Origin of the sequence: Streptomyces sp. A1277, from assembly GCF_004795015.1 — a bacterium.
Lineage (GTDB): Bacteria > Actinomycetota > Actinomycetes > Streptomycetales > Streptomycetaceae > Streptomyces.
Genome location: NZ_SSBI01000057.1, coordinates 1 through 53,781, shown reverse-complemented (window position 1 = coordinate 53,781; position 53,781 = coordinate 1). Strand labels below are relative to the sequence as shown.

The window sequence follows — 53,781 nt, the reverse complement described above, 5'->3', positions numbered from 1 at the left end:
CCCGTCACGATGCCGCCGGCATCGCGATCGGGAGACGTGCCCTCGGACACCCGATCCGGCGTCGGACGACACCGCCCTCACACGACCGGAGTGATCGTGTGAGGCATCGGACCGTCCAGGCCGCACCAGGTGCCCCAGGGCGTGAGGGACCCCGCCCCCGCATCCCCGGACCACGGACACGATCCGTGCCGCCGGACGCGGAGAGAACGCGGGCAACCAGGACACCCAAAACCGTTCGGGATGTCCGCAGTGCCAAGGTGTGGGTCCAAGACTCACTCCTGCTCACTGAATAGGAACGGTGGAGGTATGAGCGCCGGACGCGGTCCTCAGCGCCAGGGGACCTCGGTGGAGGCGAAGTAGCTCAGGTCGCGGTCGCTCCACAGGCGGCCGTGGTGGGCCAGGCGCTCGCGGTACTCCGTCCACTCGGGGGCCCGCCCGCACCAGGCGGCCTCCGCCACCGAGGCCAGCCGGGGGAGCAGGAGCACGGAGACGTCCGCGAAGCCCGCGAACCGCTCGGCGAAGACCGTGGCCTCCACGCCCGCGACGCACGCGTCCGGGATCGCGTAAGCGCCCGGGTCCCACGCCGCCGTGTGGCGAACGCCCAGCGGGCGGTATCCGTCGAAGCCGAGGCGGGCCGCCTCGCCGGACTGCCCGGGCGGCGCGAACTCCGCCGCGTACGGCCGGTCCAGGTACAGGTGGGACTGGGGCGACAGCAGGACGCGCCCGCCGCCTTCGACGGTCCGGCCGAGGTCGTCGTCGGTGGGCGCGAAGAACCTCTTGAGCGCCCCGATGATCTCCAGGGTGCGGCCGGCGGCGACGAGTTCGGGGCGGGCCGCCAGCTCCTCGGCCGTGTCGGGCAGGTCCATCATCGCCACGTCCACCCAGTACTGGGCGATGTCCTGCGGCCCGATGCCGGCGCGTGAGGACTCCTGCCAGGCGACCGGGCGCTTGCCCAGGGCGCGGACGATCGCGCGCAGTTCGCGTACGGAGGCGTCGAAGCTCTCCGGGGTCGCGCCGAACGCCTCGTCGGCGCCGATGTGGACGTGGGGGCCGGCCGTCAGTGCGCAGACGTCGGTGAGTATCCGGGTGACGGCTGTGCGGGTCGCCTCGTCGCTCAGGTCCAGCGGGGGTACGAAGGGGAAGCGGTCGGCGAGGCCGGGCGGGGCGGGGGCCGGGGGGAGTCCGGGCACGGCCTCCCGGAGCGTGGCGCAGTGGCCGGGCAGGTCGATCTCGGGGACCACGGTGACGAACCGCCGGGCCGCGTAGTCCTGGAGCGCGCGGAACTCGGCCGCGGTGTAGAAGTCCCGCGCCGCGCCGTCCGGGCCGGGCGCCGTCAGCCGGGGCGTGCCGGGCAGTTCGATGCGCCAGCCCTCGTTGTCGGTGAGGTGCAGGTGCAGCACGTTCAGCTTGTAGAGCGCGGCGAGGTCGATGATCCGGCGCAGTTCGTCCGGGGTGAGGAAGGTGCGGGCCGGGTCGACCATGAGGCCGCGCCAGGCGTAGCGCGGGGCGTCCGCCAGCTCCTGGAAGGGCAGTTCGCCGGGCGCGCGGCTGGTGGCGATGAGCTGAACGGCTGTGGTGGCGCCCCGGAACGCGCCTTCCGGGGTGCGGGCGAGGCAGCTGATGCCGGCGGCGTCCACGCGCAGCCGGTAGCCCTCGTCCACGGGGTGGGCGCCGCCGCCGGGGGCTGCGCCGAGGGGCGGCGCGCAAGCCTCGCCGTCCAGGCCGAGGACGAGTTCCAGGGGCGCCAGGTCCGCGCTGCCGGACAGGTGCGGGGCGAGCAGGGCCCGTACGGTCCCGGCGACCTGCTCCAGCGCGGGGTCGGCCGCCCGTACCCGCCAGGGGCCGGTCGTGCGCAGGGCGCCGGAGGGGGAGGCGGGCCGGGGGTCGGCGTGCGGAATGACGGCGTTCACGAGGCTTCTCCCTGTGCGCGATCGGGGCCGGGATGCCAGGGGGCCGGAGCGGCGATGTCAGGTTCGGGCGGCCCGGCCCCCTGGGCGTTCGGCGCGGGCTCCGGGGCGAGTTCGGACCGACCGCCTCTTCTCCCGTACCGCTGCCACCTGTACGCTAACACGAAAACCGATCAATGAACGCTTTTTGCGGAGTGGGCGCGGCCCGCCTCCGGGCGAGAGGAGAACCCGATGGTGCACGAGGCCGGACCCGGTTCCGCGCTGCCGGAAGGCTTCCTGATGGGAGCTTCGACTTCGGCCCACCAGATCGAGGGCAACAACGTCTCCAGCGACTGGTGGACCCTGGAGAACCACCCCCGCAGCTTCATCGAGGAACCCAGCGGCGACGCGGCCGACAGCTTCCACCGGTGGCCCGAGGACATGGACCTGCTGCGCGAACTCGGCTTCGACGCCTACCGGTTCAGCGTCGAGTGGGCCCGGATCGAACCGCAGCGCGGCCGTATCTCGCGGGCGGCCGTCGCGCACTACCGGGCCATGGTGCGCGGGGCGCTGGAGCGCGGGCTGACCCCGGTGGTGACCCTCCACCACTTCACCTCACCGCAGTGGTTCAGCGACCTCGGCGGCTGGACGGCCCCCGAGGCCGCCGAGCTGTTCGCGGCCTACGCGCGCACCTGCGCCGAGATCCTGCGCGAGGGCGTCCGCTATGCCGCCACCATCAACGAACCGAACATCATGGCCCTGATGTACGCCCTGCGGAGCCATGCGGCCGAGCACGGCTGGGAGAGCGTCGCCCAGGGCACGCACGCCGCACGCGAGGCGGGGGCGGCCGCCGTCGACCCGGCCTCGTTCGAACCGGACCCCGAGGTGATCCGGGCCCTGATCCGCGCCCACCGGGCCGCGTCCGCCGCACTGAAGGAGACCGTCCCCGGCCTCCAGGTCGGCTGGACCGTCGCCAACCAGGTCTACCAGCCCGAACCGGGCGCCGAGGCCGTAGCGACCGCCTACGCGTGGCCGCGCGAGGACGTGTTCCTGGAGGCGGCCCGCGAGGACGACTGGGTCGGCGTGCAGGCGTACACCCGCCACCGCATCGGCCCGGACGGCACGCTGCCCCCGCCGCCGGGATCCGAACTGACCCTCACCGGCTGGGAGTTCTATCCCGAGGCGCTCGGGGAGGCGGTACGGCACACGGCGGAGGTGGTCGGCCGGGACGTGCCCGTCCTGGTCACCGAGAACGGCATCGCCACCGCCGACGACGACCGCCGCGTCGCCTACACCGCCCGCGCCCTCGCGAGCCTCGCCGAGGCCATGGACGAGGGCATCGACGTACGCGGCTACCTGCACTGGAGCGCCCTGGACAACTACGAGTGGGGCAGCTACCGGCCGACGTTCGGGCTCATCGCCGTCGACCGGCACACCTTCGCCCGCACGCCGAAGGAGTCGGCGCGCTGGCTGGGCGGCCTCGCCCGGGACCGCCGGCTGCCGGCCGCCGCGCCGCTCGGCTCGGTACCCGCCCCGTCCGCGCGTTAGGGTGACCGGCATGGCGAAACGGGGCCCGTACGAGAAGGGCGAGGCCAAGCGCAGCGAGATCCTGCACGCGGCACTGGAGATCTTTGCCGCCGAGGGGTACCGGGGTACCTCGCTGCGGAAGGTGGCGGCCAAGTGCAGTCTGAGCCTGCCCGGCCTGATGCACTACTTCGACTCCAAGGAGGACCTGCTCACCCAGGTCCTGCGCATGCGTGACGAGACCGCGCGGGTCCGGCAGGCGGAGCGCGCCGACCCGCAGGGCTACCTCGAGATCATCCGGGAGGGCGCCAAGACACCCGGCCTGGTCGAGTTGTTCGTCTCCATGGCCGCCGCGGCCAGCGACCCGGCCCACCCGGCCCACGCGCACTTCGCCGAGCGCTACCCCGTGCTGCGGGAACGCGTGGCGGACTTCGTCCGGGACGGGGTGGCGCAGGGGCGGATCAGCTCCGCCGTCCCGCCGGAGCGGCTGGCCGTACTGCTCATCGCCGTGGCCGACGGCATCCAGCTGCAATGGCTGATCGACCGCTCGACGGACATGGAACAGCCCATCGAGGACCTGCTCTCCGTCCTCGATCCGCGTACGGCGTCCGACGGGGCCTGAACACCGAAGGGGAGGGGCGGCGCCACCGCGCCGCCCCTCCCCTTGTCTTCGTCACGGTCACTGCCGGCCGAGCGCCGCCGCCGTCCCGGTCACGGCCTTCGTCCAGTCCGCCCAGCGCGGGTCGCCCCCGGCCGCCGGCTCCCAGGCCATCGCCGTGCACACGTACCCCACGGCGAGGCCGCTGGCGGGGTCGGCCATGCCGAGACGGCCGCCCGCCCCCGCGTGGCCGAACGAGCTCTCGCCCAGCAGGGGCAGGCCCCGGCGGGGCAGCTCGAAGCCGAGCCCGAAACGGGAGCGTCCCGAGCCGTCGCCGCCGTCCAGCGGGGGCGGGGGCGGCACGTCGTCGTTGCGCGGGGCCCGGGCCCGCTCGACGGTCGCCGCGGACAGCAGCCGCACCCCGTCCACCGGGCCGATGAGCGCCGCGTACAGGCGGGACAGGGACCGGGCGTTGCCGATGCCGCCGGCCCCCGGCAGCTCGGCCGCACGCCCCTCGCGCGTCGTGAACCCCCTGGTCACGGCCGCCAGCTCCGCCGCCGAGGCCCGCAGCGCCCGGGAGATCGGACCTTGCGGATCGAGCCCGAGCCCGGCGAGGAAACCGGCGACCTGCTCGGGCGAGGGGTCCGGGCGTACGGAGAACTGCGGCACGAACCGGTGCTCCTGCTCCGCCGGCAGCCCGATCCACAGATCGAGGCCGAGCGGGGCCGCCACCTCGGCGTCGAAGAAGGCCCCGATGCTCCTCCCGCAGACCCGGCGGACGACCTCGCCGACCAGGTGCCCGTACGTCAGTGCGTGGTAGAGGGACGCCGTGCCCGGCTCCCACAGCGGGCGCATCGCCGCCAGGTCCGCCACCCGGCCGTCCCAGTCGAGGAGGGCGGGCAGTCCGGCCCCCGCCGCGTCGGCCGCGAACGCGGGCAGCCCTGCCCGGTGCGTGAGCAGATCGGCCACCGTCGTCCCCGCCTTGCCCTCGGCGGCGAACTCCGGCCAGTAGCGGGCCACGGGAGCCTCCGGGTCCAGCGCGCCCCGCTCGCTCAGCAGGTGCGCGCAGACCGCGACCAGCCCCTTCGTGACCGACATCAGCACCCCCACCGAGTCCGTCCCGAAGGGCGGCGGACCGGCCGCCAGGTCCACCACCAGCCGGCCCCGGTGGTGGACGGCCAGCTGTGCCGAGCCGGGGTCGTGCGCACACCCCCGTACGAAGGCGTCGCGCACCTCCTCCCAGCCGGGCGCCACCCGCCCGCTCACCACCGCGTCGCCCCGCACGTCAGTCACCCTGCCGGTCCCGGGCGGCCGCCGTGCGGGCCTCGGCCTCGTCGGCCAGGGCGGGCAGGCTCTCGGGCGGCAGGGGGCTCTGCGGGAACTCCGCGACGACGTCGAGTGGCACCCCGGCGAGGAAGCGCCGCATCACGGGATCGGCCAGGGCGCCCGCCCCCTCCCGGGCGGAGCCCGCGCGGGCGCGGGCGAACGCCTCCCCCAGCAGCGGGCCGCCCACCGGGTGCTCGAACCACTCGGCGAGCGTGTTGCGGCCGGTCAGCCGCAGGCCCGAGGGGTCGCCCTCGACGTCGGTCCCGACGGACGCGCGGATGTCGCGCGAGGAGGCGCCCGCCTCGATGCGGTAGCGGCCGCCCTCCACCTTCCAGCCGCCCTCCCGCTCGCTGAAGTACGCCAGGTCGTGCCGCGCCACGTGCACGGCGACCTCGCGGCGCTCGCCCGGCTCCAGGAACACCGACGTGAAGCCCCGCAGTTCGCGCACGGGCCGCAGGACGCGCGAACCGGCCGGCCCGCTGCTGTAGACCTGGACGATCTCCCGGCCGGCGACGGAGCCGGTGTTGGTGACCGTCAGCGCGACACGGAAGCCGTCCCCGTCCTCCCGTACGCTCATGCCGTCGTAGCCGAACGTCGTGTACGACAGGCCGTGGCCGAAGGGGAACGCGACCTCGCGGCGCTGGGCGTCGTAGCCCCGGTACCCGACGAAGACCCCCTCGCCGTACCGGGCCCTGCCCTCCTCGCCGGGGAAGGAGAGGTGGCTCGGCGAGTCCTCCAGCCGCAGCGGAACGGTCTCCGCGAGCTTCCCTGACGGGTTGACCGTCCCGAACAGCACGCGGGCGAGCGCCCCGCCGCCCGCCTGGCCGAGCAGCCACCCCTCCACGAGGGCGGGGACCCGCTCCTGCCAGGGCGCGGTGCGCACGACCCCGCCGTTGGAGAGGACCACCACCACGCGGGGGTTGGCCGCCAGGACCCGGTGCAGAAGGGCGGTCTGGGCGGTGGGCAGGTCGAGGTGGTCGCGGTCGAAGCCCTCGGACTCGTCCTGCGGCGGCAGGCCGAGGAACAGCACCACCGTCCCGCTGCGCCCGGCCAGTTCCACGGCCTCGTCGGCCAGTCGGGCATCCGGCTGCCCGTCATCGGCGCCGGGCAGCGCATAGCCGGCCGCGAAGCGCACGTCCGCGCCGGTGGCCAGTGCGCGCAGGCTGTCCAGCGGGACGTCGAGCCGGGTGGGGGTCACCTGGGAGCTGCCGGCCCCCTGATACCTGGGGGTGCGGGCGAACTCGCCGATGACGGCCACGCTGCCGGACGCCGGGTCCAGCGGCAGCAGCGCGTCGTCGTTCTTCAGGAGCACCACGCACTGGTCGGCGGCCCGCCCGGCGATGCGGTGCGAGGCGTCCACGTCGAGGGTTGCCGGGGAGCCGGTCCGGCCGGTGGCGCGGTGGGCGAAGAGGGCGAGGCGGTCGACGGTGCGGTCGAGCACCGCCTCCTCCAGCGCGCCCGACTCCACGGCGTCGGCCACCTCGCGGTCCGTGCGTCCGCCGGGGCCGGGCATCTGGAGGTCGAGGCCGGCGCGCAGGGCGGCCACCCGGTCGCGTACCGCGCCCCAGTCGGACATGACGATCCCGTCGAACTCCCACTCCTCGCGCAGGATCTCGGTCAGCAGGCGGGTGTTCTGTGAGACGGGCACGCCGTTGACGCCGTTGTAGGACGCCATGACGGACCAGGGGCGGTCGCGGCGGACGACGCGTTCGAAGGCGCGCAGGTAGATCTCCCGCAGCGGGCGCTCGTCGATGTCGGCGCTGACCCGCATCCGGTCGGTCTCCTGGTTGTTGGCCGCGTAGTGCTTGAGGGCGGCCCCCACCCCGGCGTTCTGCAGCCCGCGCACCATGGCGCCGCCCAGCTCCGCGGAGACCAGGGGGTCCTCGGAGAAGTACTCGAAGTTGCGGCCGCACAGGGGCGACCGCTTGATGTTGATGCCCGGGCCGAGCACGACACCGATGCCGTGCGCCGCGGCCTCGGCGGCGATGGCGCCCGCGACCTCCTCGGCGAGCTCCGGGTTCCAGCTGCTGCCGAGGGCCACGGCGGGCGGGAAGCAGGTCGCGGGGGCGGCGCTGTGCAGATCGAGCTGCCCGCCGTCGCCGCTCTCCCGGGGCAGCCGCAGCCCGTGGGGGCCGTCGGACATCCGGACGGCGGGCACGCCCGCCGCTGCGGACCCCTGGCTGACGAAGTCCCCGGACCCGCTGGTCAGGGACGCCTTCCCGGCGAGCGGGAGGCCGGCGGCGGGGGAGGGGAGGGGCGCGGATCGCTGAGTCATACGGGGTACCTGTCGGGCTTTCGTGGAGGCGGCGGCGGGGTGCCGCGGCGGGGTGGGCGGGCCGTGCGGCCGGGGGCGTCCGGGGCCGCGAATCGGGGCAAGACGGCGTGCGACCCAAAAACGTATGGTGATCGGTTTTCGGTGTCAAGGGCCTGCGCGCGCGGCGCCGAAGGGCCCCCGAACGCCCGGATTTCTTTTTGGACGCGGCCCTTGACGGCCAGAAACCGATCATCGTACGGTTTTCGTGCTCGGGCGGTCCGCTCCGATGAGCTCTCTCCTGCCGTCCGCCCCATCGGCTCCGCTCTCCCACGAATAGAGGAACGGTCATGTCGGTATCCGGTCGGTCGACCACCCCCGCGCACCGAGAGGCGGGCCACCCGGCTCCGGCCCCGCGGCGGGCGTCCGCCCCGCGCCTGGCCCTCGCCGCAGCGGCCTCGGCCGCACTGCTGATGGGCGCCGCGTCGCCCGGCCTCGCGGCCCCGGCCGCCCCGGCGTCCGGCGACGCGGTGCACTACGTGGCGCTCGGCGACTCCTACAGCTCCGGGCTCGGCATCCCGCAGCAGACCGACACGGCCTGTGGCCGCTCGGACCGCAACTACGCCTCGCTCGTCGCGCAGGAGGTCGGCGCCGCATCGTTCACCGACGTGACCTGCGCAGGGGCCGACACCACGCACATGGCGGGCCCGCAGGACGCCGCCGCGCCCCAGCTCGACGCCCTGCGCCCCGACACGACGCTGGTCACCCTGGGCGTCGGCGGCAACGACCTGGACCTGGCCGGCGTCATCACCCGCTGCGTCCTGGTGGGCTATCTGGCGCCACACGGCTCGCCGTGCAAGACCAGCTTCACCCTGTTCGGCACCGACGAGATCCGCTCCCGGATCAACGCGACCGCACCGAAGATCGACGCGGTGCTCGACCGGATACACGCCCGCTCGCCGCAGGCCCGGGTGCTGCTCGTCGGCTACCCCTCGCTGCTGCCGGACGACGGCGGCTCCTGCCGCGCCACCATCCCGCTGGCCGACGGCGACTTCGGCTGGGTGCGGGACGAGGAGAAGCGCCTCGACACCATGCTGGCGCAGCGGGCCGGCGCGTACGGCGCCGACTACGTCGACACCTACGGCCCGTCCGTCGGGCACGACGCCTGCAAGGCCGCGGGCGTGCGCTGGATCGAACCGGCCGACTCGGACGAGGGCGCGGGCTTCCACCCGAACGCGACCGGACACAGGAGCATGGCCGATGCCGTCCTCGCCGCCCTCGGCCGCTGACACCTCACTCCCGCCCGGCGTCCAGCCCGTACCGGCGGAGGAAGGCGCGGACCTGCTCCGCCATGTCGACCGCGCCCGGCTCCAGCAGCCACTGCGTCTGAAGCCCGTCCATCAGGGCGAGCAGCTGCTGCGCCACGGCCGCCGGATCGTCCCGGGCGTCCGCCCCCGCCGCGGCGAACAGCTCCTCCAGGAGGTCGGTGGTCTCCCGGCGCAGGACCTGGTAGCGCCGTACGAAGTAGTGGTGGGCGGGGTGCTCCGGATCGGATGCCTCCGCCGACAGCTTCGCGTACAGCGCGACCAGGCCCGGCGTCCCGGTGTTGCGGGCGATCACGTCGACCAGCCGGCGCAGCCGCTCGGCCGGGTCCGGCTCCGGGTCGCCGGGGCCGAGGACGCCGGGGAAGAGCCGGCGCGCGTCGGTCTCGTCGCGACGGCTCAGCACGTCCAGGAGCAGGGCCTCCTTGCCGGGGAAGTGGTGCAGCAGCCCGGCGTGGGTCAGCCCGGCGTGGGCGGCGATGTCGCGCAGCGAGACCGCGTGGAAGCCGGAGCGGGCGAACAGTTCGGCCGCCGAGTCGAGAATCCGGGCTCGGGTCCGCTCGCCCTTCGTCATGCGCGGGGGCGCGTCGGGCGCGGGGTCGGTCACTTCGGTGGTCTCCTGCCGCAGTCGGTCGTCGTCCGGCAGAACTTACCGGCTGGTTAATTCCTCGGAGCAAAAACCTACCAAGTGGTTAATTCCGTGTGTAGGCTCACCGGCAATCTTCGCCGGGGGCGGTGACCCCCGGCTCTCCAGACGGAGCGAAAGACATGAGCAGAACTTCCCGAACCGCGACGGTGGCCGCCTGCGTCGCGGCCTCGCTCGCCCTCGCGGGATGCGCCGGCGACGGCGGCGGCACCGCGAGCGCCGGATCGTCCACGCTGAACATCGCGACGATGACCCTCCCGCAGAGCCTGGACCCCGCGGTCGCCACCGGCAGCGCCCTGCCGTACTTCCAGGCCGTGTACGACACCCTCATCAAGCGCGAGCCCGACGGCACCTTCAGCCCGATGCTCGCCACGAAGTGGACGTACAACACCGACCGCACCGAGCTCGCGCTGACCCTGCGCGAGGGCGTCGAGTTCGCCGACGGCAGCGCCTTCGACGGCGCGGTGGTCAAGGCGAACATGGAGCGCTTCCAGAAGGGCGGCGGGGCCTCCGCGAAGTGGCTGAACGACCTGGAGGCCGTCGACGTCACCGACGCCGCCCACGTCACGCTCAAGTTCAAGCAGCCCAATCCGGCGATGGAGTTCTACCTGAGCGACGCGCCCGGCCTGATGGCCAACCCCAAGCAGTTCGCGAAGGGCGACAGCCTCAAGACGACACCCGACGGCACCGGCCCGTACCGCCTCGACAAGTCCCGCACCACGGTCGGCACCAAGTGGTCCTACCGCCGCAACGCGGACTACTGGGGCAAGGAACTCCCGTACAAGAACATCAGCATCAGCTTCTTCGACAACGAGACCGCGATCACCAACGGCCTCAAGACCGGGCAGGTGAACGCCGCCCTCCTGCAGTCCGCCGACCAGCAGATCGCCATCGAGTCCGACCCGAAGACCAAGACGGAGAAGCAGGAGATCGACTTCCAGGGGCTGCTGCTCTTCGACCGCGACGGCAAGCTGACGCCGGCCCTGCGCGAGGCGAAGGTGCGCCAGGCGCTCAACTACGCGGTGGACCGCGACACGATGCTCGACCGCATCCGCCAGAACCGCGGCCGGACGACCTCGCAGATATTCGGCCCCGAGACCATGGGCTACGACAAGAAGCTCGACACCTACTACTCCCACGACCCCGCCAAGGCCAAGGCCCTGCTCAAGGAGGCCGGTTACGCGAACGGCTTCACCCTGAAGCTGCCGCGGATCACGGCGATCGTCAACGACGCGCTCGCCGCCTCCCTCCAGTCCGACTTCAAGGCCATCGGCGTGAAGCTCGTCTGGGACACGCTCGACGGCGCCTCGGCCGTCCAGAAGGTGTTCACGGACCGGGCCTACTCCGGCATGGTCATGAACATGGGCCAGCCCACCTCCGACTGGGCCGCGGCCAACGACCTGGTCACCCCGGGCGCGTTCAACATGTTCGGCACCACGGACAAGGTGACGCAGAAGCTGCTGCCCCGCATACAGACCGGCACCGGGTCCGAGGCGAAGGCCGCCGCGCGCGAGCTGAACGAACACCTCGTGAAGGACGGGTGGTTCGTCCCCTTCTACCGGATGGGCTACCTGCACGTCTCGGACGGGACCGTGAGGATCTCCCCGCAGTCCGGCATGGCCGTCCCCTCCATCTACAACTACGCGCCGGCCGAGTAATGCCCCGCGCCGACGGATACCGAGTGCCATGCTGAACTTCATCGCCCGCAGGATCGTCTCGGGAGCCGTGCTCCTGGTCGTGATCTCCTTCCTCACCTATCTGCTGCTGTCGGTCCCGCACATCGACGTGGGCCGCCAACTGCTCGGGGAGAGCGCGTCCCAGAGCGCCATCGACGCCAAGAACGCGTCGCTGGGGCTCGACGACCCGGTGCTCCAGCAGTACGGGACCTGGCTGTCCCACGCCGTCCGGGGCGACCTCGGCAGCTCCTGGTTCACGAGTGAGGACGTGGGCCAGGCCGTCGGCAACCGCCTCCCGGTCACGGCGAGCCTGATGCTCGGTGTCACCGTCGTCACCACGGTCCTCGCCTTCCTGCTCGGGGTGTGGGCCGGGGTGCGGCGCGGCGCGGCCGACCGCTTCGTCCAGGTGCTCGGCGTGGTGGGGTACGCCCTGCCGGGGTTCCTGCTGACCCTCGTGCTGGTCCTGGTCTTCGCGGTACGGCTGCGCTGGTTCCCCGCCATCGGCTACACCGGCTTCACCGACGCGCCCAGCGGCTGGCTCTCCACCATCACCCTGCCGGTCCTCTCCCTGTCGGTGGCGTCCGTCGCGGGTGTCTCCCAGCAGGTGCGGGGAGCCGTCATCGACGCCCTGCGGCAGGACTACGTACGCACCCTGCGGGCCCGCGGACTGCCCGCGTCCCGGATCGTGTTCAAGCACGTCCTGCGCAACGCCTCGGCGCCCGCGCTCTCCGTGCTCGGCATGCAGTTCGTGGGCCTGCTCGGCGGGGCCGTGCTCGTGGAGCAGATCTTCGGGCTCCCCGGCATCGGCTCCATGACCGTCACCTACACCACCCGCGGCGACATCCCCGTGATCATGGCGCTCGTCATGCTCACCGTGGTCGGCGTCGTCCTGATCAACCTCCTGGTCGACGTCCTGATCGGCTGGCTCAACCCCAAGGCGAGGGTCGCATGAGCGACAACATCCGGGCCGCGACCCTGCGCCGGGTCCTGCGCAACCCCCTCGGCGGGCTGTCCGCCGCCCTGCTCCTGCTCCTCGTCCTGGCCGTCGTCCTGGCGCCCCTGATCGCCTCGCAGGACCCGGGCGCCTCGTCGCTCGGCGAGGCGTTCGACGGCCCGAGCGGGGCGCACCCGCTCGGCATGGACTCGGCGGGCCGCGACATCCTCGCCCGCGTGCTGTACGGCGGGCGCAACACCCTCGGCGGCGCGCTGCTCGCCCTCGCGATCGCCCTGGTGCTCGGCGTCCCGTCGGGGCTCTTCGCCGGCTACCGGGGCGGCCGGTTCGACGCCGTCGCCAACTGGACCGTCAACCTCGTCATGGCGCTGCCCGCCATGGTCGTCCTGCTCGCGTCCCGGGCCATCCTCGGCCCCGACGTCCGGGTCCTGATGATCGTGCTGGGCGTCCTGGTGGCCCCCAGCTTCTTCCGCCTGGTGCGCGGCATCGTCGCCAACGTCCGGGGCGAGCTGTACGTGGACGCCGCGAAGGTCTCCGGCCTGTCCGACACCCGCATCGTCGCCCGGCACGTCCTGACCGTCGTGCGCGGGCCCATCATCATCCAGGTCGCGCTCGTCGCGGGCATCGCCATCGCCCTCCAGGCCGGCCTCGAATTCCTCGGCGTCGGCAGCGGATCGACGGCCACCTGGGGCGCCATGCTCAACGAGGCGTTCCAGAACATCCAGCGCGCGCCCCGGCTCATCCTCTGGCCCGGCCTCGCCCTCGGACTCACCAACTGCGCCCTGGTCCTGCTGGCCGGAGCCGTACGCGACGCCCTGGAGGAGCAGGCGCCCCGGCCCGCCCGCCGCCGGCGCACCGCGCCCGCCCCGGCCCCGGTGGAACCGGCCGCCGAGTCCACGGAGCCGCGCGCCGCGCTGCTGTCCGTGCGCGGGCTCACCGTCGCCTACGCCCGCCCCGACGGCACCGACAAGGAGGTCGTGCACGGCGTGGACCTGGACGTGCGGCCGGGCGAAATCGTGGGCCTCGTCGGCGAGTCCGGGTCCGGCAAGACGCAGACCGCCTTCTCGGTCCTCGGCCTGCTGCCCGAAGGCGGGCGCGTCACGCGCGGCAGCATCACGGTCAACGGCCGGGAGACGGCGGGCATGCGCGAACGCGACCACCGCGCGCTGCGCGGCCGCACCCTCGCGTACGTACCGCAGGAACCCATGAGCAACCTCGACCCCGCCTTCACCATCGGCAGCCAGCTCATGGAGCCCATCCGCCACCACCTCGGACTCGGCCGCAGGGAAGCCGCCGACCGGGCCCGCGAGTTGCTGCGCCTGGTCGAGATCCCCGACCCGGAACGCACCCTGCGCCTCCACCCGCACGAGATCTCCGGCGGCATGGCCCAGCGCGTCCTGATCGCCGGCGCGATGTCCTGCGACCCCGCCCTCCTGATCGCCGACGAGCCGACCACCGCGCTCGACGTACGGGTCCAGGCCGAAGTGCTCGACCTGCTGCGCAGGCTCCGGGACGAACGCGGCCTCGGCGTCCTCCTGGTCACGCACAACCTCGGCGTCGTCGCCGACGTCTGCGACCGGGTGGCCGTGATGAACGCGGGCCGCATCGTGGAGACCGGCACCACCGAGCAGATCCTCGGCGCACCGCGCGACCCCTACACCCGCGCCCTGCTCGCCGCCGTGCTCGACGACGCACCGGCCCGCGCGCCCTGGCAGCCCCGAGAAGCAAGGACCGTCACCGCATGAACACCCCCGACGCCGCGGCCGCTTCGGACACCCCCGCTCCGGACGCCCTGCTCACCGTGCGCGACCTGCGGGTCTCCTTCCCCGGCAAGGGGTGGCGCGCCCCGGAGACCGAAGTCCTCAAGGGCGTCGGCCTCGACGTCCGGCCCGGCGAGACCCTCGGCCTGGTCGGCGAGTCCGGCTCGGGCAAGTCCACCATCGGCCGGGCGATCCTCGGGCTCGTACCGGTGCGTTCGGGCTCGATCACCTTCGACGGCGAGCGCATCGAACACGCCGACGCCCGCCGCCGCCGCGCCCTCAGCCGCGACCTCCAGGTCATCTTCCAGGACCCCTACACCTCCCTGAACCCCGCCCGCACCATCCGTGACACGCTCGCCGAACCGCTCATCGGCCAGGGCACCGCCGCCCGCGAGGCCCGGGGGCGGGTCGCCGGGCTGCTGGAGCGCGTCCACCTGCCGGCGGACGCGGCGGGGCGCCTGCCCCGGGAGTTCTCCGGCGGCCAGCGCCAGCGCGTCGCCATCGCCCGGGCGCTGGCGCTGCGCCCCCGGCTGGTCATCTGCGACGAGCCGGTGTCCGCACTGGATCTGACGACCCAGCGCACGGTGCTCGATCTCCTCCTGGAGATCCAGGAGGAGACGGGGGTGTCGTATCTGTTCGTCTCGCACGACCTGGCCGTCGTCCGGTTCATGAGCCACCGCGTGTCGGTGATCCACCGGGGCGAGATCGTGGAGACCGGCGACGCCGCGAAGGTCACCTCGCAGCCGCGCCACGGCTACACCCGTACCCTGCTGCTCGCCTCGCCGGTGGCGGACGTGGCCGAACAGCGCAGGCGGCGCGAGGCGGCGGTGGGCGGGGTGTCCGGGGCCTGACGGGTCACGTACGCAGGACGGAACGGGGTGCCCGGCGGGCGCCCCGTTCCCGCGTTCCGGCTGCCTTCGCGCGTGGCCGCTATCGGCTACTCAGGGTACTTATCAGCTTTTTCGGAGTGTTACGCCGCATTTATCCCGCGGCTCGTGTCATCTCTTAGAGCGATCGGTTGATCAGTACGACAATCATCCCGGCTCGAAGGAGTTCAGCATGCGTATTTCCGCCACCGTCCGTTCCCGCAGCGTTCGCGCGGGTGCCGTCGCGGCCGCTGCGGTCGCCGCCGCCGGAGCCACCCTGGCCGGAGCCTCCGCCGCCTACGCCGCGCCCGGCGACAGCGGTGACATCGACATCCGCTCGGTCGGCTGGCACTCGCGCGGCGGCGACGGCGTCGAGGTCTGCAAGTTCGTCCTCTCGGCCAGCAACTTCGAGTCGCTTCCGGCCGTTCCGTGGACCATCACCGCGCAGCCCCCGACCGTTCCGCCGGGGGACACCCTGGCGAGCACCCTGCCCCTGGTGAACGGCTCCGCCCGCAGCCAGGAGTACCTGCTCCCCGAGGGCACCTACCAGCTGGTGTGGGTCGTCCCGGCGGGCCCGAAGAACAAGTCCTTCCAGGTGGACTGCTCCAAGCCGGCCGGCAACCACGGCCCCGGGAACAACGACGAGCGCGGCTCGGGCGCCTCGAGCGCCGAGAAGGGCTACGAGCAGCCGTCCGGTGGCGTGCCGGCCGGTGGCGGCGGCGTCCCGGACATGGAGAGCGTCAGCTCCGAGAGCGACTCGAACGTCGGCGCCGCCGCCGCGCTGGCCGCCGGTGCGGTCGGAGCCGCCGGGCTGATCATGGTCCGTCGATCCGCACGCCGCCGTGCCCGCAACGAGGCATAACCCGCGCAGAAGACGCCGACGGGGCCCGAGCCGGGCGTGTCGTCTGACGATGACGTTGTGTGTGACCTCCTCGCTGGTGACCGGCATCGTCTGGGCGAGTTCCGACTCGTCCGACGATCCGGTCGCCGCCGCCCACGGCAATGACGCCGCGGGCGGCGGCGACCGGCCGGCCGAGGAGTCGCACGCACCCCTGTCCCCGTCGCGGCCGGTGAAGATCGCGGTGCCCGCCATCTTCATCGAGGCGCCGGTCACCGGCCTCGGGCTCGACAAGAAGGGGCACCTCGGCGCCCCGCCGATGAGCAGGCCGAGAGAGGTGGGCTGGTACCGCGGCGGGCCGTCGCCGGGCGAGGCGGGGACCTCGCTCATCGTCGGCCACCGCGACACGGAGACCGGACCGGCCATCTTCCTCAACCTCAACGCCCTGCACCGCGGTGACAAGGTGACGGTCACCCGGGCCGACCGGCAGACCGCCGTCTTCACGGTCGACGCGGTGGAGACGTACACGAAGGACAAGTTCCCCGACGACAAGGTGTACGGGAGCACCGGCCGTCCGGAACTGCGGCTGATGACCTGCGGTGGGCGCTTCAACAAGAAGGACGGCTATGCGGCCAATGTCGTCGTCTTCGCCCACCTGACGTCACTGAAGAAACAGAAGGTCTGACCACGTCCGGTGCGCGGCGGCAGACCTGATGGCCGAGAGCGGTAGGGAACGGCCGGTGCCTCGGGGGCGAGGCGCCGGCCATCCGCATGACCGGGGCGCGCCGCCCTCAGTGCCCGGGCCCGTCCGGGCCGGGACCGTGCTCCTCGGCGGACAGCAGGTCCTCGGCGCGGCCTTCGAGCATGCGGGCCGTCTCGGTCGAGCGGGGCAGCATGGTCTTCTCGTACGCGCGCACCGCGTCGTCGACCCGGGCCGCGCTCCCGAGGGCCAGGGCGAGGTCGCAGGCGTCGAGCATGGCGAGGTTCACCCCGACGCCGAGCGGCGGCATGAGGTGCGCGGCGTCCCCGAGCAGGGTCACCGTCGGGTTGTGCGCCCAGGTGTGCGGGACCGGCAGGGCGAGGATCGGGCGGTGTACGAAGGGCCCGTCGTTGTCCGTGATCATCCGGCGCAGACCGGGCGCCCAGTGGGCGTAGCGCTCCATGAGGAGGGCGCGGACCGCGTCGGTGCCGGCGCCGGTCGGGCCGGGGGTGCCGATCCGGTCCGCGGGGACGCGCTGGATGAGATAGGTGCGGATGCGGTCGCCGCCGTTGCGCTGGGCGAACATGGCGCGCTCCCCGTCGGCGGCGTGGGCGCTGCCCCGGCCGACCAGCTCGGCGAGGTCGCGGTGGCGCTCGTCCACGCCGGAGAACCAGGCTTCCAGGAAGCTCACGCCGGTGTACGCGGGAACGGCGGGTGACACGGCGGGCCGGACCCGCGAGAACGCGCCGTCGGCGCCGATGACCAGGTCCGTTTCGACGGTGGTCCCGTCGGCGAAGTGCAGCCGCCGCGGGCCGTCGTCCGGTCCGCCGACGCGTTCGAGGGCATGGCCCCACCGGACGGTGCCCGGCTCCAGCGAGTCGAGCAGCAGATCGCGCAGGACGCCCCGGTCTATTTCCGGCTTGAACAGCTCGTCGGGTTCCGGGACGTGATGGCCGGTGAGCACGCCGGCCGCCGTGTACCGGCGCATCTCCTGCCCCTCCGGGCGGGCCAGCCGGAAGAAGTCGTCGAGCAGACCGGCTTCGCGCAGGGCGATCTGTCCGTTGTCCGCGTGCAGGTCCAGGGTTCCGCCCTGGTCCCGGGTGTGGGGCCCGTCGTCGCGGTCGTAGACGGTCACGGCTGTGCCGAGCCGCTGGAGGATGCGTGCGCAGGTCAGCCCGCCGGGGCCGGCCCCGATGATGCTGATCCGGGCGTGGGCGGGGGTGGGTGAGGTCATGGGCGTTCCTTTCGTGGCAGGTGTGTGGACGAGGACGGGAGGGCCGACCCCGCCTGCCTAAAAGTAGAACATGGAAAAAAGTAGAATCCAAAAACTTAAATGTGGATTCCACTGTCGGGTAGACTCCTGCCCATGACCGAGACCCCCGTCGGCCGCCGCGAGCGCAAGAAGGCGCAGACCCGGCAGTCGATCGCCGACGCCGCGCTCGAACTCTTCCTGGAGCGCGGCTACGACCACGTGAGCATGCGCGACATCGCCGACGCGGCCGACGTCTCGACCGCCACGATCTTCAAGCACTTCCCCGGCAAGGAAGCCCTCGTCTTCGACCAGGAGGAGGGCGTGGACGCGCGGCTGATCGCCGCCGTACGGGACCGGGCCGCCGGCCAGGGCATCCTCGACGCCCTGCACCAGCACCTGATCGACAGCTGGCTCCCCCTCGTGGCCCACCCGCAGCGGCAGGAGTTCGACCGGCTGGTCCACTCGACACCGGCGCTGCGCGCGTACGCCGAACGCATGTGGGCCCGCCACACCGACACGCTGAGCACGGCCATCGCCGACGACCTCGGCGTGCCGCACGACGACCTCGCCTGCGTCACCCTCGCCCGCTTCGTCCTGGAGATCCCCGTCCTCTCCCAGGGGCAGGAGGACCGCCGGGCGGCCATCGACGGGATCTTCGGCATCCTCGCCCACGGCTGGCGACCGCCGGGCCGGGCGTAGAGCCTGTTCGCGCCGGATGCCTAGCCGCTGATGCGGCGCAGGGCCAGGAGGGTCGCGTCGTCGGTGCGGTGGGGGCCGTCCAGGTGGGCGACGAGCCGTTCGGCGTAGTCCTGGAGTCCGGTGTTGCCGACGCCCGGGGCGGCTTCCCGGAAGCAGTGTTCCGCGGCGGTGAGGAAGCGCCGCGTGTCCAGATCGGGGTCGCTGGTGCGGCGTTCGGTCAGGCCGTCCGAGTACATCAGGACGATGTCGCCGACCTCCACGGGCGTGGTGGTGGCGGTGTACGCCGCGCCGGGCATGACCCCCAGCGGGAGGCCGGGTCCGCCCTCGGGGGCCGGCAACTGGGCGGCGAGGCCGTCGCGTACCAGCACGGGGCGCGGATGCCCGGCGCAGGTCCAGCGGAGCAGGGCGCGTTCCGGGTGGAAGCGGGCGACGATCGCGGTGGCGGTGGACTCGCTCCCGTCGGCGCAGGCCACCTCGTTGAGCCATCCCGTCAGCCGTTCTACGGACTCCTCGGTGTAGGCGAGGCCGGCGAGGGCGTACCGCAGCTTGGCCATCAAAGTCGCCGCCTCCAGGCCGTGCCCGCGGGCGTCGCCCAGGGCGATCAGGAGGCGGCCGTCGGGAAGGCTGCGCGCCTTGTACCAGTCGCCACCGACTCCGGCCTCCCGCGCGTCGGGCCGGTAGACGGCCGCCGCGTCGAGTCCGAAGGGGGCCGGCTCGTCCTGGAAGTGCGGCAGCACCGCTTCGCGCAGGACGTCGGCGACCTCGGCGACGGCGTCGGTGCGCTCACGCTCACGGCGTGCCTCGCGTGCGGCACGCTCGGCCGCCTCGCGGTGCAGCCGGTCCGTGGTGACGTCGATGAGGACCGCCCGCAGGGCCCAGACCAGGCTGCCCGGAGCGATGCGCACGGGTTCGGCGACCATGCGGAACACGCGCTCGCGGCGCCTGCGCAGGCGCAGTTCGCACTCGGCGGTGCGCTTGCGCAGGATGACGTCGTACAGCGTCCGGTACAGACCGGGCAGGCTGTCCGGTGTGGTGGCCGTCGCCAGCTCCAGCAGGTCCGGCACCGGTGTGTCGCCGGGCAGGCCGAGTACCTGACGGAATCCGCGGGAGGGCTCGATCCCGTGGTCGCCGAGATTCCACTCCGCCCAGCAGGAGCGGACGAGGTGCTGGGTGGCTGACGCCATACGGAGCCGGCTTCCGCGCTCCCATGACACCAGGAGGTGGTCACCGCAGGGGGCGACCCGGACCTCGCCGCTGATGCGCACCGGTCCCGACGGGGTGCTCACGAGCCACTCCGCCGTTTCGGGGCCCTGCGGCTTGCCCTGCTGGTACGCGCGGGTCATCATGCCGGGGACCGGCGTACGGGAGAGGGCGGGGAAGAGCTCGAAGAGCGATGCGGGGCCGGCCTCCCGCGGCACCGAACCCAGGGGCGGCCGGGAGGCCGCATAGGCGCGGGCCGCGGCGTTCTGGGTCACGTAGAAGACGTCCCGGAGCGCGCCGTCGTCATCGAACACCGGGACCACCAGCAGAGCCGCCACCGGGAGGGCGTCGAGCACCTCCTGGAGGGAAGGTGGCGCCGAGGACACCTGGGGCGGCGGGGCCGAGGGCGCGGGGCCGGCGGGGTGGAGCTCGGTGTACGCCGTGACGCGTCGCCGCTGGCTCTCCAGCAGCTCCCGGATCGCCCGCAGCTCCAGCCGGGAGCGCACGCCGTCCACCGAAGAGGGGTCGTCCAGGGGCATGTCGGGCCTTATCGGTGCGGTGCGGCGACGGGTGTGAAACAGCATCGGGGCGGGGCGCCGGGCACGCCAGCCGGTGTGGGCCGAGTGGCCGCCACGGTGGATCGGGAAGGTGCGCGCGAAACCCGTTGCACCATGGTCAAGAAACGTTGACCATTACTCGCATGCCCTCCGGGCGACGAGAGGCCGACGCCTCGGCACCGGCACCGCACTGACCTGCACGGAAGCCGTCGAAGGCATTGCCATCCCGGGGCTGGCCTCCGCCCCGAATCCCTACGCGGCCGGACTGGCGCTCGCCGTCTGCGGGGCCGGCACGGGCGCCACGATGGTGCTCGGGCCCTCCCTCCGGCAGGCGATCGTCCCCGCCCACCTGATGGGCCGGGTCGCCTCCACCTCGCTGTGACGCCCGCCGCGAGGGCGTCACAGCGAGCCGTCGTCCTCGTCGGCACACGGACCACGGACCGCGGACCGCTTCGGCGCGGGGCGGCGGCGCCGGGAAAAGTACGGCCGTTGCGGCCGCGTAGGAGTCGATCGGGTCGGACTTGCCTTTCATCCGCCGGGTCTTGCGGTCCGGCCGGTCGACGTCGATGACCGTGACCCCGGCCGCGGTCAGCACCCGGGCGAGCTCGGCCCCGTAGGCACCCGTGCCCTCCACCCCCACCGCGGTCAGCGTGCCGTGGGAGCGCATCCAGTCGAGCAGGTCGCGATAGCCGCGGATGGAGGCGGGGAACTCGCGGTCGGCCAGGTGCCGGCCGATGGAGTCGATCACCGCCCCGTGGTGCGTCAGGCCGTGGGTGTCGACTCCGCCGGTGATCTGCGGGCCGTCGTGCGTCATGCTGGTCATGTCCGTCCTTGTGGCGTGTCCGTTCCGAGGGCGGCACGCGCCGGTCGGGCGGGTGGACAAGACAGTGACGGGGCTTCTGGACCAAGCTCCTATGAAGTCACAAACGCCCGTCCGGCCGCGTGCGTGGTGGCTCCGCCGATGCGCCGACAAATCCGAAACAGGACAGTCGAAGACGTCAGTCAGTCGGCGAGTCAGACGCATCAGCAGAACCACCACTCACATCCTCACTGTCAGTCGGGGCCGGCGCCGATGCCCCGGCGGTGGACCGCCACCGCGGCCCGGTGGCCGTGGGGGACGGCGATGTCGGCCAGCAGCCACCCGGACGGGGCGGCCGGTGCCTCGCCCGCGCCGACGTACTCGGTCGACGGGTCCGCGCCCAGGCCGATGCCGAGCCCCTTCAGATACGCCTCCTTCCTGGTCCACAGCCGGGCGAACGCCGCCGGGCGGATCGCGGGGGAGAGGGCGGCGAGTTCCGCCGACTCCGCCGGGTGCAGGACATCGGCCGCCTCGACCAGGGTCCGCGGGTTCGGCACCGGCTCGACGTCCACCCCGACCGGGGTGGCGGCGACGGCGATGAGGCTCAGGCCCTCGCAGTGCGACAGCGAGAAGTGCAGGTGCCCGCCGGGCAGGACGGGCCGGCCGTGCGGTCCGCCGCAGCCCGGGCACGGAGACCGGGCCACCGAGACGGTGCGGGGCGCGACGCCCAGGTGGTTGCCGAGCACCCGGCGCAACCCGACATGGGCACACAGGTAGGTGGCCCGGTCGGTGGGGCGGCGGAACTCCTCCGCCCGGGCCAGCTCCGAGGGGCCGAGGACGAGCGGGGCGTACCGGGTCGCGCTCTCCTCGTGCGCGGCGGTGGCGACCAGCCAGAGCTGCGCGGCCCCGGGGCCGGGACCGGTCAGCGGGGGCAGCGCCGCGGGGAGCGGGGGCAGCGCGGTCGGGCGGAGCAGGCGGTCGAGGGCGGGCGGTGGACTGGGTTCCAGCAGGGACATGTCTGCCTCACACGGCTGTGGCGGTGGGCTCGGGGGCGGCGGTGGCGGCGGTGACCTCCGCGGTGCCGGGGTTCGTGCGCGTCACGGGGGAGCGCAGCGCGAGGGTGGCGGCCACGGGCGAGAACAGGGCGACGGCCGCGCACAGCAGCCAGGTGCCGGTCACGCCCAGCGGGGCGGAGATCGAACTGAAGACGGCGAGCGACAGGGGCGCCGCTCCGATGCTGGACAGGGAGAAGGTGGACATCGCGGCGCCCAGCCGGCCCTCGGGGACGGCCTGTTGGTACGCGGTGACCAGGGCCGGGCCGTTGAGCCCCGAGAAGAGGCCGACGACGCACGCCGTGACCGCCAGGACGCTCGGGGACGGGACCAGCGCCATGGAGCCCATGCCGACGGCGAGTCCGGTGCCGGTGACCAGGAGCTTGACCGGGACCGGGATGCGGTGGGCGAGGGCCGCGCCCAACGCCGCCGACGCCAGCGCACCCGCGCTGAACGCGGTCAGGGCCGCCGCGACCGAGCCGATGCCCCACCCCTCGCCGGAGGCGCGCAGCGGCAGGGCGACCTCGGCCGGCCACAGGAACGCGAAGTCCATGCAGAAGCAGGCGATGAACATCCACCGCAGCTTCGGGTGGGCGCCCAGCAGCAGAAGCCCGTCACCGGAGCGCCGCAACAGCGAGGGGCTCGCCCCGGAGCGGCGTTCGGGGCGGTGCATGCCGTGGGTGACGTGGAAGGCGCAGACGAGCCAGACGGCGCATCCGGCGGCCGAGACGATCATGACGTCGGACAGGGCGCCCGCCACCACCAGCCACGCCCCGAGCGGTGACCCGGCGATCGGCGCGAGCCGCATCACCATGGAGAACAGGGAGTTTGCGCGGCCCAGGTGCTCCTGAGGGGCCAGCCGGGTGAGCAGGACGCCGGATGCCGGACCGGTGAGGCCGAGCAGGGAGCCCTCCACCACGGCGACGGCGACCAGGGGCCAGAGGCTGTCGGCGCCCGCGGTGACCAGGACACCGAGGGCGAGGACGACGAGCCGGGTGGCGGTCGCCCGCAGCAGGACGGCGCGTGGGCCGAGGCTGTCCGCGAGTGCGCCGCCGAACAGCAGCATCAGGGCACGCGGCAGCGTGGAGGCGAGGATCACGAGGGTCACGGCGCCCCGCCCGCCGATCTGGACCGCGGTCCAGTTCATGGCGATGAGGAGGGCGAAGCTTCCGCACTGGACGGCGGCCTGGCCGGTGACGAAGCTGCCGATGCGCCGCCAGTCCGGGGCGGACGCCGCCTCGGACGAGGGGGCGGAGGGGTTCGTTGTCATGGGGTTGGGCTTCCTGAGGGAGAGGGCTGGGGCCTGTCGTCGTGAGGCAGACGGGAATTTGTCGTCCGGTAGACGGGCATGTGACGACAGGGGCCTAGGAGTGAGCGGTTCAGCGGGGTCTTCGGGTGGCGCGGACGCTGACCCCGGTGTCGTCGCCGCGCAGCGTCGCGGTGACGGCCAGGGTGGCGGCGCGGCCGGCTGCGTCGTGCAGGGCCCGGCGGCCGCGCACGCCGCCGCCGTGGGTGCGCAGTTCCAGGCGGCCGCCGAGGTAGCCCCGGCCCGCCTCGGCGAGGGTGCGCTCGGCGGCGCGGCGGGCCGCTTGGGCCAGAGTGTCGCGGCCCTCCGCGTCCCGTACGCCGTCGTCGTCGGCGGAGACGGTGATGCCGGGGAGCTCCCGCACCAGGAAACGGGCCTGGACGCTGCGGCCGCGCCGGCGGTACGGACGGGCGGTCACGGCGCCGCTCCGATGGCGGACTGCCCGGCGGCGAGCGATGACCGCCCGTCGAAGGGGCTTTCGGGCCACCACAGGTCCTCGGGGCCCAGCGCGGAGACCGTGTACTTACCCAACGCGCTGGTCAGCAGCCGCAGTTCGAGGGCGATGCTCTCGACGAGGCGTTCCAGGCCGTGCCGGGGGTCCTCGTCCACCGCGATCAGGGCGGCGCGCCCCAGGCCGACGGCCCGGGCCCCGAGGGCGAGGGCGCGCAGGGCGCGTCCGCCCTCCCACATGCCGCCGCTCGCGAGCAGGCAGCCGTCGGGGCGGCCGATCCGGCGCAGGCACTCGCCGAGCGGCAGCCCGGCCTGGTCCAGGAAGACCCGGGGGGCCCAGCCGGTGCCGCCCTCCGCGCCGTCCACGGTGACGGCGTCCGCCCCGGCGGCCCAGGCGGTGCGGGCGGCGTCCCCGATGTCGCGCCCCGGGTGGAACTTCACCCAGGTACGGGCCTTGGGGAAGTTGTTCCGCATGAAGCGCAGTTGCTGGCGCAGGATCTCGTCGGTGAAGGTGCCGGGCGTGGCGCAGCGCAGCCGCCGGTCGTCGCCCTCGCCGAACACCTCGGTGACCGTGAACCGGTCCGCCAACTGCTCCGCCTCCGCGCCCCCGACGACGGTCATGCCGCCGAGACCCGGCTTGGCGCCCTGGCCGGTCTTCAACTCGAAGGCCAGGCGGCCGGATTCGAGCAGCGGCCGGGTGGCGGGGTCGCTGTAGAGGAGGTTCCAGACCTCGGAGTCGGCGTCCTCGGTCGACTGCTGGACGACGACCCCGCCGACGCCCTCGGGCGCGGCGCCGAGGTAGGCGTCGATGCGATCGAGGAGGGCGGAGCGGGTGGCGTCCCCGCCGCGCCGGTAGCCGTGGACGGGAACCATGTTCTCCCCGATGACCATGGGGATGCCGAGCCGGCCGGCCTGGCGCGAGGCGTGGACGGCGAGGTCGCCGCTGCCCGCCCGGGTGGACCCGAACGCGGACAGGTACAGCGGAAGCGAGGCGGCGAAGCCGCCGGTCCGGGTGGTCAGGTCGACGTCGCCGGACTCGGGCTCGCGGGCCAGGTCGATGAGCTTTTCGAGCCGCTCGGGCATGAAGACGGGCGGGGTGATGCGGGCCCGGTCGAGCGCGTCGGTGCCGGCGGCGTTCCCGGCGTCGGGCCCGAAGAGTTCGGCCCCGTACGAGCCGGGGGCGGGGAAGACCTCGGCGGTGCCGCGCCGGGCGCGGGCGCGGATCTGCCGTTCCGGGAAGCCGGGTGCGGTGAGGGCGCTCACGGGGCCACCACCCCGGGGAGCTTCGGGTAGGCGCTGACCTGCCACAGGGAGTCGAGCCCGGTCAGGAAGCGGACCAGACGCTGCAGGCCCATGCCGAAACCGGCGCTGGCCGGGATGCCCTCGCGCGCCTCCTTCAGGTACCAGGCGTACTTGGCGGGGTTCTCCCCGCTCTCCCGCATCCGGGTGACGATCGTCGCGTAGTCCGACTCGCGTTCGCTGCCGGAGACCAGCTCGCCGTAGCCGTGCGGGGCGATGAGGTCGAAGTTGCGCAGCACACCGGGGCGGTCGGGGTCCTCGCGGTCGTAGAAGCCGCGCGAGCCCTTGGGGTAGTCGTTGACGAAGAACGGGCGGTCGCTCTCCAGGGAGAGCAGCCGTTCACCGGTCCAGTCGATCTCGCTGTCCGGGCTCTGCGGATGACCCACGGCGAGCAGCCGGGCGACGGCCTCCTGGTGGGTGCACACGTCGTACTTGCCGCTGCGGACGTCCGCGAAGTCCGCCTCCAGGCGCCCGAGTCCGGTGAGGATGCCGGGGACCGCCGTCCATACGTGCTCGGCGACACGGGTGAGGAGTCCGGCGGCGACCTCCTGGGCGTCCTCGCGGCGGGCGCCGGCGATCTCGACGTCGATCTGGTGGAACTCCACCAGGTGGCGTCCGGTGGTGGCGGTCTCCTCCGGCTCCACCCGCACGTTGGGCGCGATGTAGAACAGCTTCGGGAAGCCGTGCAGGGACGCCTGCTTGTAGAGGATGGCGCTGGTCATCAGCTTGTACGGGCGGCCGTAGTAGTCGACGTCCAGGGCCTTGGCGCCCCGGCCGCCCGGGTCGGTGACGGGCCCGACGAGCGGCGGCAGCAGCTCGGTGAAGCCCTCCTCGCGCAGGTAGTCGCGGGCCGCCTGCAGGGCCTCCTGCTGGACGAGCATGGCGGCGCGCAGCTGCGGGGAGCGCAGGTGTTCGCCGAGCGGGGGCGGCAGGACGGGTCCGGCGGGCTGCGGGGCGTGGTCCATGACGGGCTCCTGTTCGTGGCGGTGGCCAGGGGGGCGGGGAGGTGATCAGGCGGTGGGCCGGGTCGTCAGACGGCTGGGTGGCCGGGCGGCCACGGGGACGGAGGGCGTCCGGTCGTAGCGGTCGGCCATGTGGTGGAGGGCGGTGAGCAGGCCGTCCGCCGTGAGCCGCGCGGAGTCGGCCGGGGCGTCGGGGCGGATCGGCATCGCGCCGGTGTCCGACCAGCGCAGCCGCCCGTCGGCGCCGATGACGCTGCGGGATCGGCCGGCGTTGTCGGGGTGGAGGCAGAACGGCACGTCGAGCAGACCCCGTGCGAAGGCGGCCGGCAGCGCGCGGGCCAGGTCGGTGTGCAGGCCGAGGACGGCCTCCACCAGGGCGCGGGCCTGCGCGTAGACCTCGCCCCCGGACGCGCGGACCCCCGGGGCGGGCGGCGGACCGGCGAGAGCGGCGGCCGCGGCGGCGGTCTCCAGCGCGCGGACGTTCTCGTCCACGGTCGGGATACGGCGGGACTCGGCGGTCGTCTTGACGAGCAGCCGCCGCGCCCCGGACCGCACGGCGAGCCGGGCGGACGCTTCGAGCAGGCGGGTCGCGCCGTGCTCGGTACGGGGATAGACGCCCATGTACGTGTAGAGGACGACATGGTGGTCCACGCCCGCCGGCAACAGCTCACCGGCCAGCCGGCGCAGCGCCCGTACCGCCTCCTCGTCCTGGCCCGGGTCGGTCTGCTGCGCGTAGCTCAACGAGACGCTGCGCAGGCCGTGCTGGGCGAAGAACAGGCACTCCAGCACGCTCATCGCGACGAGCAGACCGGGCGGGCAGAGCTGGCCGAGCAGGCAGCCGCCGAAGCTCTCCAGATGCGGGACCGAGCCGGGGCGTGCGCTCGCGGCCAGGATCTCGCAGCCCTCGGCCCAGGCCGCGACGGACTCCCGCAACGGGGTGCGGCCGTAGGGCAGGCAGTAGGAGACGGGCCCGCCCTCGGTGGCGTCCAGCCCGGCCGCGACCAGGGCCCGCACGATGGGCTGCGGGCGGGCGGAGCCGTGGCGGACCTGGACGGGGAAGCCGGCGTCGTGCAGGCCGTCGAGCAGAGTGCGGGTGACGGCGAGCGGGTGGGTGGCGATGGGGTAGCCGTTGAGCCGGACGCCCTCGTCAAGCGCGGCGCGGGCTCCGGCGAGGTCGCCGACGCGGGTGTAGCTGTCGATGGTGAGCGTGCCGACGGTCGTGGCGGTGGCGGCCCTGGTCCGCTCCAGGCCGGTGCGCATGGCGCGCGGATCGCCGAAGCCCATGCGGGGCTGGACGACCAGCCGGCCGGCGGCGGCCGCGTCGGCGACGAACGCGCCGAAGGGGCGCGGGGCGCCGCTCATGCCACCACCCGGGCACGGGCCGCGAGGAACGCGCACAGGGCCTCCAGGTCACCGGGCCCGTCACCGAGGACCGCGTCGCAGCCCGCCTCGCGCAGCCGGTCCGCTTCGGCCTCCCCGGAGCGGCCGGCGATGCCGAGCTTGCCGCCGACGGCCACCGGCAGGGCGGCCAGGTCCGCTTCGGCGCGCAGCTGGCGTACGGCGGCGCGGGCGTCCCGGTGGCCGTGGCCGTTGACGCTGCTGAGCACGACCGCGTCGGGGGCGTGCCGGCGACAGGCGGCCGTGAGCAGACCGGGGCTCACACAGGGGCCCAGTGCGACGACGTCGTGCCCCCGCTCCTCCAGGAACAGCCCGAGATATACGAGGTTCCAGGTGTGGGAGTCCGAAGCGGTTCCGCTCAGGAGTATCTTCATGCCTTCGATCATATTTTTGCGGACGCTTCCCGGGCGGAAGTCGAGCGGCAGTAACAGGCGGCAGTTTCCGGCCCGGAATGCGCCCCCGGATCATTTCCCTGAATGGTTTCGCCGACCGTGTCCATTCACCCTTTCCGTATGCTGTTCCCGGGCATACGAAAAGGCCGCGCCCCGCAGGAGCTGCGGGGCGCGGCACGGGATGGGGGTGGTCAGGCGTACTGGGCGACCAGGCTGCGGGGGCGGATGTCGGTCCAGTTGGCGGTGATGAACTCCAGCGCCTCGGAGCGGTCCCCAACCCCCCAGACGCTGGTCCAGCCGGCCGGGATGTCGGCGAAGTCCGGCCACAGGGCGTGCTGTCCCTCGTCGTTCACCACGACGTGGAAAGTGCCCTCGGAGTTGTCGAAAGGGTTCACGGTGTCGCTCATGAATAACTCCTCGTTTCGTTGACCCGCAGGTTCTTGTCCTGCAGAGCGGAGAGTTTCTCCGCGATGACTCTTCCGATGTGCCGAAAAGGTTCTTCCTCGGTCATCCGTAGATGACTCGATTCCACGGTGTGGTTCTCGACCATTCCTTCCAGGAACGGTTTCCAGGTGGCGGCCAGCGCGCCTTCCGGTTCGCCCGGTCTGCGGGCCGTGAAGAAGACCGCGCCGGTGTCGGCGACACCGGGCGTGTGCCGGGACATGAGGGCCGCGTGGGTCTCGGAGGCGCGCAGTACGGCCCGGATCTCCTCGGTGCTGAAGCCGCCGAGCACGGGGTCCTCGCGGCGCACGCGCTCCACCGCCGCCGGCAGGTCGTCCTCGTGGAGCGCCGCGGAGGCCGCCGCCCGTTCCTCGGGCGGCAGGACCGACACGCTGCCGGGGCCGGTCTGGTGCACGTCCATCAGCGCCAGCAGCTCGACCCGCTGACCGGCCTCGCGGAGCCGTACGGCCATGGCGTGGGCGACGATGCCGCCGAAGGACCAGCCGAGCAGCCGGTAGGGGCCCCAGGGCTGGACCTGCCGGACGCGCTCCAGGTAGTCGTCCGCCATCTCCTCGACGGTGCGCGGGCGGTGGCCGGGCTCACTGAGCGCGCGGGCCTGGAGCGCGTAGAGCGGCTGGTCCTCACCGAGGTGGCGGGCGAGACCGGCGTAGGACCAGCCGACCCCGGTGCCGGGGTGCACACAGAACAGCGGGCGCCGGGAGCCGCGGGCGCTCAGCGGGAGCAGGACGCCCATGGCACCGGCCGTGCCGTCGTGGTCGTGCGAACCGAGCAGCCCGGCCGGGGTGGGCGAGCGGAACAGGTCACGGACGGACCGGTCGACGCCCAGCACCGACCGCACCCGGCTCACCAGGCGCACCCCGAGCAGCGAATGCCCGCCCAGCGCGAAGAAGTTGTCGTCCAGACCGACCCTCGGCTCGCCCAGGGTCTCCGCGAACAGGGCGCACAGCACCTCCTCCCGGGCGTTGCGCGGCGCCCGGTGCGACGCGGCCGGCCGGTCCGGCGCCGGCAGCGCCCGGCGGTCCGGCTTGCCGTTCGCGGTCAGCGGCAGGGCGTCCAGGACGACGACCGCCGACGGCACCAGGTGCCCGGGCAGCGCGGCCCGGGCCAGGGTGAGGATTTCCGCCTCGGTGACCGTGCTCCCGGCGCGCGGCACCACGTACCCGACGAGGCTCCGCTCGCCCGGCCGGTCCTCGCGGACCACGGTGAGCGCCTGGCCGACCGAGGGGTGGGCGGCGAGCGCGTGCTCCACCTCCCCGGGCTCGATCCGCACACCGCGCAGCTTGATCTGACCGTCCGCGCGGCCCAGGAACCGCAGTTCGCCGTCCGGTGTCCACACCACGCGGTCGCCGGTGCGGTACATGCGGCTGCCGTCGGCCTCGAACGGGTCGGGCACGAACCGCTCGGCGGTCAGGTCCGGGCGGCCGACGTAGCCGCGCGCCACGTGCGAGCCCGCGATGTACAGCTCGCCGGGCACCCCCGGCGCGACCGGCCGCAGCGCCTCGTCCAGGACGTGGCTGCGGGTGTTGTCCATCGGCCGGCCCAGGTGCAGCCCCGCGCCGCCCAGGGCGCCCCGGCCGCCGGTGAGCCACTGGTTGTGCGAGGCGAAGGTCGTCTCGGTGGGGCCGTACGAGTGGACCAGGACGGTGTCCGGGCAGTGCGTGAGGACCCTCTGGGCGGCGGCCGGGGAGGCGACGTCGCCGCCCGTCCACACCTCGCGCAGCAGCCGGAGCGTGTCCAGCGCCTCGTCGGCCATCACATGGAACAGGCCCACCGTGAAGTAGGCGGCGGTGACCCCGTGCTCCCGGACCGTGCGGTCGGTCTCGGCGAGGTCGGTGCCGTCGCCCCGCATGATCACCAGGCTGCCGCCGTTCAGGAGCGGCACCCAGATCTCGAAGACGGACGCGTCGAACCCGGTCGCCGAGTGGACCAGCATCCGCCGGGGAGCGCCGGCCGCGGTGTCCCGGTCGGCGGCGAGTTCGGTCACGTTGCGGTGGGTGACGCCGACGCCCTTGGGGCGGCCGGTCGACCCGGACGTGAACATCACGTACATCAGGTCGTCCCCGCCGACCGCCACGTCCTCGTGCTCCGCCGCCCCGGCCTCCGGAGCGGGCGCGTCCACCAGGAACACCGGCGGATTCCCGGCCGACGCCACCGCCTGCGCGTGCCCGGCGGCCGTGGCGACGAGGCGGACCCGCGCGTCCTGGGCCATCAGCCGCAGCCGGGCCCCGGGCAGCCCCGGGTCCAGCGGAAGGTAGGCGGCGCCGCACTTGAGGACGGCGAGCGCCGTCACCACCAGCCCCACCCCGCGCTCCAGCAGCACCCCGACGGTGTCGCCCCCGCGCACCCCGGCCGCCCGCAGCCGAGCTGCCAACGCACGGGCGCGGTCGTCGAGTTCGCCGTAGCCGACGGTCTCCGCGTCGGTGATCAGGGCGGGCAGCTCCGGGGTGAGCGCGGCCCGGCGGGCGATCACCTCGTGGACGGCGGCCCGGTCGCGCGTCACGGTGGCCGTGTCGTTGTACTCCGCGACCAACCGGAACCGTTCGGCGTCCGTGAGCAGGTCCACGGCACCGATCCGCACCCCCGGGTCGGCGGCGGCGGCGCGCAGCAACCGCTCGACGTGCGCCGCGAGCAGGGCGGCCGTCGCGGTGTCGAACAGGTCGGTGGCGTACTCCAGACCGCCCGTCAGGCCGGCCGGGCGCCCCTCGTCGTCCAGCCGCTCCGACAGGGCGAGGGTGAGGTCGAACTTGGTGGACAGGGCCTCCAGCGGGGCCGGTTCCGCCCGCAGCACCGGTCCGTCGCCGGCGGGTGCGCTGTAGTCGTGGTGGAGCTGTACGACGACCTGGGCCAGCGGGTGGTGGGAGGTGGAACGGGCCGGGTTGAGGTGTTCGACGATCCGGTCGAAGGGCAGACCCTGGTGCGCATAGGCGGCGAGGTCAATGTCGCGTACCCGCTCCAGCAACTCGGTGAACGCCGGGTCGCCGGAGGTGTCGGTGCGCAGGACGAGCGTGTTGACGAAGAAGCCGACCAGATCGCTCAGGGCCTCGTCGTCGCGGCCCGCCGTCATGGTCGCCAGCGGCAGATCGGTGCCGGCACCGTGGCGGGTGAGGACGGCGGCCAGGGCGGCCTGGAGGACCATGAACAGCGTGGCGCCGCTGCGCCGGGCCAGCTCCTCCAGCGCCCGGTGGGTGGCGGCGTCCACGGTGAGCGGCGCGTGGCCGCCCCGGTGGGTGGCCTCGGCCGGACGCGGCCGGGCGGCGGGCAGTTCGAGGACGGGCGGGGCGCCGGAGAGGGCCCGCTCCCAGAAGGCGAGGTGGTCCTGCGCCGCCGGTGCCTCCAGCAGTTCCTGCTGCCAGAGGGTGTAGTCGGCGTACTGGACGGGAAGCGGCTGCCACCCCGGTACGCGGCCCTCGGCGCGGGCGGCGTAGGCGGTGGCCAGGTCGGCCAGCAGCGGACCGGTGGACCAGCCGTCGGCGGCGATGTGGTGGACGAGCAGGACCAGGATCTGGCCGCCGCCGTCGCCGTCCGGGGTGAGCAGGGCCGCCCGCAGCGGGATCTCCTCGGCCAGGTCGAAGACATGGCCGGCGGCCGACGCCACCTCCGCCCGGAACCGCTCGGCCGGCACGGTGCGGACGTCGAGCACGGGCCGCGCGGCGGCAAGGATCTCCTGGTGCGGTTCCCCGTCGACCGACCGGTAGCGGGTACGCAGCACCTCGTGGCGCTCCGCCAGGTCGGCCAGGGCGCGGGCCAGGACATCGGCGTCCAGGGGTGCGGCGGGGCGCAGCACCAGCGGGATGTTGTAGGAGGCACTGGGCCCTTCGAGCGCGTCGATGAACCAGAGCCGGCGCTGCGCGCAGGAGAGCGGCAGCCGCTCCGGCCGGTCGGCGCGGGCGGTGAGCGACGGCGGCGCCCCGGGGTCCGCGCCCTCGGCGGCCCGTGCGTCCGCGATGCGGCGGGCGAGGGCGGCCGGGGTCGGGGCCAGCAGCAGATCGCGGACGTGGACGTCGGCGCCCAGGCGGGCCCGTATCCGGTTGGCGAGGCGCACCCCGCTCATCGAGTGGCCGCCGATCGCGAAGAACCCCTCGTGCGGGCCGACCTGGTCGATGCCCAGGATCTCCGCGAACATCTCCCGCAACGTGTCGACGTGCTCCGCGTCCGTTCCGTCGCCGGTCTGCGCGGCCGCTTCGGCGTCGGCGGCCTGCCGGGCGGCGAGGGCCGCGGTGCGCGCGCGGCGCTCGTCCAGCGACCGGCGGTCGTCGGCGCCGAGCAGCGCCGTGTCGGTGACGGGTGCGTCGGGCCGGTCGGCGGCCGTACGCAGGGCCTGTTCCAGGGCGCCCAGGAGAAGGCGGGCGGTCTCCTCGTCGAGGACGTCGCGGGCGTACTCCAGGCCGAGTTCGAGGCCGGCGGGCGTGCCGTCGGCCCCGCGGTGCTCCACGCACGCGGCCGTGAGGTCGAACTTGGTGGTCGCGGGGCCGTCCGCCCTGAACCGGCCGGTCAGACCGCCGAAGGCGAAGGGGGCGTCGGCCGGGGCGGCGGTGCGCAGGGTGAGCATCGTCTGGAAGAGCGGGTGCACGCCGGGCGTGCGCGGCGGGTTCAGGTGCTCCACCAGGAGGTCGAAGGGGAGGCCCTGGTGGGCGTAGGCGGCGAGGTCGGTGTCGCGCACCCGGTCCAGCAGCTCGGTGAAGGCCGGGGTGCCGGAGGTGTCGGTCGGCAGGACCAGGGTGTTGACGAAGAAGCCGACGAGGGCGCCGAGCGCTTCGTCGTCCCGGCCCGCGACCGGGGTGCCGAGGGCCACCCGCTCCCCGCAGCCGGCCGCGCGCAGGGCCAGGGAGAGGGCCGCTTGGAGGACCATCAGCATGCTCGCGCCGTGGGCGTCGGCGAGCCGGGCGATGCGGGTGTGGGCCGCCGGTTCGAGGTGCGCGGTGACCAGGCCGCCGCGGTGGTCCGGCACGGCGGGGCGGGGGCGGTCCAGCGGCAGGTCGGTGACGGCGGGCAGCCCGGCGAGCGCGTCGCGCCAGTGGGCGAGGCCGCGCGAGACGGCCGCATCCGGGTCGTCGGCCGCACCGAGGACGTCGTTCTGCCAGAGGGTGTAGTCGGCGTACTGGACGGGAAGCGGCTCCTGCTCGGGCGTACGGCCATCGGCGCGGGCCGCGTAGGCGGCGGCCAGGTCGTTCATCAGCGGGGCCAGGGACCAGCCGTCGCCCGCGACATGGTGGAGCAGCACGGCCAGCACCGCCGCCGGGCCGTCACCGGCCCCGCCCTCCGGTACGAACAGCGCCACGCGCAAAGGCAGTTCCCGGGACAGGTCGAAGGTCTCGGACGTGAACTCCGCGACCTTGGCGTGCAGTTCGGCGGCCGGGCACGCGACGGTCCGGGCGCGCACCACGGACGGTGCCAGGACGTGCTGGTAGGGCTCCTCCTCCGGGGCGAGGAAGACCGTACGCAGCACCTCGTGCCGCTCCACCAGGTCGGTGACGGCGGCGGCGAGCGCCGCCCGGTCCGGCACACCGTCGAGCTCCAGCACGATCGGCATGTTGTAGGCACAGGACGGGCCGTCGAGCTGGTCGAGCAGCCACAGTCGCCGCTGCGCGTGGGAGAGCGGCACCCGGTCCTCGGCGGGCAGCGGTTCTTCGTGGACGACCGGCAGACGCGGATCGGTGGTCCGCAGCGCCTTGCGGTTGATCTTGCCGGAGCTGGTACGGGGCAGGGCGGCGACGATGCCGACGGCGGCCGGCACGGCGGCGGCGGGCATGCGCTCGCGCACCAGGCCGCGCAGCTCCTCGGCGCCCACACCGCCCTCGGTGACGACGAACGCGACGAGCCGCTTGACGCCGTCGGGGTCCTGCTGGGCGACGACGGCGGCCTCGCGGACCTTGAGGTGGCCCGACAGGACGGAGTCGACGGCGGCCGGGTCGATGCGCTGCCCGCCGATCTTCACCTCGTCGTCCAGGCGGCCGTGGTACAGGATCTGGCGGTCCTCACCGATCGTGACCAGGTCGCCGGTGCGGTAGGCGCGCTCGCCGCCGAGCTCCGTGAAGCGCCGGGCGTTCAGCTCCGGGTTGTCCAGATAGCCCCGGGACAGGCCGCCGCCGAGCAGCCACAGCTCACCGGAGACGACGGCGGCGCGGACGCCGGGCAGCGGCCGGCCGATGGGGACGGGACCTTCACCGTGCCGGGTGAGGTCGGCGACCGTGGCGACCACCGTGGTCTCGGTCGGCCCGTACGCGTTGAGCAGCCGCACCCGCTCCCCGGTCAGCCCCCGCCACTGGGCGACCCGCTCGGGCAGCGCGGCCTCGCCGTAGATGATCACCGTGTCCAGGCAGTCGGGCAGGCGGACCGAGCCGGTGGTGAGGACGTGGACCAGCTCGTGCCAGTAGGCGGCCGGCAGGTCGAGCAGGGTGATGCCGTGGCGTGCGCAGCCGGCGAGCAGATCACGTACGTCCAGCATGTCGTCCGTCCGCAGGACCAGGGTGCCGCCCGCGCCGAGGGTGGCGAACACCTCCTGCACGCTGGCGTCGAAGTGGAGCGGGGAGAACTGCAGGACCCGCGAGGCGGGGCCGATGCCGTACGCGGGGGTGGCGCCCGCGACGAAGTGCGCGAGCGAATCGTGGGCGACGACCACGCCGTTGGGGGTGCCGGTCGACCCGGACGTGTAGATCACGTAGGCGGCGCCGGCCGGTGCGCCGGGACCGGGCAGGACCAGCTCGCCGCTGCGGGCCACCTCGGCCGGGGTGGGCGCCAGGTCGCCGCAACCCGCCTTGAGGATGGCCTCGTTCCGGGCGTCGGGGGCCTGGACGTCGAGCGGAAGGTAGGCGGCACCCGTGGCGAGGACGGCGAGGAGGCCGACGACCGCGTCGATCCCGCGCGGCCGGTGCAGCGCCACCAGGCGGCCGGGCGCGGCGCCCTCGGCGGCCAGCGCGCGGGCCCGCTCCCGCACGGCGTCGGCGAGCCGGCCGTAGGTCAGGCGGATGTCGTCGTGGACCAGGGCCACCGCGTCGGGCCGGGTCCGCGCCTGGTGGGCGATGAGGTCGAGCACCGGAGGGGCGGGCGAGGGAGAGGGACCGCCGTCCAGCAGGTCTTCCGTTCCGATGGGGGGCATCCTGGGCTTTCCTTCTGTCGAGGCGAGAGACCGGGGCGAACGGTTCCTCTCGCCTCCGTGCCTTCACGCTAGGGGCCCGGGACGTCCCCCCACGGCAGTCGGCCCGGCAGCTCCGAGCGGCAGAAAGCGGGGGCGCGCAGCTGCCGCTCCCCGCCCCCGCCCACCCCGTCAGCCCCGGCGGGCGCCCGCCCGGGTGCGGCGGCGCAGAGCCGGTGCGGCCGCGCGGCGGTCCGCCGGGGCCGGTCCGGCGTCCTCCGGCTCGATCCCGTCGGCGACGGCCCCGGCGAGGCGCTGCGAGAGGGTGGCCGCCGTCGGGTTGCGGAACACGTCGCGCAGGGTGAGGTCCTGGCCGAACTCGCTGCGGATGCGGTTCAGCAGACGCACCGCCAGCAGCGAGTGGCCCCCGGACTTGAAGAAGTTGTCGTCCGCCCCGATGTCCCGGCCGCCCAGCACATCGCGGAACAGGCCCAGCAGCCGCGCATCGGTACCCGTACCCGGCACGGGCGTGTGCTCCTCCTCCGGAAGGACGGCCGGGTCCTCGCCGGGCGCGGGCAGCCAGGCCGTCCGCACCACCCGGGCCGGCGCCAGGTACTCGGGCAGCCGCTCGGCAGCCCAGGCGCGCAGCGCGCTCTCGGCGGGCGGCGTGCCCGGGGCGCAGGTGACGAGCGCGAGGAGCCGCCCGTCGCGGACGAGGACGCGCACACCGGTCACCGCCGGATGCCGGGTCAGGACGCCCTCCACCTGGCCGGGCTCGACCGGGTAGCCGCCCACGGTGTGCACGGCCACGGGCCGCAGCACACCGTCCGCGCCCCGGTAGGCGCGCCGCCCGGTGGCCCGCAGCCCGCCGCCGGGGGCCGGCTCGTGCACCTCGCCCGGTACGCGGACGGGAGCACGGCGCCCCCGCGCGTCGAGGACGACCTCCCTGCCGCCGTCCCCGGGCGCGGACGGCCCGTACGGCAGGGCGGAGAGCGGGGCTGCCGGGTCGGCGGCGAACGCGTCGAGGGTTTCGGCGAGGCGCCGGGTCAGCAGGCGGGCGGTGTCCGCGTCGTACAGCGCGGTGGCGTACTCCAGGACACCCCGCAGGCCGGTCGGCTTCCCGTCCGGGCCGACCGTCTCGGTGAGCGCGAAGGTGAGATCGGACTTGGCGCCGGCGCCCCGGAACGCGAGCGGTTCGCCGTCCAGCGCCGACGGGGCGGCGGAGGCATCGCCCGCGCCTGCCGCGTGCACCTGGAGCATCACCTGCACGAGCGGCGCGTGCGCGGTCGAGCGGTGCGGGCTCAGATGCTCGACCAGCCGGTCGAACGGCAGGTCCTGGTGGCTGTAGGCGGCCAGTCCCGTGTCGCGGACCCGGCGCACCAGCTCGGTGAAGGCGGGATCGCCGGAGGTGTCGGTGCGCAGCACCAGCGTGTTGACGAAGAACCCGACGAGCGGGTGCAGCGCCTCGTCGGCCCGGCCGGCGACCGTGGTGCCGATCGCCAGGTCCTCGCCCGCCCCGTGCCGGGTGAGGAGGGCGGCGAGCGCGGCCTGCACCACCATGAACAGGGTGACGCCGCTGCCCCGCGCACACCGCAGCAGCGCCCGGTGGGTCGCGGCGCTCACCTCGAACGGGGCGAGCGCGCCCCCGCCGTCCGGTTCGGGCCCGCGGGGCCGGTCGGTGGGCAGTGCGAGCAGCGGAGGCATCCCGTCGAGCGCGGTGCGCCAGTACGCGAGCTGCTCGGCGGCGACGCCGTGCTCACCGTCCAGCAGCTCGTGCTGCCAGAGCGTGTAGTCGGCGTACTGGACGGGAAGCGGCTGCCACCCCGGTACGCGCCCCTCGGCGCGGGCCGCGTAGGCGGCGGCGAGATCGGCGAGGAGGCAGCCGGTGGACCAGCCGTCACCGGCGATGTGGTGCACCAGCAGGACCATCACCTGGTCCCCGCCGGAGTCCTCCAGGAGCCAGGCCCGGAAGGGGATCTCGGCGGCGAGGTCGAAGACATGACCGGCCGCGGCGTCCACGGCGGCGCGCAGCTCGTCCGGCCCGTCCGTCCGCACCACGTCGAGCACCGGCTCGGCGTGCTCCAGCACCTCCTGGTACGGCTCGCCGCCCGCCGACCTGTGCACCGTACGCAGCACCTCGTGCCGGCGTACGACGTCGGCGAGGGCGGCGGCGAAGGCGGCCCGGCCGACCGGGCGGCGCAGCCGGGTCACCACCGGGATGTTGTAGGTGGCGCTGGGGCCCTCCAGCTGGCCGACGAACCACAGCCGTTGCTGCGCGGCGGACAGCGGAAGACGCGCCGGCCGCAGGGCGGCGGGCACCGGCCGCAGAGGCGGACGTACGCGCCCGTCGCCCTGCTCGTCCAGCCGGCGCAGCAGCCGGGCCGGGGTGGGCGCCAGGAAGACGTCGCGGATGGCGGCCTGGACGCCCAGCGCCTTGCGGATGCGGTTGGTGAGCTTCCCGGCGAGCAGGGAGTGCCCGCCCAGCTTGAAGAAGCTGTCGCCCGGCCCCACCTCGTCGCGGCCCAGCACCTCCGCGAACAGGCCGCGAAGGATCTCCTCGCGGGGGTCGGCCGCGGAGCGGGTGGGCGGGGTGTCGCCGTCGCGCGGCTCGCCGGGGGTGGCGGCGTTCCGCTGCTCGGCCCGGGTCAGGGCCTCGTGACGGCGGTCGATCGCCTCGCGCTCCGACGCGGAGAGCAGGCCGGTCCGGCTCAGCGGTGTGCCGGCCGGCTGCTCGGCGTAGGCGGTCAGCGCACGTCGGAACAGGGCGAGGAGCAGGTGCGCGGTCTCCTCGTCGTAGCGGTCGGTCGCGTACTGGAGGCCGAGCAGTACCCCGTCGGGTTCGCCGTCGGGGCGGTACGTCTCGGCACAGTTGAAGCTGAGGTCGAACTTGGCGGTGGCCAGGTCCGCGGCGTCGAGGGTGCCGGACACGGCGCCGAGACGGCAGGTGGTGTCCTGCGCGGTCTGCGTGGTCAGCATCACCTGGAAGAAGGGGTGCAGGCCGAGCGACCGTTCCGGGTCGAGGTCCTCGACCAGCAGGTCGAACGGCAGGTCCTCGTGGGCCATGGCGGCCAGGTCCCCTTCGCGGACCTGGTCGAGCAGCGTGCCGAGGTCCGGGTCGGCGGACAGATCGGCGCGCAACGGGAGGGAGTTGACGAAGAATCCGACGAGGTCGTGCAGATCCTCCTCGGGCCGGCCCGCGACCGGCGTCCCCACCACCACGTCCGCCTGCGCCCCGGCCGCCCGCAGGGCGACGCACAGGGCGGCCCGGGCGGTCATGAAGAACGTCGCGCGGTGGGCGCGTGCGGTGCCGGCGAGCGCCTTGTGGGCGGCGGCACCGAGGCGGGCGGTGACCAGGGCCCCCCGGTGGCTGGGCTCGGCGGGTCGCGGGCGGTCGGCGGGCAGCCGGGTCGCGGCCGGTACGCCGTCCAGCGCCGCCCGCCAGTGGGCGAGCTGCTCATGGGCCGTGCTGTCGGGATCGCCGGGGTCTCCGAGCATGTCCCGCTGCCACAGGGCGTAGTCCGCGTACTGGACGGGCAGTGGATCCCATCCGGGGGCGCGGCCCTCGCACCGGGCCCGGTAGGCCCGGTCGAGGTCGGTGAGCAGGCAGCCGACGGACCAGCCGTCGGTGGCGATGTGGTGCACGAGCAGGACCAGGACCGCGGTCCCGTCGTGCACGGTGAACAACCTGGCCCGCAGCGGCAGGTCGCGGGTGACGTCGAAGGGGAGGCGCACGAAGGCGGTGACCCGCGCGTCCACCTCGTCGCCGGGGGCGCACTCCTCGGTCTCCAGCCGCACGTCGGGATCGCCGACGATGTGCTGGTACGGCTCCCCGTCCTCGGCCCGGTAGACCGTGCGGAGCACCTCGTGGCGATCCACCACGTCACGCACCGCCGCCTCCAGGGCCCGCCGGTCGGGCGTCGCCTCCAGCCGCATCACGACGGGCGCGTTGTAGGCGGCCGAGGCGCCTTCGAGGCGGTTCAGGAACCACAGCCGGTGCTGCGCGTACGAGAGGGGGATCACGGTTGCTGCTCCTCGGGGAAGACGGGGGCGGGCGGGAGAACGGGCCGGTGAGGGGGCGGAGCCGGGGGAGCGGGCCGGTGACGGGGCCGAGCCGGGGCTCAGCCATCCTTGGCGGCCAGCAACTCCTCGATGTGGGCGGCGAGGTCGCGCAGCCTCGGGTGGGCGTAGACCGCCTTCACCGGCAGCGCCAGGGAGAGTTCGGCGCGCACGCGGGAGACCAGCTTGATGGCGAGCAGCGAGTGGCCGCCGAGCTTGAAGAAGTTGTCGTCGGGGCCGATCGACGCCGCGCCGAGCACCTGCGCCCAGACCCGGGCGATCAGCTCCTCGGCCCGCCCCTCGACGCCGTCGCCCCGCGGGGATGTCCCGGCGGGTTCGGCCGCCTCGATCCGGGCCGGCAGCGCGGCGCGGTCCAGCTTCCCGCTGGGGGTGGTCGCGAACCGGTCCACGGCGACGAACGCGGACGGCGCCATGTAGGCCGGCAGTGCGGCCGCCACGGCCGTACGCAGCGCCTCGGCGTCCCCGCCCCGGTGATAGGCGATCAGGCACGGGCTGCCCCCGGCGTCCTCGCCCAGGACCACGGCCGCTTCGGCGGCGCCACCGGCCCGGGTGAGGGCGGCCTCGATCTCCTGCACCTCGATGCGGTGTCCGCGCAGCTTCACCTGGCCGTCGAGCCGGCCCAGGTGGACGAGCCGGCCGTCCGGCAGCAGCCGGCAGCGGTCACCGGTGCGGTACATCCGCTCGCCCGGCGCACCGAACGGGTCCGCGACGAAACGCTGCGCGGTCAGGCCGGGGCTGCGACGGTAGCCGCGGGCGACCCGGGGCCCGGCCAGATACAGCTCGCCCGCCTCGCCCGGGGAGACCGGCACCAGGTGCTCGTCCAGCAGCCGCATCCGCAGCCCCGGCAGCACGGCACCGATGTGCGGCTCGCCCGGCTCCTCGATCCAGCCGGCGGTGGCGTCGACGGTGCATTCGGTGGGCCCGTACACGTTCACGGCGCGCAGCAGACCGGAGCGGTGCGCGGCGGCCAGCCGGTCCCACAGCGCCGGCCCGATCGCCTCGCCGCCGACGAGCAGGGTCAGCGGGCGGGGACCGCCGTCCGGGGTGAGCAGGTCGAGGAGCGGTTCGGCGTGCGACGGGGTGATGTCGAGATCGGTGAGGCCCCGCGCGTCGATGAAGGCGGCCAGCAGGGCGGGGTCCCGGCGGGTCTCCTCGTCGATCATCACCAGCGTGTCGCCGCGCGACAGCCGCACCCACTGCTGGACCGACGCGTCGAACGACGGCGAGGCGTTCCAGCCGACCCGCCGGCCGTCCCCGCCCGCCGCCCCCGCGCCCTCCAGCTCGCGCAGCAGCAGCGAGGCGGCGCCGCGCCCGATCTCCACGCCCTTGGGCCGGCCCGTGGAGCCGGAGGTGTAGATGACGTAGGCGAGCGTGTCCGGACCGACCGGCACCGGCGCGTACGCGGTGGCCGCCCCGCCCCGGGAGGCCATCAGCTCTTCCGCCGTGACCGCGCGGGGGCCGGGGAGCGCCGGGCCGGTGCCGTCGCTGACCACGAGGTCGGCGCCCGAGTCCTCGATGAGCAGGCGGCGCCGCTCCTCGGGCAGCGCCGGGTCGACCGGCAGGTAGGCGGCGCCCGCCGTGAGCGTGCCGATGATCGCGGTGACCAGACCGGCGCCGCGCGGCAGGCACAGGGCGACGACGCTCTCCGGCCCGGCACCGAGCCCGGCCAGCCCGGCCGCGAACGCCGAGGCCCGCTGCCGGAGTTGGCCGAAGCTCAGTTCCAGGTCGCCGGCGACGACGGCGGTGCGGTCACCGGGTACGGCGGCGAGCCGGGCCAGCAGGTCGGCCGCGCCGGTCCCGGCCGAGGCGCACGCGGCGCAGGGGCAGCCGGCCGGGTGGGCGTTCACGGCCTGCGGGGCGGGGGCTGCGACGCGCTCGGGGAGTACGGCGGTCATGGCGGGGCTCACTTTCCGTACAGGGTGGTGGAGGGGGCGGAGGCCGGGGAGCAGTCCGAAAGCGGCACCGGCTCGCCCATGGCGACGAGGATCTTCCGGTCGCCGGTGAACGCCTCGCGGCCGTGTGCGCAGAGGATGTTGTCGACCAGCATCAGGTCACCGGCCTGCCAGCTCTCCCGTACGGTCACCGCCTGGTACACCTCGTTGACGGCGTCCACCTCGGCGTCGGTGAGGGCGCTGCCGTCCCCCAGGTAGGTGTTGAACGGCAGCCCGTCCGCACCGAAGGTGTCGACCAGCACCTCGCGGACGTCCTCGTCGAGGGTGCGGGCGTTCCAGAAGGCGAAGTGGTTGAACCAGACCCGCTCACCGGTCACCGGGTGCGTGATGATCGCCGAACGGCGCTGCCGGGTACGCAGCGTGTCCTCGTCCAGCCACTCGTAGCCGATGGCGTGGGCGTCGCAGTACTCCTCGGCGCCCTCCGGCCGGTCCGAGGAGAACGCCTTGCGCCACGGCATGCCCGCCAGGTCGGAGTAGTTGCGCACCAGCAGCCAGCCCGCCTCCGCGAACCGCGCGGTCAGCTCCGGTGGCAGCTTGGCCAGGGCCGCGCGCATGTCGCCGACGGTCGTGGCGCCCCCCGTCTCGGGGGCGGTCACGCAGCCGAAGAGCAGAACGCCGGGGAAGTCCAGCGTGTAGCTGTTCTCGTTGTGCAGCCGGATCGGCTGGACGGCCGGCAGGTCGGTGGAGGAGAACACCCCCTCCCCGAAGTCGGTGCGCGGGGTCGCCTTCTCCTTGTAGCCGGCCCGCTCCGCGATGAGCGCGTCACGCGCCGATGCGAACGCCGCCGCGTCCGCCACCGGCAGGCCGCGCAGCATGACCGCACCGGACCGGTGCAGTTCCGCCTGGATCGCGGGCCGCTGGGCGGTCAGCCAGGCGGCGGCCTCCGCCATGGTGGCGAACTCCGGCGTGTGGACGATCGCCGGCTTGCCGGGCTCCCGGACGGGGGCGATACCGGTGGTGGCGGGCGGCTGGGCGAGAGCGGTCACGATGGGTTCCTCGTTCCTTGAGTGAAGATCGGCGGGCGTGGTTACGCGGAGGCAGGGGCGGCGGACTCGCGAAGGGCGTCGAGAACCGGGTTCAGACGGGCGAAGAAGCCCGGCAGGTCCTGCTGGAAGTAGAAGTGGTCGCCGGGCAGCACCTGCGGCACCACCTCGTCGCCGGTCACCTGCGACCAGCCGGCGAGCATGTCCGCCGGGACGATCGTGTCGGCGGCCCCGCCGAACACGGTGACCGGGCAGTCCAGCCGGGCGTCCGGCGCGGTGCACCGGTAGGCGTCGTCGATCGCGAAGTCCGCCCGGATGGACGGCAGCACGATCTCCCGCAGCTCCGGGTCGTCCAGGATGCCGTCGTCCGTGCCGCCGCGCTCCTTGATGGCGGCGACCAACTGGTCGTCGTCCAGCCGCTCCGGGTGCACCGGGCACTGGTTGGGCAGCACCGGCGCTCGGCACGCGGAGGCGATCAGCCCGCGCGGCGTACGGCCGGCGGCCCGCAGCGCACGGGCCACCTCGAAGGCGACCAGGGACCCCATGCTGTGCCCGAACACCACCAGCTCACCGGTGTCGGCCGGCAGCGACTCCACCACGGGCTGCGCCAGGTCGTCCACGGATTCGGGCAGGTCCTCGCAGTAGCGGGCGCCGCGCCCCGGGTACTGGCCGATCAGCAGCCGCACATCGGCCGGCAGGTGCTGGCGCCAGCCGCCGTAGGCGTGGGCGTTGCCCCCGGCGTGCGGCAGCACCAGCAGCGACAGGCGGTGCGGGGCGTCACCGGGAAGGTCCCAGACGACGTCTTCGGGGGCGGGGGCCGCAGAGGTGGTCATGAGCTGATCCGTTCTGTCTCGGTACGACGGCGGAGGGCGGGCCGGGCCTTCTTCTTGGCGGCCGGTGCGGACTTCAGCGCGGTGATGTGCTCGGCGAGCCGGGCGGGCGTCGGGTGCTCGAAGACGTCCCGGACGGTGAGCCGGACGTCGAGGGCGACGGCGATGTGGTTGGTGAGGCGGGCGCCCAGGAGCGAGTGGCCGCCGTGGTGGAAGAAGTCGTCATCGATGCTCAGCGCCTCACCCGCACCCAGCGTGCGGGTGAAGAGGCCGACCAGCGTCTCTTCGAGCGAGGTACGCGGCGCCCGGCCTCCGGCGGAGACGACGGCGGCCGGCTCGGGCAGGGCGCGCTTGTCGATCTTCCCGTTCGGGGTGAGGGGGAGCCGGTCGAGCGGCGTGAGATAGGTGGGGACGAGGTGTTCGGGCAGCCGTGCGGTGAGGTGGCGGCGGACATCCTCCATGGCCAATGTGTCGGTACTGGCGACCACGTGGGCGGAGAGCTGGTCACGGTGGGTGGTGACGACGGCCTGGGTGATGTGGGGGTGGGTGAGGAGGGCGGTCTCGACCTCGTTGGGTTCGATGCGGAAGCCGCGGATTTTGAGTTGGGTGTCGGCGCGGCCGTCGTAGTGGAGGTGGCCGTGTTGGTCGAAGTGGGCGAGGTCGCCGGTGTGGTAGAGGCGGGTGCCGGGGGGTCCGTAGGGGTTGGGGATGAAGTGGGTGGCGGTGAGGTCGGGTCGGTTGAGGTAGCCGTGTGCGAGGCCGTGGCCGGTGAGGTAGAGGTGGCCGGTGGTGCCGGGTGGGGTGGGTTGGAGGGTGGTGTCGAGGATGTAGGCGGCTTTGTTGGTGAGGGGTGATCCGATGGGGATGGTGGTGTGGGGTTGGGGGGTGGGGGTGATGGTGTGGGTGGTGGTGAAGCCCATGGATTCGGCGGGGCCGTAGCCGTTGATGACGGTGGTGTGGGGTGAGGTTTGGTGGAGTTGGTGGATGTGGGTGGGGGAGGCGGTTTCGCCGCCGGTGTAGGCGGTGGTGACGGTGGTGAAGGCGTCGGGGTGTTCGTCGGTGAGGTAGTTGAAGAGGCTGGCTGAGAGTTGGAGCATGGTGACGCGGTGCTGTTGGGAGAGTTCGGTGATGAGTGCGGGTTCGGGTTTCTGTCCGGGCTGGAGGACGGTGGTGGCGCCGTGGAGGAGGGCGCCCCAGAATTCGAGGCTGAAGGCGTCCCAGGAGACGGGTGAGCACTGGAGGAAGGTCTCGCCGGGTCCGAACTGTCCGTAGGTCTGTGCGGTGACGGTGGAGACGAGGTTGCGGTGCGAGGACAGGATGCCCTTCGGCCGCCCGGTGGAGCCCGAGGTGAACATCACGCACGCCACATCGTTGCCCTCGATCGGCAGGCCGAGGTTGTCCGGCGCGTAGGCGGAAACCTCGTCCGGGCCCTCGACGCACGTGGACCAGGCGCCTTCGAGGCGGTCGGCGAGTCCCGGGCGGGTGACGAGGTGGCTGATCCCGGCCTCGCCGGCCGCGGAGTGGAGCCGTTCGTCGGGGAAGTCGGGGTCCAGGAGTACGTGCGCGGCGCCGGTCTTGAGGACGGCGATCAGCGCGGCGGCAAAGCTGACATCGCGCTCGAGCAGGATCCCCGCGAGGTCGCCCCGCCCCAGCCCCCGCGCCCGAAGGTGCCGGGCCCAGCGGTTGGCGGTCGCGTTCAGCTCCGCGTACGTGTACCGGCGCTCCCCGTCGATCAGCGCGACGGCCTCCGGCGAGCGGGCGACCTGCTCCTCGAACCGCTCGACCAGCGAGGCATCGCCGATGTCGGCCACGGACCCGGCCCACGGTCCGAGCAGCAGTTCCCGCTCGGTGTCCGACAGCACGTCCAGCTCCCCGAGGCGCAGCTCGGGATCGGCCAGGGCCTGGCGCAGTACCTTGCCGAGCACGGCGACCATCCGCTGGACGGTGGAGCGGTCGAACAGGTCCTCCGCGAAGAGGACCGTTCCGCGCAGGCCCTGGCCGTCGTCCGAGCGGAGCAGGAACTCCAGGTCGAACTTGGCCGCACCACTCGTGACTTCGGGGATTCCGGTGGCCCGGGCATCGCCCAGGTTCAGCACCGGTGTCTCTCCTGCGTCCAGGGTGAGGCAGATCTGGAAGAGGGGGTGGCGGGAGAGGGTGCGGGTGGGGTTGAGGGTGTCGAGGACGAGGTCGAAGGGTGCGTCCTGGTGGGCGAAGGCGTCGAGGTCGGTGGTGCGGACGTGTTCGAGGAGTTCGCGGAAGGTGGGGTTGCCGTCGGTGTGGGTGCGCAGGACGAGGGTGTTGACGAAGAAGCCGACGAGGTCGCGGAGTGCTTCGTCGGTGCGGCCGGCGACGGGGGAGCCGATGGCCAGGTCGGTACCGGCACCGAGCCTGGTGAGGGCGGCGGCGAGTGCCGCGTGCACGACCATGAACGGGGTGCACCCCTCGGCACGGGCCAGCGCGCTGACCTGCTCGAAGAGGCCCTGCCCCAGCTCGACGCCGATCTGCCCACCGCGATGCGAGGCGCGTGCGGGGCGGGGGCGGTCGAGGTTCAGCGCGTGTTCCTCGGGCAGCCTCTCCAGGGTCTTGTGCCAGAAGGCCAGCTCCTGTGCCAGCACACTGTCCGCGTCATCGGCCGCCCCCAGCACCCGCTGCTGCCATACCGCGTAGTCCGCGTACTGCACCGGCAGCGGCTCCAGCACCTGGCCTTCAGCGCCCGCGATGCGTGCCTCGTAGGCCCGTGAGAGGTCGTCGAAGAACACGCCGGTTGACCGGCCGTCCGTCGCGATGTGGTGCAGCAGGAGGAAGAACACCCATGAGCCGTCGCTGACCTCGAACAGCGATGCCCTGAGCGGGCGTTCGCTCCCGAGGTCGAAGACGTGACGGGCTGCCCCGGTCATGGCCTCGTCCAGCGCGTCGGCGGTCACCATGCGGCGCTCGATGGCCACACGGGCTCGTGCTGCCGGGAGGACGTGCTGGCGCGGTTCGCCGTCGACCGTCGCGAACACGGTCCGCAGGGGAGCGTGCCGCTCGACCACGTCGTTGAGCGCGGTCTCCAGGGCATCGACGTCCAGCGGGCCCGCCAGGCGTACGGCCATCGGGACGTTGTAGGCGGCGCTCCCGCCGTCCAGTTCGGCCAGCAGCCACAGTCGGCGCTGAGCGAAGGAGACGGGAGCGTTGTCTTCACCGGTCCATGCACCTGCGACGAGGGGCGGGAGCGCGGGCCGGCCCTTGAGGGTGCTGATGTGCTGGGCGAGGCGTGCGGGGGTGGGGTGCTGGAACACATCCCGGATGGTGAGCCGCAGCCCCAGGACATCGGCGATGTGGTTGGTGAGGCGGGCCGCAAGGAGCGAGTGACCGCCGTGGGCGAAGAAGCTGTCGTCCACGCCCACCGGGTCCGAGGTGCCCAGCACCCGGCCGAAGAGGGCGACCGTGACCTCTTCGAGCGGGGTCTGCGGCGCACGCGCCGCGCTCACCGCTGCGGCCGGCTCGGGGAGAGCCCGCTTGTCGATCTTTCCGTTCGGCGTGAGGGGCAGCCGGTCGAGCGGGGTGAGGTGGGCGGGGACCATGTGGTCGGGGAGCCGGTCGGTGAGGTGGCGGCGGATGTCTTCCACGGTGACCGTGCCGGTGTCGATGACGACGTAGGCGGACAGCTCGTCGTGGTGTGTGGTGATGGTGGCCTGGGTGATGTGGGGGTGGGTGAGGAGGGCGGTCTCGACCTCGTTGGGTTCGATGCGGAAGCCGCGGATTTTGAGTTGGGTGTCGGCGCGGCCGTCGTAGTGGAGGTGGCCGTGTTGGTCGAAGTGGGCGAGGTCGCCGGTGTGGTAGAGGCGGGTGCCGGGGGGTCCGTAGGGGTTGGGGATGAAGTGGGTGGCGGTGAGGTCGGGTCGGTTGAGGTAGCCGTGTGCGAGGCCGTGGCCGGTGAGGTAGAGGTGGCCGGTGGTGCCGGGTGGGGTGGGTTGGAGGGTGGTGTCGAGGATGTAGGCGGCTTTGTTGGTGAGGGGTGATCCGATGGGGATGGTGGTGTGGGGTTGGGGGGTGGGGGTGATGGTGTGGGTGGTGGTGAAGCCCATGGATTCGGCGGGGCCGTAGCCGTTGATGACGGTGGTGTGGGGTGAGGTTTGGTGGAGTTGGTGGATGTGGGTGGGGGAGGCGGTTTCGCCGCCGGTGTAGGCGGTGGTGACGGTGGTGAAGGCGTCGGGGTGTTCGTCGGTGAGGTAGTTGAAGAGGCTGGCTGAGAGTTGGAGCATGGTGACGCGGTGCTGTTGGGAGAGTTCGGTGATGAGTGCGGGTTCGGGTTTCTGTCCGGGCTGGAGGACGGTGGTGGCGCCGTGGAGGAGGGCGCCCCAGAATTCGAGGCTGAAGGCGTCCCAGGAGACGGGTGAGCACTGGAGGAAGGTCTCGCCGGGTCCGAACTGTCCGTAGGTCTGTGCGGTGACGGTGGAGACGAGGTTGCGGTGCGAGGACAGGATGCCCTTCGGCCGCCCGGTGGAGCCCGAGGTGAACATCACGCACGCCACATCGTCACCCACCAGCGGCAGGCCGAGGTTGCTGTCTGCGTCCGACTCGTCGGCCGGGGCCCCCGAGGAGCAGGACACCACGGTCCAGGGGCCCTCCAAGCGCTGCCCGAGGGCGTCGTCGGTGAGGAGCAGCGCGATCCCCGCATCGTCGGCGGCGCCACGCAGACGCTCGTCCGGGAAGTCCGGGTCGAGCAGCGTGTAGCCGGCACCGGCCTTGACCACCGCGATCACTGCGGCGGCGAACGAGGCGTTACGTTCCAGGAGGACGCCCGCGAGGTCGCCCCGGCGCAGTCCGCGTGAACGAAGCAGCCTGGCCCAGCGGTTGGCGGTCGCGTTCAGCTCCGCGTACGTGTACCGGCGCTCTCCGTCGATCAGCGCGACGGCCTCCGGCGAGCGGGCGACCTGCTCCTCGAACCGCTCCACCAGTGAGACATCGTCCCGCTCGACCACCGTTCCGGCCCATGCCCCGAGCAGCAGTTCCCGCTCGTCCGCCGACAGCACCTCCAGCTCGGCGACCCTGCGATCGGCCGGCTCCCCCTGCTCATCGGCCGGAGCGAGGGCGGCCGTGAGGAAGGCGGCGAAGCGGTCCTGGTGGGCGGCGATGGCGTCGGCGTCGACCCCCTCGACCGGGGTGTCGAAGTCGATCCGCAGGCCGTCCGCCGCGCCCAGGTCGTACACCGCGACGCTGAGGTCGTCCACCGGGCCGTTGCTCACGTTGTGGTTGATCGTGGGGTTGCCGCACACCGTCATGCCCGCGTTGAAGCCCATGATGTTGAGCACCGGCCCGGTCAGCCTGCGGGCGCCGGTGAGGGCGCCGGCGTCGCGCCGCAGGTCCTCGTAGCGCGTCAGCTGATGGCGCAGGCCGTGCTTGACCTCGGCGGACACCGCACGCACCAGCGTGTGAAGGGTCTCCCCGGCGCCCACCCGCAGCCGCAGCGGTACGACGTTCGACGTCATGCCGGGCGTGCTGCGGGCGGCCTTCGTGGTCCGGCCCGTCACCGGCAGCGCGAGCATCAGCTCGTCCTGAGCGGTGACGCGGTGCAGGTACACCGTGAACAGGGCGACCACCAGCACCGGCCAGGAAACCCGCTCCGCACGCGCGACGGCACGCAGCCGGTCCGCGTCCGCCGCAGGCACCAGGATTGTGCGCCGGGAGAAGGGCAGCGCGCCCCGGGACGGGACCGCCCGGCCGTTGCCCCGCACCAGGCTGTGCGGTGTCTCCGGCGCACCGGCCAAGTGCGCGCGCCAGGCGGTCCGTTCGGCGGCGGCCCCCTCCGAGCTGCGCCAGGCGGCGTCCTCGGCGTGCAGGTCGGCCAGCCGGCCGAACGGCGCATCGCCCCACGACTCGCCGGCGACCGCCGTCTCGTACAGCTCGACCAGCCGCTTCAGCAGCATCGACACGCTCACGCCGTCGACCAGCAGGTGGTGGAAACCGTAGAAGTAGAAGTACCGGTCATCGGCCAGCTTGATCAGCGCGCAGCGGACCGGGGACTCGCGGGTCAGATCGAAGGCGGTGCCGACCGCCTCGTCCACCAGGGCCCAGGCCGCGCGCTCCGGGTCGTCCTCGGCGCTCACATCGGTGAACGGGAGTTGACGGGCGCCCGGTTCGGCGTCGATCAGCTGCCACACGGTCTCGCCGTCGTCCTCGAAGCAGCGGGTGCGCATGACGTCCGCTTCCTCGACGAGGCGGCGCCAGGCGGCCGCCATCAGTTCCGGGTCGACCGGGCCGAGGATGTCCCGGCACTCGGCGACGTTGTACTTCAGGCCGGTGGGGTCCAGGGTGTGGGCCGTCCAGATGTCGCGCTGGGCCTCCGAGAGCGGCAACCGGAAGGCGGCCGGAGCGGGTGCGACGGTCGCGTCGGACGGCATGGGGTCTCCTGTGTGGGTCGCGGCGGGATGGGCGGGTCCTGGAAGCGCGGAGCCGAAAGGTGCGGGCGGTGCGGGCCGGGCGGGAGGGCCGGACCGGCCGGCCCCACCCGGTCGTCCGTGCCGGGCCGGCAGTGCCATACAACCGCCGGAGCGGGGTGCCGAGCGGCAGTTGTTCCGGCGGTAGGGCCAGCAGTTCGGCGGGGCTGCGGCAGTCAGACGGCAGCCGCGGCACCGGCCGACGCGCGCACCACGCACAGGACGCGGAACCCCGAGCGCCCACCGTCCGCACTGGACCGGACCACCCCGCTGACCAGCAGCTCGCGGATCAGCCGGCCGCACTCCGGCAGCGTGCGCCCGGTGAGCCGGACGACGTCCTGGAGCAGGAACTCCCCGTCGCCTGCGCGGCACAGGTCGCCGACGAGCGTCCGGTACGCGGCGGGCAGAGCGGCGAGGGTGCGGCGGACCCGGTCCTGGAGGCGGGAGCCGTCCTGGCCCCCGGCGAGGTGGTCGAGCAGCGGGGCCGGGTCGGAGTCGACGATGTTGCGCAGGGTGGACAGGTCGCAGACGGTGAGCCAGGAGGCGGCGGCACCGAGCGCCGCCGGGTGGCCGTCGAGGCGGTGGCAGATCCAGGCGACATCGGCGAGCGCCTGCTCGTCGGGCACGATGTCGGGGCGGACGCGGCGGAGCTGGCTGAGGAAGAACCGGACGGCGGCCGCGTCCGTGGACCCGGCGGCCGGTGCGGGCGCCTCCAACGGCGAGAGGAGGAAGAGGCGTTCACCGGGGACGTTCCACGGCCGCTCCCCGGTGACCAGCAGGCGCAGGCCCGGGAACGCGCGCAGCAGACGGCTCAGCCGGCCGAAGTCGAGCCCGCCGGTGTCCACGCCGTCGAGGACGAGCACGGTGCCGCCTGCGCCGATGACCCCCGGGACATCCGCCAGTTCGGGCAGCAGGTCTCCGTCCTCCCCTTCGCCGCGCAGGAAGCGGGCGCAGCCGTCGGCCAGCCGGGGCAGCGGGTCCTCGTCGGCCCGCAGGCAGTCGGCGGTTGCCCCGTCCCCGGAGTGCCACAGCACGGGCAGCCCGGCCTCGTGCAGGCGGGCGGCCGCCTCCAGGGCGAGCCGGGTCTTGCCGACGCCACTCAGCCCGACGACGGTGATCAGCCGCTCGGCGCCCGAACCCAGCTCCTCCACGACCACACCGGTCTCCGCCTCCCGGCCGACCAGCGGGTACAGCGGCACGGGCGGCGCCGCCAGCTCCACGGACAGGCGCCGGACGTCACCGCCCGCCCTCGGCCCGCGTCTGGCGGCCTCCTCAAGCGCCGTACGCGACCGGGGGCCGAGTCTCAGCGCGTCGGCGATCAGCCGCACCGTGTCCGTTCTCGGCCGCTGGGCCTTCCCCTTCTCCAGGTCCCGGATGGCACGCACGCTGATCGTGGAGAGGTCCGCCAGCTCCCGTTGGGTCAGGCCGATGCGGAGGCGGTGGCCGCGTATCAGGGAGCCGAGCGGGGCGGCGGCGGTCGCCGGGGTGTCCTGCGGGGGGTGGCTGAACGTCATGAAAGGCTCCTGCTCGTCGGGGAGAGGCGCCCCGGGTGCGGATTCCGGCCGGGGTGCTGGGGAGGGACGGCTTCTGTGCCTTGCTTCTGGCCGAAATCCTCCCCACGCGCCCTATCCGGGGAGCATCGCGGGACCAACGCCGTCCGGGGCCGGCCGGCCCGTCCCGCGATAGCGACAGGAGACGGCGGACGTCCCGGCCGGACGGGCGGGCGCCGCGGGTGATAGAGGCGCGGATCCGTGATAGCGGCGGGATAGGACCGGGACCGGTGCGGTGAATCCGGCCATTCCTAACGTGGTGTCCACAAGGAAGCGGAACACCGACGAGGGGACAGTCCGATGACGAAGAACACCACCGCCCGCAACGCCCTCCGCGCCGCCTTCGCCACCGCCGCCGTCGTGATCGTCACCGGCATCGGCGTCCAGGTGGGCTGGGCCGACGACGCGTCGGACACCGGCACCCAGCCGACCACGACCTCCAGCACCCCCACCCCCGGCGCCACCGGCCCCACCGAGAACAACCCCTGGGACTGAATCACCTCTTGGGACTGACCGCCCGGGCAGCACCCGCCCCTGGGATACGGCACCGGAACACACCCCGCCCCCGGGCCACCGCCCCGGAACACACCCCACGCCCGCTGATCTCAGCAGCTCCCACGCCCGCTGATCTCAGCAGCCCCCACGCCCGCTGACCTCAGCCGCCACCGAGCCGGCTGAACCCAGCCGCTGCTGCCCGCCCGCTCACCTCAGCCGGTGCCGAGCAGCCGCCGCGTCTCCGCCAGTTCACGCTTCATGCCCCGGCTCCTGAACACTTCCAGCGCGGGGCCCAGCAGGTCCCGGGAACGCCCCGGCTCGTCCTCCAGCAGTCGGGCCAAGTCCAGGCGGGCCAGAGCGCCGCCGCCGAAATCCATGATCTGCTCCCGGGCCGCGACGGCCCGGTCGAAGAAATACCTGGCCCGGTCGGGCCGCCCCATCAGCGCGAACGCATGGCCCAGGTCGCGCAGCAGATGCCCCTCACCGATCACATCGCCGGAGTCCCGGCACAGCTCCAGGACCTCCGTGAACGTCAGCACCGCGAGATCGAGCTCTCCCCGTTCCAGCAGCAGCTGCCCCACCCTGCGCAGGGTCCGCGCCCGGCCTCCCAGGTAGCCGACCCCGTCGTATATCTCCAGCGCCTCGTCCAACTGGAGCTGCGCCGCGTCCGTCTCGCCCCGGCGCATCCGTATGTGGGCGCTCTGCGTCAGCACGATCGCCCGGCCCACCACGTCTCCGGCCCGGTCGAAGTCCGCCAGGGACCGTTCGTACAGGTCGAGGGCGGTGTAGTCCTCACCGTTCGTCCGCGCGATGAGCGCCATGTCGCGGCGGCACAGCGCCTCGCCCTGCGGCTCGTCCAGTGCCTGGAAGACGTCGAGCGCCGAACTCAGCGCCTGGCGCGCCATGTCGAACTCGTTGCGGCTCATGTACAACGAGCCGAGCGAGGCGCGGACGGCGGCGGTCCCCCGCAGATTTCCGGCCTTGCGCACGGCGGCCAGCGCCCGTACGTGGGTCTGCTCCCACAGGTCGTAATGGCCCCGCACCTCGAACAGGGTGACCAGGGTCGTCGCCAGGTTCCAGCTGACGTCGTGCAGGCCCTCGTCGGCGGCGTGCTCCACCATCCCGCACAGCGCTGCCTGCTCCGCGTCGAACCAGGCCAGCGGATCGGCGAGCAGCTCCTCGGTGCAGGACGGGGGCGGCGCCCAGCGCGGTGCATCGCCGTGCAGCACGGTGAAGTCGCCGCCGTAGACCTTGCGATGGGCCTCCTGCGCGAGGTACATCCAGCCGCCCGCCATGCGCGTGAGCGCGGCCCGCCGTTCCTCCGGAGCGTCGTGGGCGGCCAGTTGCTCGCGGGCGTAGACCCGGATGATCTCGTGGAACTGGTACCGGTAGCCGCCGTTGCGCTCCACCCCGACGACATCCAGCATCTGCATGTCGACCAGCGGTTCCATCAGGTCGGACGGTACGGGGCGGTCGTCGTCCAGCAGGGCGCCGGCCAGCCAGCCGGGCAGCGTCGTCGTCCGGGACATGCTCAGCATCCGCAGCAGCCCGCGGTCCTCCGGCGCCAGACCGTTGTACGTGAGCGACAGGCTGGCCCGCATCGTCATCTCGCCGTGCGCCAACTCGTCCAGCCGGTGCCGCTCGTTGGCCAGCCTGTGCACCATCGAGGCGAGCGTCCAGTGGGGGCGTGCGGCGAGCCGGGCGGCCACGATGCGCAGGGCCAGCGGCAAGCGTCCGACCGTACGGACCAGCGCCTCGGCGGACGCGGCCTCGCCCTCGACCCGCTCCGGCCCGATGATCCTGGACAGCAGCTTCAGTGCCCGCTCCTCGTCCAGGACGTCCAGTTCGACGCGGTGCGCGCCCGGCAGCGCGGTCAGCCTGGCCCGGCTGGTGACCAGGACGGCGCAGTCGGGGCTGCCGGGGAGCAGCGGCTGCACCTGGCTCTCGGTGGCGGCGTCGTCCAGGACGACCAGGAGGCGGCGCGAGGCGAGGCGGGTCCGGTACATCTCCGCCCGCTCGTCCAGCGAGTCCGGGATCAGCTGGCCCGGGATGCCGAGGGCCCGCAGGAAGCGGCCCAGCACCTCCAGGGTGGTGGCCGGGGTGCCGGTGCCGCGCAGGTCGCAGTAGAGCTGGCCGTCGGGGAACCCCGTCTCGGCGAGGCGGTGCGCGAGGTTCACGGCGAGCGTGGACTTGCCGGTGCCGGGCTTGCCGGTGATCACGGCGAGCC

Annotated in this window: 33 protein-coding genes and 3 pseudogenes; 13 read left to right on the top strand and 23 right to left on the bottom strand. The window is 73.7% G+C overall.

Annotated features, from left to right (window positions below; translation table 11 throughout):
* A pseudogene (locus E6R18_RS35130) lies at positions 1 to 293 on the top strand (IS200/IS605 family accessory protein TnpB-related protein); the annotation flags it as partial.
* Between the two features lie 33 nt (positions 294 to 326).
* On the opposite strand, the gene E6R18_RS29775 reads toward E6R18_RS35130, so the two are convergent.
* A complete protein-coding gene (locus E6R18_RS29775) occupies positions 327 to 1,910 on the bottom strand; it encodes a family 20 glycosylhydrolase (protein WP_136319988.1) in 1,584 nt (527 codons plus the stop codon).
* 228 nt (positions 1,911 to 2,138) lie between these two features.
* Here E6R18_RS29775 and E6R18_RS29770 point away from each other — a divergent pair, with 228 nt between their 5' ends.
* Complete coding sequence (locus E6R18_RS29770) at positions 2,139 to 3,434, top strand: family 1 glycosylhydrolase (RefSeq protein WP_136319987.1); 1,296 nt, start codon at positions 2,139 to 2,141, stop codon at positions 3,432 to 3,434.
* A 10-nt stretch (positions 3,435 to 3,444) separates the two neighbouring features.
* Positions 3,445 to 4,032: a TetR/AcrR family transcriptional regulator gene (locus E6R18_RS29765; protein ID WP_136319986.1), complete on the top strand. Its 588-nt coding sequence runs from the start codon at positions 3,445 to 3,447 to the stop codon at positions 4,030 to 4,032.
* A gap of 57 nt (positions 4,033 to 4,089) precedes the next feature.
* On the opposite strand, the gene E6R18_RS29760 is transcribed toward E6R18_RS29765, so the two are convergent.
* Both E6R18_RS29760 and E6R18_RS29755 read right to left on the bottom strand, forming a co-directional pair.
* Positions 4,090 to 5,301 carry a beta-lactamase family protein gene (locus E6R18_RS29760; RefSeq protein WP_240799895.1) on the bottom strand — a complete coding sequence of 404 codons (1,212 nt, stop codon included), beginning with the start codon at positions 5,299 to 5,301 and terminating at the stop codon, positions 4,090 to 4,092.
* Positions 5,294 to 7,609 (bottom strand): glycoside hydrolase family 3 C-terminal domain-containing protein, encoded by a 2,316-nt coding sequence (locus E6R18_RS29755; RefSeq protein WP_136319985.1) that lies wholly within the window; start codon positions 7,607 to 7,609, stop codon positions 5,294 to 5,296. The genes E6R18_RS29760 and E6R18_RS29755 overlap by 8 nt, the downstream gene beginning before the upstream one ends.
* Positions 7,610 to 7,935: 326 nt before the next feature.
* Between E6R18_RS29755 and E6R18_RS29750 the strand changes: the two genes are divergently transcribed.
* A complete protein-coding gene (locus tag E6R18_RS29750; protein WP_136319984.1) occupies positions 7,936 to 8,874 on the top strand; it encodes an SGNH/GDSL hydrolase family protein in 939 nt (312 codons plus the stop codon).
* A 4-nt stretch (positions 8,875 to 8,878) separates the two neighbouring features.
* Here the strand turns inward: E6R18_RS29750 and E6R18_RS29745 are convergent, their stop codons facing one another.
* Positions 8,879 to 9,514, bottom strand: a complete 636-nt coding sequence (locus tag E6R18_RS29745) for a TetR/AcrR family transcriptional regulator (protein ID WP_136319983.1) — start codon at positions 9,512 to 9,514, stop codon at positions 8,879 to 8,881.
* Positions 9,515 to 9,675: 161 nt separating this feature from the next.
* On the opposite strand from E6R18_RS29745, the gene E6R18_RS29740 reads away from it, so the two are divergent.
* From E6R18_RS29740 to E6R18_RS29715, 6 genes are all read left to right on the top strand, one after another.
* Positions 9,676 to 11,211 (top strand): ABC transporter substrate-binding protein, encoded by a 1,536-nt coding sequence (locus E6R18_RS29740; RefSeq protein ID WP_136319982.1) that lies wholly within the window; start codon positions 9,676 to 9,678, stop codon positions 11,209 to 11,211.
* 28 nt (positions 11,212 to 11,239) lie between these two features.
* Positions 11,240 to 12,181 (top strand): ABC transporter permease, encoded by a 942-nt coding sequence (locus E6R18_RS29735; protein WP_136319981.1) that lies wholly within the window; start codon positions 11,240 to 11,242, stop codon positions 12,179 to 12,181.
* Positions 12,178 to 13,926 (top strand): dipeptide/oligopeptide/nickel ABC transporter permease/ATP-binding protein, encoded by a 1,749-nt coding sequence (locus E6R18_RS29730; protein WP_136319980.1) that lies wholly within the window; start codon positions 12,178 to 12,180, stop codon positions 13,924 to 13,926. The genes E6R18_RS29735 and E6R18_RS29730 overlap by 4 nt, the downstream gene beginning before the upstream one ends.
* A complete protein-coding gene (locus E6R18_RS29725; protein ID WP_136319979.1) occupies positions 13,923 to 14,792 on the top strand; it encodes an ATP-binding cassette domain-containing protein in 870 nt (289 codons plus the stop codon). Before E6R18_RS29730 ends, E6R18_RS29725 begins: the two co-directional genes overlap by 4 nt.
* Before the next feature lie 208 nt (positions 14,793 to 15,000).
* The gene (locus E6R18_RS29720) at positions 15,001 to 15,669 is read left to right on the top strand and encodes a hypothetical protein (protein ID WP_136319978.1); all 669 of its coding nucleotides are present in this window, start codon (positions 15,001 to 15,003) and stop codon (positions 15,667 to 15,669) included.
* A 49-nt stretch (positions 15,670 to 15,718) separates the two neighbouring features.
* A complete protein-coding gene (locus E6R18_RS29715) occupies positions 15,719 to 16,330 on the top strand; it encodes a class F sortase (protein ID WP_136319977.1) in 612 nt (203 codons plus the stop codon).
* Positions 16,331 to 16,436: 106 nt separating this feature from the next.
* Here the strand turns inward: E6R18_RS29715 and E6R18_RS29710 are convergent, their stop codons facing one another.
* Positions 16,437 to 17,579 carry an NAD(P)/FAD-dependent oxidoreductase gene (locus E6R18_RS29710; RefSeq protein WP_136319976.1) on the bottom strand — a complete coding sequence of 381 codons (1,143 nt, stop codon included), beginning with the start codon at positions 17,577 to 17,579 and terminating at the stop codon, positions 16,437 to 16,439.
* Between the two features lie 132 nt (positions 17,580 to 17,711).
* Here E6R18_RS29710 and E6R18_RS29705 point away from each other — a divergent pair, with 132 nt between their 5' ends.
* Entirely contained in the window at positions 17,712 to 18,296 is a 585-nt protein-coding gene (locus tag E6R18_RS29705; protein ID WP_136319975.1) for a TetR/AcrR family transcriptional regulator, read from the top strand.
* Positions 18,297 to 18,316: 20 nt separating this feature from the next.
* Here the strand turns inward: E6R18_RS29705 and E6R18_RS29700 are convergent, their stop codons facing one another.
* Positions 18,317 to 20,035 (bottom strand): PP2C family protein-serine/threonine phosphatase, encoded by a 1,719-nt coding sequence (locus E6R18_RS29700; protein ID WP_136319974.1) that lies wholly within the window; start codon positions 20,033 to 20,035, stop codon positions 18,317 to 18,319.
* A gap of 181 nt (positions 20,036 to 20,216) precedes the next feature.
* On the opposite strand from E6R18_RS29700, the pseudogene E6R18_RS35125 reads away from it, so the two are divergent.
* Positions 20,217 to 20,429: pseudogene (locus E6R18_RS35125) on the top strand (MFS transporter); the annotation flags it as partial.
* A 114-nt stretch (positions 20,430 to 20,543) separates the two neighbouring features.
* On the opposite strand, the pseudogene E6R18_RS29690 reads toward E6R18_RS35125, so the two are convergent.
* The 16 genes and pseudogenes from E6R18_RS29690 to E6R18_RS29615 all read right to left on the bottom strand — a co-directional run.
* Positions 20,544 to 20,867, bottom strand: a pseudogene (locus tag E6R18_RS29690) (transposase); the annotation flags it as partial.
* 239 nt (positions 20,868 to 21,106) lie between these two features.
* Positions 21,107 to 21,868, bottom strand: a complete 762-nt coding sequence (locus tag E6R18_RS29685) for a 4'-phosphopantetheinyl transferase superfamily protein (RefSeq protein ID WP_136319973.1) — start codon at positions 21,866 to 21,868, stop codon at positions 21,107 to 21,109.
* Between the two features lie 7 nt (positions 21,869 to 21,875).
* Complete coding sequence (locus E6R18_RS29680) at positions 21,876 to 23,174, bottom strand: MFS transporter (RefSeq protein ID WP_136319972.1); 1,299 nt, start codon at positions 23,172 to 23,174, stop codon at positions 21,876 to 21,878.
* Between the two features lie 109 nt (positions 23,175 to 23,283).
* Complete coding sequence (locus E6R18_RS29675) at positions 23,284 to 23,628, bottom strand: hypothetical protein (protein ID WP_136319971.1); 345 nt, start codon at positions 23,626 to 23,628, stop codon at positions 23,284 to 23,286.
* Positions 23,625 to 24,923: a glutamate synthase-related protein gene (locus tag E6R18_RS29670; protein WP_136319970.1), complete on the bottom strand. Its 1,299-nt coding sequence runs from the start codon at positions 24,921 to 24,923 to the stop codon at positions 23,625 to 23,627. Before E6R18_RS29670 ends, E6R18_RS29675 begins: the two co-directional genes overlap by 4 nt.
* On the bottom strand, positions 24,920 to 25,924 hold the full coding sequence (locus E6R18_RS29665) for an asparagine synthetase A (protein WP_136319969.1): 1,005 nt from the start codon (positions 25,922 to 25,924) through the stop codon (positions 24,920 to 24,922). The genes E6R18_RS29670 and E6R18_RS29665 overlap by 4 nt, the downstream gene beginning before the upstream one ends.
* 45 nt (positions 25,925 to 25,969) lie before the next feature.
* A complete protein-coding gene (locus E6R18_RS29660) occupies positions 25,970 to 27,283 on the bottom strand; it encodes a methylaspartate mutase (RefSeq protein WP_136319968.1) in 1,314 nt (437 codons plus the stop codon).
* On the bottom strand, positions 27,280 to 27,693 hold the full coding sequence (locus E6R18_RS29655; protein ID WP_136319967.1) for a cobalamin-dependent protein: 414 nt from the start codon (positions 27,691 to 27,693) through the stop codon (positions 27,280 to 27,282). The genes E6R18_RS29660 and E6R18_RS29655 overlap by 4 nt, the downstream gene beginning before the upstream one ends.
* A 209-nt stretch (positions 27,694 to 27,902) precedes the next feature.
* The gene (locus E6R18_RS29650; RefSeq protein ID WP_136319966.1) at positions 27,903 to 28,118 is read right to left on the bottom strand and encodes an MbtH family protein; all 216 of its coding nucleotides are present in this window, start codon (positions 28,116 to 28,118) and stop codon (positions 27,903 to 27,905) included.
* Positions 28,115 to 35,269: a non-ribosomal peptide synthetase gene (locus E6R18_RS29645; protein WP_136319965.1), complete on the bottom strand. Its 7,155-nt coding sequence runs from the start codon at positions 35,267 to 35,269 to the stop codon at positions 28,115 to 28,117. The genes E6R18_RS29650 and E6R18_RS29645 overlap by 4 nt, the downstream gene beginning before the upstream one ends.
* A gap of 168 nt (positions 35,270 to 35,437) precedes the next feature.
* Complete coding sequence (locus E6R18_RS29640; RefSeq protein ID WP_136319964.1) at positions 35,438 to 39,265, bottom strand: condensation domain-containing protein; 3,828 nt, start codon at positions 39,263 to 39,265, stop codon at positions 35,438 to 35,440.
* Positions 39,266 to 39,363: 98 nt separating this feature from the next.
* The gene (locus E6R18_RS29635; protein WP_136319963.1) at positions 39,364 to 41,217 is read right to left on the bottom strand and encodes a non-ribosomal peptide synthetase; all 1,854 of its coding nucleotides are present in this window, start codon (positions 41,215 to 41,217) and stop codon (positions 39,364 to 39,366) included.
* Between the two features lie 8 nt (positions 41,218 to 41,225).
* On the bottom strand, positions 41,226 to 42,260 hold the full coding sequence (locus E6R18_RS29630; RefSeq protein ID WP_136319962.1) for a TauD/TfdA family dioxygenase: 1,035 nt from the start codon (positions 42,258 to 42,260) through the stop codon (positions 41,226 to 41,228).
* Positions 42,261 to 42,301: 41 nt separating this feature from the next.
* Complete coding sequence (locus tag E6R18_RS29625) at positions 42,302 to 43,090, bottom strand: alpha/beta fold hydrolase (RefSeq protein ID WP_136319961.1); 789 nt, start codon at positions 43,088 to 43,090, stop codon at positions 42,302 to 42,304.
* The gene (locus E6R18_RS29620; protein WP_136319960.1) at positions 43,087 to 49,473 is read right to left on the bottom strand and encodes a non-ribosomal peptide synthetase; all 6,387 of its coding nucleotides are present in this window, start codon (positions 49,471 to 49,473) and stop codon (positions 43,087 to 43,089) included. The genes E6R18_RS29625 and E6R18_RS29620 overlap by 4 nt, the downstream gene beginning before the upstream one ends.
* A gap of 212 nt (positions 49,474 to 49,685) precedes the next feature.
* Entirely contained in the window at positions 49,686 to 51,023 is a 1,338-nt protein-coding gene (locus E6R18_RS29615; RefSeq protein WP_136319959.1) for a helix-turn-helix domain-containing protein, read from the bottom strand.
* 336 nt (positions 51,024 to 51,359) lie between these two features.
* On the opposite strand from E6R18_RS29615, the gene E6R18_RS29610 reads away from it, so the two are divergent.
* The gene (locus E6R18_RS29610) at positions 51,360 to 51,554 is read left to right on the top strand and encodes a hypothetical protein (RefSeq protein WP_136319958.1); all 195 of its coding nucleotides are present in this window, start codon (positions 51,360 to 51,362) and stop codon (positions 51,552 to 51,554) included.
* 212 nt (positions 51,555 to 51,766) lie between these two features.
* Here E6R18_RS29610 and E6R18_RS29605 read toward each other — a convergent pair.
* Positions 51,767 to 53,781 (bottom strand): tetratricopeptide repeat protein (locus tag E6R18_RS29605; protein ID WP_136319957.1); only part of this gene is annotated, 2,015 nt, incomplete at its 5' end.

Bases quoted from the DNA above. Each gene is read 5' to 3' on its own strand.
- E6R18_RS29725 (WP_136319979.1), top strand. From the start codon at position 13,923: ATGAACACCCCCGACGCCGCGGCCGCTTCGGACACCCCCGCTCCGGAC.
- E6R18_RS29635 (WP_136319963.1), bottom strand. From the start codon at position 41,217: ATGACCGCCGTACTCCCCGAGCGCGTCGCAGCCCCCGCCCCGCAGGCC.
- E6R18_RS29660 (WP_136319968.1), bottom strand. From the start codon at position 27,283: ATGAGCGGCGCCCCGCGCCCCTTCGGCGCGTTCGTCGCCGACGCGGCC.
- E6R18_RS29730 (WP_136319980.1), top strand. From the start codon at position 12,178: ATGAGCGACAACATCCGGGCCGCGACCCTGCGCCGGGTCCTGCGCAAC.
- E6R18_RS29620 (WP_136319960.1), bottom strand. From the start codon at position 49,473: ATGCCGTCCGACGCGACCGTCGCACCCGCTCCGGCCGCCTTCCGGTTG.
- E6R18_RS29770 (WP_136319987.1), top strand. From the start codon at position 2,139: ATGGTGCACGAGGCCGGACCCGGTTCCGCGCTGCCGGAAGGCTTCCTG.
- E6R18_RS29625 (WP_136319961.1), bottom strand. From the start codon at position 43,090: ATGACCACCTCTGCGGCCCCCGCCCCCGAAGACGTCGTCTGGGACCTT.
- E6R18_RS29645 (WP_136319965.1), bottom strand. From the start codon at position 35,269: ATGCCCCCCATCGGAACGGAAGACCTGCTGGACGGCGGTCCCTCTCCC.
- E6R18_RS29705 (WP_136319975.1), top strand. From the start codon at position 17,712: ATGACCGAGACCCCCGTCGGCCGCCGCGAGCGCAAGAAGGCGCAGACC.
- E6R18_RS29685 (WP_136319973.1), bottom strand. From the start codon at position 21,868: ATGTCCCTGCTGGAACCCAGTCCACCGCCCGCCCTCGACCGCCTGCTC.
- E6R18_RS29750 (WP_136319984.1), top strand. From the start codon at position 7,936: ATGTCGGTATCCGGTCGGTCGACCACCCCCGCGCACCGAGAGGCGGGC.
- E6R18_RS29615 (WP_136319959.1), bottom strand. From the start codon at position 51,023: ATGACGTTCAGCCACCCCCCGCAGGACACCCCGGCGACCGCCGCCGCC.
- E6R18_RS29720 (WP_136319978.1), top strand. From the start codon at position 15,001: ATGCGTATTTCCGCCACCGTCCGTTCCCGCAGCGTTCGCGCGGGTGCC.
- E6R18_RS29655 (WP_136319967.1), bottom strand. From the start codon at position 27,693: ATGAAGATACTCCTGAGCGGAACCGCTTCGGACTCCCACACCTGGAAC.
- E6R18_RS29755 (WP_136319985.1), bottom strand. From the start codon at position 7,609: ATGACTCAGCGATCCGCGCCCCTCCCCTCCCCCGCCGCCGGCCTCCCG.
- E6R18_RS29610 (WP_136319958.1), top strand. From the start codon at position 51,360: ATGACGAAGAACACCACCGCCCGCAACGCCCTCCGCGCCGCCTTCGCC.
- E6R18_RS29735 (WP_136319981.1), top strand. From the start codon at position 11,240: ATGCTGAACTTCATCGCCCGCAGGATCGTCTCGGGAGCCGTGCTCCTG.
- E6R18_RS29650 (WP_136319966.1), bottom strand. From the start codon at position 28,118: ATGAGCGACACCGTGAACCCTTTCGACAACTCCGAGGGCACTTTCCAC.
- E6R18_RS29765 (WP_136319986.1), top strand. From the start codon at position 3,445: ATGGCGAAACGGGGCCCGTACGAGAAGGGCGAGGCCAAGCGCAGCGAG.
- E6R18_RS29710 (WP_136319976.1), bottom strand. From the start codon at position 17,579: ATGACCTCACCCACCCCCGCCCACGCCCGGATCAGCATCATCGGGGCC.
- E6R18_RS29715 (WP_136319977.1), top strand. From the start codon at position 15,719: ATGACGTTGTGTGTGACCTCCTCGCTGGTGACCGGCATCGTCTGGGCG.
- E6R18_RS29700 (WP_136319974.1), bottom strand. From the start codon at position 20,035: ATGCCCCTGGACGACCCCTCTTCGGTGGACGGCGTGCGCTCCCGGCTG.
- E6R18_RS29740 (WP_136319982.1), top strand. From the start codon at position 9,676: ATGAGCAGAACTTCCCGAACCGCGACGGTGGCCGCCTGCGTCGCGGCC.
- E6R18_RS29680 (WP_136319972.1), bottom strand. From the start codon at position 23,174: ATGACAACGAACCCCTCCGCCCCCTCGTCCGAGGCGGCGTCCGCCCCG.
- E6R18_RS29665 (WP_136319969.1), bottom strand. From the start codon at position 25,924: ATGGACCACGCCCCGCAGCCCGCCGGACCCGTCCTGCCGCCCCCGCTC.